The organism is Burkholderia sp. HI2761 (assembly GCF_002223355.1).
In the GTDB taxonomy this organism is placed as follows: Bacteria; Pseudomonadota; Gammaproteobacteria; order Burkholderiales; family Burkholderiaceae; genus Burkholderia.
In genome coordinates, this window is sequence record NZ_NKFN01000007.1 from 517,515 (window position 1) to 573,340 (window position 55,826).

The 55,826-nt window shown below is 66.4% G+C and carries 57 protein-coding genes; 22 read left to right on the forward strand and 35 right to left on the reverse strand.

The genetic code is table 11. The features are described from left to right. The first annotated feature begins 113 nt into the window (after positions 1-113). A complete protein-coding gene (locus tag CFB46_RS19880) occupies positions 114-788 on the forward strand; it encodes a TetR/AcrR family transcriptional regulator (RefSeq protein ID WP_152777591.1) in 675 nt (224 codons plus the stop codon). Positions 789-960: 172 nt separating this feature from the next. After that, complete coding sequence (locus tag CFB46_RS19885; protein WP_089500970.1) at positions 961-2,250, forward strand: acyl-CoA dehydrogenase family protein; 1,290 nt, start codon at positions 961-963, stop codon at positions 2,248-2,250. A gap of 144 nt (positions 2,251-2,394) precedes the next feature. Here CFB46_RS19885 and CFB46_RS19890 read toward each other — a convergent pair whose 3' ends face one another. Further along, a complete protein-coding gene (locus CFB46_RS19890) occupies positions 2,395-2,550 on the reverse strand; it encodes a DUF3309 family protein (protein ID WP_034185249.1) in 156 nt (51 codons plus the stop codon). A gap of 205 nt (positions 2,551-2,755) precedes the next feature. On the opposite strand from CFB46_RS19890, the gene CFB46_RS19895 reads away from it, so the two are divergent. The 6 genes from CFB46_RS19895 to CFB46_RS19920 all read left to right on the forward strand — a co-directional run bounded on the left by CFB46_RS19895 (position 2,756) and on the right by CFB46_RS19920 (position 8,317). Then, a complete protein-coding gene (locus tag CFB46_RS19895) occupies positions 2,756-3,430 on the forward strand; it encodes a histidine phosphatase family protein (RefSeq protein ID WP_089500971.1) in 675 nt (224 codons plus the stop codon). 19 nt (positions 3,431-3,449) lie between these two features. Then, positions 3,450-4,481: a phosphotransferase gene (locus CFB46_RS19900; RefSeq protein ID WP_089500972.1), complete on the forward strand. Its 1,032-nt coding sequence runs from the start codon at positions 3,450-3,452 to the stop codon at positions 4,479-4,481. A 59-nt stretch (positions 4,482-4,540) separates the two neighbouring features. Next, positions 4,541-5,305 (forward strand): SDR family oxidoreductase, encoded by a 765-nt coding sequence (locus CFB46_RS19905; protein ID WP_089500973.1) that lies wholly within the window; start codon positions 4,541-4,543, stop codon positions 5,303-5,305. Between the two features lie 7 nt (positions 5,306-5,312). Further along, a complete protein-coding gene (locus CFB46_RS19910; protein WP_089500974.1) occupies positions 5,313-6,071 on the forward strand; it encodes an SDR family NAD(P)-dependent oxidoreductase in 759 nt (252 codons plus the stop codon). A 34-nt stretch (positions 6,072-6,105) separates the two neighbouring features. Beyond that, a complete protein-coding gene (locus CFB46_RS19915; protein ID WP_089500975.1) occupies positions 6,106-7,350 on the forward strand; it encodes an acyl-CoA dehydrogenase family protein in 1,245 nt (414 codons plus the stop codon). 61 nt (positions 7,351-7,411) lie between these two features. Continuing rightward, entirely contained in the window at positions 7,412-8,317 is a 906-nt protein-coding gene (locus tag CFB46_RS19920; protein WP_089500976.1) for a LysR family transcriptional regulator, read from the forward strand. Positions 8,318-8,432: 115 nt separating this feature from the next. Here the strand turns inward: CFB46_RS19920 and CFB46_RS19925 are convergent, their stop codons facing one another. The 13 genes from CFB46_RS19925 to CFB46_RS19990 all read right to left on the reverse strand — a co-directional run bounded on the left by CFB46_RS19925 (position 8,433) and on the right by CFB46_RS19990 (position 23,195). Further along, positions 8,433-9,554, reverse strand: coding sequence for a J domain-containing protein (locus CFB46_RS19925; RefSeq protein ID WP_089500977.1), 1,122 nt, complete (start codon positions 9,552-9,554; stop codon positions 8,433-8,435). 98 nt (positions 9,555-9,652) lie between these two features. Continuing rightward, positions 9,653-10,360 carry a GntR family transcriptional regulator gene (locus tag CFB46_RS19930; RefSeq protein WP_152777589.1) on the reverse strand — a complete coding sequence of 236 codons (708 nt, stop codon included), beginning with the start codon at positions 10,358-10,360 and terminating at the stop codon, positions 9,653-9,655. A 64-nt stretch (positions 10,361-10,424) separates the two neighbouring features. Next, positions 10,425-11,462: a proline racemase family protein gene (locus CFB46_RS19935; RefSeq protein ID WP_089500979.1), complete on the reverse strand. Its 1,038-nt coding sequence runs from the start codon at positions 11,460-11,462 to the stop codon at positions 10,425-10,427. Beyond that, entirely contained in the window at positions 11,348-12,955 is a 1,608-nt protein-coding gene (locus CFB46_RS19940) for an aldehyde dehydrogenase family protein (protein ID WP_218827931.1), read from the reverse strand. The genes CFB46_RS19935 and CFB46_RS19940 overlap by 115 nt, the downstream gene beginning before the upstream one ends. Before the next feature lie 15 nt (positions 12,956-12,970). Next, a complete protein-coding gene (locus CFB46_RS19945; RefSeq protein WP_152777587.1) occupies positions 12,971-14,263 on the reverse strand; it encodes an NAD(P)/FAD-dependent oxidoreductase in 1,293 nt (430 codons plus the stop codon). After that, complete coding sequence (locus CFB46_RS19950) at positions 14,260-15,276, reverse strand: 4-hydroxyproline epimerase (RefSeq protein ID WP_089502266.1); 1,017 nt, start codon at positions 15,274-15,276, stop codon at positions 14,260-14,262. Before CFB46_RS19950 ends, CFB46_RS19945 begins: the two co-directional genes overlap by 4 nt. A 56-nt stretch (positions 15,277-15,332) precedes the next feature. Further along, positions 15,333-16,211: a dihydrodipicolinate synthase family protein gene (locus CFB46_RS19955; protein WP_089500980.1), complete on the reverse strand. Its 879-nt coding sequence runs from the start codon at positions 16,209-16,211 to the stop codon at positions 15,333-15,335. Positions 16,212-16,235: 24 nt separating this feature from the next. Next, positions 16,236-16,901 carry an amino acid ABC transporter permease gene (locus CFB46_RS19960; protein WP_089502267.1) on the reverse strand — a complete coding sequence of 222 codons (666 nt, stop codon included), beginning with the start codon at positions 16,899-16,901 and terminating at the stop codon, positions 16,236-16,238. A 10-nt stretch (positions 16,902-16,911) separates the two neighbouring features. Further along, the gene (locus CFB46_RS19965) at positions 16,912-17,583 is read right to left on the reverse strand and encodes an amino acid ABC transporter permease (protein ID WP_089500981.1); all 672 of its coding nucleotides are present in this window, start codon (positions 17,581-17,583) and stop codon (positions 16,912-16,914) included. A gap of 10 nt (positions 17,584-17,593) precedes the next feature. Continuing rightward, a complete protein-coding gene (locus CFB46_RS19970) occupies positions 17,594-18,433 on the reverse strand; it encodes an amino acid ABC transporter ATP-binding protein (RefSeq protein ID WP_089500982.1) in 840 nt (279 codons plus the stop codon). A 99-nt stretch (positions 18,434-18,532) separates the two neighbouring features. Beyond that, a complete protein-coding gene (locus tag CFB46_RS19975) occupies positions 18,533-19,366 on the reverse strand; it encodes a substrate-binding periplasmic protein (RefSeq protein WP_089500983.1) in 834 nt (277 codons plus the stop codon). 406 nt (positions 19,367-19,772) lie between these two features. Continuing rightward, positions 19,773-20,096 carry a DUF4148 domain-containing protein gene (locus CFB46_RS19980; RefSeq protein WP_089500984.1) on the reverse strand — a complete coding sequence of 108 codons (324 nt, stop codon included), beginning with the start codon at positions 20,094-20,096 and terminating at the stop codon, positions 19,773-19,775. Between the two features lie 720 nt (positions 20,097-20,816). Continuing rightward, positions 20,817-23,195: a DNA polymerase II gene (locus CFB46_RS19990; RefSeq protein ID WP_089500986.1), complete on the reverse strand. Its 2,379-nt coding sequence runs from the start codon at positions 23,193-23,195 to the stop codon at positions 20,817-20,819. Positions 23,196-23,335: 140 nt separating this feature from the next. On the opposite strand from CFB46_RS19990, the gene CFB46_RS19995 reads away from it, so the two are divergent. Beyond that, positions 23,336-23,920: a TetR/AcrR family transcriptional regulator gene (locus CFB46_RS19995; RefSeq protein WP_027781918.1), complete on the forward strand. Its 585-nt coding sequence runs from the start codon at positions 23,336-23,338 to the stop codon at positions 23,918-23,920. A gap of 89 nt (positions 23,921-24,009) precedes the next feature. Further along, entirely contained in the window at positions 24,010-24,750 is a 741-nt protein-coding gene (locus CFB46_RS20000) for an SDR family NAD(P)-dependent oxidoreductase (protein WP_027781919.1), read from the forward strand. Between the two features lie 71 nt (positions 24,751-24,821). Here the strand turns inward: CFB46_RS20000 and CFB46_RS36485 are convergent, their stop codons facing one another. From CFB46_RS36485 to kdgT, 3 genes are read right to left on the reverse strand one after another with little or no spacing between them, the layout of a single operon-like run. After that, entirely contained in the window at positions 24,822-24,992 is a 171-nt protein-coding gene (locus CFB46_RS36485) for a hypothetical protein (protein ID WP_227789585.1), read from the reverse strand. Next, positions 24,989-25,282: a nuclear transport factor 2 family protein gene (locus CFB46_RS36490; RefSeq protein ID WP_227789584.1), complete on the reverse strand. Its 294-nt coding sequence runs from the start codon at positions 25,280-25,282 to the stop codon at positions 24,989-24,991. Before CFB46_RS36490 ends, CFB46_RS36485 begins: the two co-directional genes overlap by 4 nt. A gap of 49 nt (positions 25,283-25,331) precedes the next feature. Then, on the reverse strand, positions 25,332-26,354 hold the full coding sequence (kdgT, locus tag CFB46_RS20010; RefSeq protein ID WP_089500987.1) for a 2-keto-3-deoxygluconate transporter: 1,023 nt from the start codon (positions 26,352-26,354) through the stop codon (positions 25,332-25,334). Positions 26,355-26,634: 280 nt separating this feature from the next. Between kdgT and kduI the strand changes: the two genes are divergently transcribed. The 4 genes from kduI (at position 26,635) to CFB46_RS20030 (ending at position 29,659) form a co-directional block, all read left to right on the forward strand. After that, positions 26,635-27,471: a 5-dehydro-4-deoxy-D-glucuronate isomerase gene (gene kduI / locus CFB46_RS20015; RefSeq protein ID WP_089500988.1), complete on the forward strand. Its 837-nt coding sequence runs from the start codon at positions 26,635-26,637 to the stop codon at positions 27,469-27,471. 4 nt (positions 27,472-27,475) lie between these two features. Continuing rightward, entirely contained in the window at positions 27,476-28,282 is an 807-nt protein-coding gene (gene kduD, locus CFB46_RS20020) for a 2-dehydro-3-deoxy-D-gluconate 5-dehydrogenase KduD (RefSeq protein ID WP_089500989.1), read from the forward strand. 59 nt (positions 28,283-28,341) lie between these two features. After that, the gene (gene kdgR, locus CFB46_RS20025) at positions 28,342-29,223 is read left to right on the forward strand and encodes a DNA-binding transcriptional regulator KdgR (RefSeq protein ID WP_089500990.1); all 882 of its coding nucleotides are present in this window, start codon (positions 28,342-28,344) and stop codon (positions 29,221-29,223) included. Positions 29,224-29,287: 64 nt separating this feature from the next. Beyond that, positions 29,288-29,659 (forward strand): SH3 domain-containing protein, encoded by a 372-nt coding sequence (locus tag CFB46_RS20030; RefSeq protein WP_027781925.1) that lies wholly within the window; start codon positions 29,288-29,290, stop codon positions 29,657-29,659. A gap of 18 nt (positions 29,660-29,677) precedes the next feature. Here CFB46_RS20030 and CFB46_RS20035 read toward each other — a convergent pair whose 3' ends face one another. After that, positions 29,678-31,285, reverse strand: a complete 1,608-nt coding sequence (locus CFB46_RS20035; RefSeq protein ID WP_089502268.1) for an EAL domain-containing protein — start codon at positions 31,283-31,285, stop codon at positions 29,678-29,680. Between the two features lie 428 nt (positions 31,286-31,713). On the opposite strand from CFB46_RS20035, the gene CFB46_RS20040 reads away from it, so the two are divergent. Then, the gene (locus tag CFB46_RS20040) at positions 31,714-32,010 is read left to right on the forward strand and encodes a hypothetical protein (RefSeq protein WP_089500991.1); all 297 of its coding nucleotides are present in this window, start codon (positions 31,714-31,716) and stop codon (positions 32,008-32,010) included. A 22-nt stretch (positions 32,011-32,032) separates the two neighbouring features. On the opposite strand, the gene CFB46_RS20045 is transcribed toward CFB46_RS20040, so the two are convergent. The 4 genes from CFB46_RS20045 to CFB46_RS20060 form a co-directional block, all read right to left on the reverse strand. Next, positions 32,033-32,338: a hypothetical protein gene (locus CFB46_RS20045; protein ID WP_089502269.1), complete on the reverse strand. Its 306-nt coding sequence runs from the start codon at positions 32,336-32,338 to the stop codon at positions 32,033-32,035. A gap of 106 nt (positions 32,339-32,444) precedes the next feature. Beyond that, complete coding sequence (locus tag CFB46_RS20050) at positions 32,445-34,064, reverse strand: histidine-type phosphatase (RefSeq protein WP_089502270.1); 1,620 nt, start codon at positions 34,062-34,064, stop codon at positions 32,445-32,447. A 179-nt stretch (positions 34,065-34,243) separates the two neighbouring features. Beyond that, positions 34,244-34,678, reverse strand: a complete 435-nt coding sequence (locus tag CFB46_RS20055; RefSeq protein ID WP_027781930.1) for a phosphatase — start codon at positions 34,676-34,678, stop codon at positions 34,244-34,246. A gap of 324 nt (positions 34,679-35,002) precedes the next feature. Next, a complete protein-coding gene (locus CFB46_RS20060; protein ID WP_089500992.1) occupies positions 35,003-36,361 on the reverse strand; it encodes an NAD(P)/FAD-dependent oxidoreductase in 1,359 nt (452 codons plus the stop codon). Positions 36,362-36,461: 100 nt separating this feature from the next. On the opposite strand from CFB46_RS20060, the gene CFB46_RS20065 reads away from it, so the two are divergent. Next, entirely contained in the window at positions 36,462-37,415 is a 954-nt protein-coding gene (locus tag CFB46_RS20065) for a LysR family transcriptional regulator (RefSeq protein ID WP_006480013.1), read from the forward strand. A gap of 20 nt (positions 37,416-37,435) precedes the next feature. Here CFB46_RS20065 and CFB46_RS20070 read toward each other — a convergent pair whose 3' ends face one another. Beyond that, the gene (locus CFB46_RS20070; protein ID WP_027781932.1) at positions 37,436-37,630 is read right to left on the reverse strand and encodes a hypothetical protein; all 195 of its coding nucleotides are present in this window, start codon (positions 37,628-37,630) and stop codon (positions 37,436-37,438) included. Positions 37,631-37,822: 192 nt separating this feature from the next. Between CFB46_RS20070 and CFB46_RS20075 the strand changes: the two genes are divergently transcribed. Further along, positions 37,823-38,740 (forward strand): AraC family transcriptional regulator, encoded by a 918-nt coding sequence (locus CFB46_RS20075; protein WP_089500993.1) that lies wholly within the window; start codon positions 37,823-37,825, stop codon positions 38,738-38,740. Positions 38,741-39,033: 293 nt separating this feature from the next. After that, positions 39,034-39,921 (forward strand): NmrA family NAD(P)-binding protein, encoded by an 888-nt coding sequence (locus CFB46_RS20080; protein ID WP_089502272.1) that lies wholly within the window; start codon positions 39,034-39,036, stop codon positions 39,919-39,921. 25 nt (positions 39,922-39,946) lie between these two features. Here the strand turns inward: CFB46_RS20080 and CFB46_RS20085 are convergent, their stop codons facing one another. Both CFB46_RS20085 and CFB46_RS20090 read right to left on the reverse strand, forming a co-directional pair. Further along, positions 39,947-41,149 carry a benzoate/H(+) symporter BenE family transporter gene (locus CFB46_RS20085; protein WP_089500994.1) on the reverse strand — a complete coding sequence of 401 codons (1,203 nt, stop codon included), beginning with the start codon at positions 41,147-41,149 and terminating at the stop codon, positions 39,947-39,949. A 187-nt stretch (positions 41,150-41,336) separates the two neighbouring features. Beyond that, positions 41,337-42,362, reverse strand: a complete 1,026-nt coding sequence (locus tag CFB46_RS20090) for a fatty acid desaturase (RefSeq protein WP_089500995.1) — start codon at positions 42,360-42,362, stop codon at positions 41,337-41,339. A 302-nt stretch (positions 42,363-42,664) separates the two neighbouring features. Here CFB46_RS20090 and CFB46_RS20100 point away from each other — a divergent pair, with 302 nt between their 5' ends. Further along, positions 42,665-43,489 carry a phosphate/phosphite/phosphonate ABC transporter substrate-binding protein gene (locus CFB46_RS20100; RefSeq protein WP_089500996.1) on the forward strand — a complete coding sequence of 275 codons (825 nt, stop codon included), beginning with the start codon at positions 42,665-42,667 and terminating at the stop codon, positions 43,487-43,489. Between the two features lie 45 nt (positions 43,490-43,534). Here CFB46_RS20100 and dbpA read toward each other — a convergent pair whose 3' ends face one another. The 7 genes from dbpA to CFB46_RS20135 all read right to left on the reverse strand — a co-directional run bounded on the left by dbpA (position 43,535) and on the right by CFB46_RS20135 (position 49,694). Then, a complete protein-coding gene (dbpA, locus tag CFB46_RS20105; protein WP_089500997.1) occupies positions 43,535-44,932 on the reverse strand; it encodes an ATP-dependent RNA helicase DbpA in 1,398 nt (465 codons plus the stop codon). Position 44,933: 1 nt separating this feature from the next. Then, a complete protein-coding gene (locus tag CFB46_RS20110; protein ID WP_027781939.1) occupies positions 44,934-45,131 on the reverse strand; it encodes a hypothetical protein in 198 nt (65 codons plus the stop codon). Positions 45,132-45,572: 441 nt separating this feature from the next. Next, complete coding sequence (gene mqo / locus CFB46_RS20115; protein ID WP_152777579.1) at positions 45,573-47,258, reverse strand: malate dehydrogenase (quinone); 1,686 nt, start codon at positions 47,256-47,258, stop codon at positions 45,573-45,575. 713 nt (positions 47,259-47,971) lie between these two features. Beyond that, positions 47,972-48,406, reverse strand: a complete 435-nt coding sequence (locus tag CFB46_RS20120; RefSeq protein WP_089500999.1) for a TA system VapC family ribonuclease toxin — start codon at positions 48,404-48,406, stop codon at positions 47,972-47,974. Then, positions 48,403-48,690, reverse strand: coding sequence for a CopG family transcriptional regulator (locus CFB46_RS20125; protein ID WP_227789583.1), 288 nt, complete (start codon positions 48,688-48,690; stop codon positions 48,403-48,405). Before CFB46_RS20125 ends, CFB46_RS20120 begins: the two co-directional genes overlap by 4 nt. Before the next feature lie 158 nt (positions 48,691-48,848). Next, positions 48,849-49,136, reverse strand: coding sequence for a hypothetical protein (locus tag CFB46_RS20130; protein ID WP_179235088.1), 288 nt, complete (start codon positions 49,134-49,136; stop codon positions 48,849-48,851). A gap of 69 nt (positions 49,137-49,205) precedes the next feature. Beyond that, complete coding sequence (locus CFB46_RS20135; protein ID WP_027781944.1) at positions 49,206-49,694, reverse strand: Lrp/AsnC family transcriptional regulator; 489 nt, start codon at positions 49,692-49,694, stop codon at positions 49,206-49,208. Between the two features lie 127 nt (positions 49,695-49,821). On the opposite strand from CFB46_RS20135, the gene CFB46_RS20140 reads away from it, so the two are divergent. Both CFB46_RS20140 and CFB46_RS20145 read left to right on the forward strand, forming a co-directional pair. Continuing rightward, positions 49,822-50,859 (forward strand): histone deacetylase family protein, encoded by a 1,038-nt coding sequence (locus tag CFB46_RS20140; protein ID WP_089501001.1) that lies wholly within the window; start codon positions 49,822-49,824, stop codon positions 50,857-50,859. A gap of 70 nt (positions 50,860-50,929) precedes the next feature. Beyond that, complete coding sequence (locus CFB46_RS20145; RefSeq protein ID WP_089501002.1) at positions 50,930-52,072, forward strand: branched-chain amino acid ABC transporter substrate-binding protein; 1,143 nt, start codon at positions 50,930-50,932, stop codon at positions 52,070-52,072. A 44-nt stretch (positions 52,073-52,116) separates the two neighbouring features. Here CFB46_RS20145 and CFB46_RS20150 read toward each other — a convergent pair whose 3' ends face one another. The 3 genes from CFB46_RS20150 to CFB46_RS36495 form a co-directional block, all read right to left on the reverse strand. Then, positions 52,117-52,539 carry an NUDIX hydrolase gene (locus tag CFB46_RS20150; RefSeq protein ID WP_089501003.1) on the reverse strand — a complete coding sequence of 141 codons (423 nt, stop codon included), beginning with the start codon at positions 52,537-52,539 and terminating at the stop codon, positions 52,117-52,119. A 294-nt stretch (positions 52,540-52,833) separates the two neighbouring features. Beyond that, positions 52,834-53,703, reverse strand: coding sequence for a mechanosensitive ion channel family protein (locus CFB46_RS20155; RefSeq protein WP_089501004.1), 870 nt, complete (start codon positions 53,701-53,703; stop codon positions 52,834-52,836). Positions 53,704-54,040: 337 nt separating this feature from the next. Beyond that, on the reverse strand, positions 54,041-54,286 hold the full coding sequence (locus CFB46_RS36495; RefSeq protein WP_227789582.1) for a hypothetical protein: 246 nt from the start codon (positions 54,284-54,286) through the stop codon (positions 54,041-54,043). Here CFB46_RS36495 and CFB46_RS20160 point away from each other — a divergent pair. Beyond that, on the forward strand, positions 54,281-55,375 hold the full coding sequence (locus CFB46_RS20160) for a M23 family metallopeptidase (protein ID WP_227789581.1): 1,095 nt from the start codon (positions 54,281-54,283) through the stop codon (positions 55,373-55,375). The genes CFB46_RS36495 and CFB46_RS20160 overlap by 6 nt on opposite strands. The last annotated feature ends 451 nt before the right edge of the window (positions 55,376-55,826 follow it).

Genomic DNA, 55,826 nt, shown 5'->3' on the forward strand with positions numbered 1-55,826 from the left:
GGCTCGATGGAAAACGGGGCCCGCATCGGGTATAGTCGTCTGCGCCCCGTGGAACGCGGGGCGTCATTTCGACGAAGCCGATACACCATCTTCACGACGAATAGACGAATACGATGACAGTGCCCAACGAACAGCGCAGCGGCAAAAAGCGGCGCACGTCGACTGCAACCGCCGCAGCCGGCAATCCCGACGGTTTGCGGGCGCAAGGCCTGCGCACGCGCAACACGATCATTCGCGTCGCGAAGAAACTGTTGCTGGAAGGCGGCCCGCTGGAATTTTCCCAGCGCGCGGTTGCCGCCGCCGCCGGAATCAGCGTCAGCAATCTGCAGTACTACTTCCCGACCCGGATCGCCGTGTTGCGGGCCGTCATCGAGCCGGTCATCGACACGTATCTGGACGACATGAAGCGCGCGATCAGCAGCGACGCGTCGCCGCGCGACGTGTTCGAGGAGATCATCGAGCGCTCGATCAGCGATGCGAAGGATGCCAAGTACAACGCACTGTTCCGGCACTTCATGTCGTTCGCGGCGACCGATCCCGAATGCTTCAAGCTTTACGACGAATGGTATGCGACGCTGACGCGCGACCTCGCGCAACTACTTCGCGCCGTCAATCCAGCGTTCAGCGCGGCCGAAAGCCGGCATGCGGCGACCATGCTCATCGCGCTGGCAGACGGCTTCGCGATGCAGTACGGCACCGGGCGACACACGCAGGCGCTCGATGCGTACTTCACCGCGACCTCCCGCGCGCTCGCGTACGGCACGCTGCACGAGCCCGCCGGCAAATAGAGGCTTGGGCCGTACCGCGGCAACGCAACGACAGACAGGGGAATACCCTGTCTTTTTTTTGCTTCCTGTGTTTGTCATGATGACCTATGTTTGGTATGTGTTACTAAATGTGGGATGGCCGGACGCGTCCGCGGCCGGGCCGACATGATTCGAGTCCAGGAGGAGAACGGAGATGATTCGTCTGAACAAGTCCGCGGCGCTGCCCGTGGTCGGTATGACCGGCTTCGAGACGCCGCTGAGCGAAGAGGAAAGCGCAATCCAGCACACGGTTCACCGCTTCGCGCGCGACGTGCTGCGGCCGATCGGCCGCGAGCTCGACCGGATGACGCCGGAGGACGTGATCGCCCCCGGCTCGCCGTACTGGGCCGCGATCGTCGAGAGTGCGAAGCTCGGGCTCGATCCGCAACTGATCGCGCAGTTTCCGCCGGACGTTGCGGTGCGCATTGAGTCGCTGATCGGCGAGGAACTCGGCTGGGGCGATTCGGGCCTCGCCGTGTCGATCGGCGCGGCCACGATGCCGCTGATGATGGCGCACACGGTCGGCAACGCCGAATTGGTGGAGATGTGCGCGGGCAAGGTCGGCTGCTGGATGAACACGCAGCCCGATCGCGGGTCGGACGCGGCGATCCTGTATCGACAGGAACTCGCCGCGAACGGCAAGCAGCCTGTGGGCAACGCGACTGCGAAGGTCGGCGCGGACGAGATCGTGATCAACGGGCAAAGCTCGGCGTGGATCTCGAACGGCTCGGTCGCGCAGGTCGCACTCGCGTACATGGCGGCCGACTACGGCGACGGCTTCTACGGCGAGGGCGAGCGCAGCGCGTTCACGAACGGCGTCGCGATGATCCTGCCGCTCGATCTGCCGGGCGTGTCGCGCGGCAAGCCGCTCGACAAGATCGGCCAGCGCTCGCTGCCGCAGGGCGAGATCTATTTCGACAACGTGAAGGTGCCGAAGCGCTTCGCGGTCGCGCTGAAGGACGATTATCTCGGCAATCTCGCGTCGACGTGGTCGTATGCAGGCACGCACATGTGCCAGGTGTTCGTCGGCGCGGCGCGGGCCGCGTTCGAACTGGCGCTCGCGTATTGCCACGAGCGCAAGCAAGGCGGCGCGCTGCTGATGGATCACCAGATGACGCACCTGCGTATCGGCGAGATGCTGCGCCGGCTCGAGATGGCGCGCGCGATCGCGCGCCGCAGCCTCGCATTCTCGCGGATGTCGCCGCAAAGCCATCCGTACGCCACCGCGCAGGCGAAGGTGAGCGTGACCGAGGAAGCGATGAAGATCACGCACGAGGCGTTCCAGCTGTTCGGCGGCAACGGCACCACGCGCGAATTCCCGATCGAGAAGCTGTTCCGCGACGTGCGCTCGGCGCTGATCGAGGACGGCGAGAATTACGTTCTCGCGTCGCGCCTTGGCGTGCTGGCGGGCCAGCTTTACGAGAACGGGTGGACGCGCGAATGAGCGCGGCCGACATGGGCCGTGCAGGTGGCCTTTCCATTACGGCTTACTTTCGTGTGTAAAGAAGACACGGCGAAAGCTACGGCGGCCAGTTCGGCACACCGGACCGAAACGCGCGTGCCCATGCCGCGGCACGCGCGTCCGTACTCAAATGCGACCGAGTAGCACCAGTATCACGACAATGACGACGATCAGCCCGACGGTCCCCGATGGCCAATAACCCCAGCTTCGGCTATGCGGCCATGAAGGAAATGCTCCGATGAGCAGCAGAATCAGAACGATGATGAGGATCGTACCGAGCATCGCATCCCTCCTGGATTTATTCGACACGGTGGGGGCTGGCGCAATTCGCGTGCCGCGACGCGGGGGTCGGTGAAAGCCGGCGCAAGCGCGTTGTTCGAATACCGGAAATTCATGTAATGAATACCTGTCGATTCAGAAAATAAATTTCAAAAATGTGTGCCCGCTCGCTATGCTGGGCCTTCGGTTTCAACCTGTCGGGCATGCAATGGCTGAACTCTTTCTGGTACGGCATGGGCAGGCGTCGTTCGGCACCGACGACTACGACCGGCTTTCCGCCGCGGGCGACCAGCAGGGCGTCTGGCTCGGCGAATACTTCGTGCGACAGGGCCTGACGTTCGACCGCGTGATCTGCGGCACGATGAACCGCCATGCGCAGACGGTCGCCGCGATCCTGCGCGGGATGGGCCGCGAAGGCGTCGTGGTCGACCGCCATCCGGGCCTGAACGAATACGATTTTCACGGGCTGTTCGCGGCAGCCGCCAGCGACTACCCGGAGATCGCGCGGCTCGCGGCCGGCTCGATGAAGGAACACTTCCGCGCGCTCCGGCAGGTGCTGCACCTGTGGACCGAGGACAAGCTCGGCGATGCGGCCCCCGAAACCTGGGCCCATTTCCAGCAGCGCGTGGCCGACGCGCGCGCCGCGATTCGCCACGGCGGCGGCCAGCGCGTGCTGGCGGTGAGTTCCGGCGGCCCGATCGCGGTCACCGTGCAGCAGGTGCTCGCGGCGCCGCCGTCGAGCGCGATCGCGCTGAACCTGCAGATCCGCAACAGCAGTCTTTCGCAGTTTTTCTTCAACGCCGACGCGTTCCACCTCGCGTCGTTCAACGGCATCCCGCATCTGGAGGATCCCGAACGACATGCGCTGCGAACCTACGGCTGACCCACGAACGATCGCGACGATGACGAACCCTTCCCAGCCACTCGACGTAGCCCGCCTCACGCGTTATCTGGAAACGCACGTGTCGGGCTTCGAAGGCCCGGTCGACATGGAGAAGTTTGCCGGCGGCCAGTCGAATCCGACTTTCCTGCTAACCGCGAAGAGCGGCCGCTACGTGCTGCGCCGCCAGCCGCCGGGCGAACTGCTGAAATCCGCGCACGCGGTCGACCGCGAATTCCGCGTGCTGCGCGCGCTGTCGGGCACCGCGGTGCCGGTCGCGCATCCGTATCACCTCTGCGAAGACCGCGACGTGATCGGCAGCCTGTTCTACGTGATGAGTTTCGAGGATGGCCGGATCTTCTGGGATCCCGCGCTGCCGGAACTACCGAAGGCCGAGCGCGCGACGTGTTACGACGCGCTGCTGCGGACGATGGCCGCGCTGCACGACGTCGATGTCGACGCGGTGGGCCTCGCCGACTACGGCCGTCCCGGCAACTACTTCGAACGCCAGATCGGCGTGTGGACGAAGCAGTATCGCGCGGCCGAAACCGGGCGCCTCGACGCGATGGAGACGCTGATCGACTGGTTGCCGAAAGCGTGCCCCGAGGACACGGGCCGGCCGGCGCTGGTGCACGGCGATTTCCGGATCGACAACCTGATGTTCGCGCATGACGGCTATCGCGTGCAGGCCGTGCTCGACTGGGAACTGTCGACGCTCGGCAACCCGCTCGCCGACCTCGCGTATTTCTGCATGTGCCTGCGGCTGCCGTCGGGCGGGCAGGTGCGCGGGCTTGCGGGCCAGGATCGCGCGGTGCTCGGCATTCCGGACGAAGCGGCGATCGTCGCGCGCTACTGCGAGCTGCGCGGCATCGCGCCGATCCGCGACTGGCACTTCTACCTCGCATTCAGTTTCTTCCGGCTCGCGGCGATCGTGCAGGGCGTGAAGGCGCGCGCGCTGCAGGGCAACGCTTCGAGCGAGCAGGCGCTGCGCGTGGGCGAAATGGCCGGCCGGCTGGCCGAGACGGCCGTCGGCGTGATCGACTCGCATCGCTGACATCGCCGCGATCGCCGCGCGGCGACATAACAAACCAATCAATGGAGGAGCACAGCAACATGGCAACGAATCTGTTCGACCTGACGGGCAAGATCGCACTGGTGACGGGCGCGAGCCGCGGCATCGGCGAGGAGATCGCGAAGCTGCTCGCGGAGCAGGGCGCGCACGTGATCGTGTCGAGCCGCAAGCTCGACGACTGCCAGGCCGTGGCCGATGCGATCGTCGCGGCCGGCGGCCGCGCTGAGGCGCTGGCGTGCCACGTCGGGCGCCTGGAGGACATCGCCGCGACGTTCGAGCATATCCGCGGCCGGCACGGCCGCCTCGACATCCTCGTGAACAACGCGGCCGCGAACCCGTATTTCGGGCACATCCTCGATACCGATCTCGCCGCGTACGAGAAGACCGTCGACGTGAACATCCGCGGCTACTTCTTCATGTCGGTCGAGGCCGGCAAGCTGATGAAGACGCACGGCGGCGGCGCGATCGTCAACACGGCGTCGGTGAATGCGTTGCAACCGGGCGACCGGCAAGGCATCTACTCGATCACGAAGGCGGCCGTCGTCAACATGACGAAGGCGTTCGCGAAGGAGTGCGGGCCGCTCGGCATTCGCGTGAATGCGCTGCTGCCGGGGCTCACGAAGACGAAGTTCGCGGGCGCGCTGTTCGCCGACAAGGACATCTACGAGACGTGGAAGGCGAAGATTCCGCTGCGCCGCCACGCGGAGCCGAACGAAATGGCCGGCACCGTGCTGTATCTCGTGTCGGACGCGGCGAGCTACACGAACGGCGAATGCATCGTCGTCGACGGCGGTCTGACGATCTGAGCGCGCGATGAAACTCGACAGCTATGCCGGGCAGGCCGTGATGATCACCGGCGCCGCGAGCGGCTTCGGCGCGCTGCTCGCGAGCGAACTCGCCGCGATGGGCGCGCGGCTCGCGCTCGGCGACCTGAACGGTGACGCGCTCGAACGCGTGGCCGCGCCGCTGCGCGCGGCCGGCGCCGACGTGATCGCGCAGCGCTGCGACGTACGCGTCGAAACGGATGTCGCCGCGCTGGTGCATGAAGCCGTCGCGCGTTTCGGGCGGCTCGACGTCGGCATCAACAACGCGGGCATCGCACCGCCGATGAAGGCGCTGATCGATACCGACGAAGCCGATCTCGACCTGAGCTTCGCGGTGAACGCGAAAGGCGTGTTCTTCGGGATGAAGCATCAGATCCGTCAGATGCTCGTGCAGCGCGAAGGCGTGATCCTGAACGTCGCGTCGATGGCCGGGCTCGGCGGCGCGCCGAAGCTGGCCGCCTATGCGGCGTCGAAACATGCGGTGGTCGGGCTCACGAAGACGGCGGCGCTCGAATACGCGCGCCACGGCATTCGCGTGAATGCGGTGTGCCCGTTCTACAGCACGACGCCGATGGTCACCGACAGCGATATCGGCGACCGCCAGGATTTTCTGGCGCAGGGCTCGCCGATGAAGCGGCTCGGCCGGCCCGACGAAATCGTCGCGACGATGCTGACGCTGTGCGCGAAGGAAAACACGTATCTGACCGGGCAGGCCGTCGCCGTCGACGGCGGTGTCTCGGCCTTCTGACCGAACGGAACACGACAATCTCGAGGAGTCGATCATGGACTTTGGCTACACCCCGAAAGTGGAAGCACTGCGCGAACGCGTGCGCGCATTCATGGACGCGCACATCGTGCCGCGCATTCGCCAGTGGAACGACGAAGTGCACGCGGGCCAGTATCCGGTGTCGTTCATGGAGGAACTGAAGGAGCGCGCGAAAGCGGAAGGGCTGTGGAACCTGTTCCTGCCGCACCTGAAGGCCGACGAGCCCGGCACGGGCCTGACGAACCTCGAATACGCGCCGCTCGCCGAGATCATGGGGCGCGTGAGCTGGGCGTCGGAAGTGTTCAACTGCAACGCGCCGGACACCGGCAACATGGAGCTGCTGCACATGTTCGCGACGCCCGAGCAGCGCGAACAGTGGCTGCTGCCGCTGCTGCGCGGTGAAATCCGCTCGGCGTTCGCGATGACGGAGCCCGACGTCGCGTCGTCGGATGCGACCAACATCACGACGCGCATCGAGCGCGCGGGCGACGACTACGTGATCAACGGCCGCAAATGGTTCATCACGAACGCCGCGCATCCGAACTGCAAGATCTTCATCGTGATGGGCAAGACCGATCCCGATGCCGAATCGCACCAGCAGCAGAGCATGATTCTCGTGCCGCGCGACACGCCGGGCGTGACGGTCGTGCGCAACATCACGGTGGTCAATCACTACGCACCGGAAGGGCACTGCGAGATCACGTTCGACGACGTGCGCGTGCCGGCGCGCAACCTGCTCGGCGAGGAAGGCAGCGGCTTCGCGCTCGCGCAGGCGCGCCTCGGGCCGGGCCGTATCCACCACTGCATGCGTTCGATCGGTGCGGCCGAGCTGGCGCTGGAACTGATGATCGACCGCGCGCAGTCGCGCGAGGCGTTCGGCAAGCCGTTGAACCGGCACGGTACCGTCGGCGAATGGATCGCGCGCTCGCGCATCGAGATCGACCAGGCGCGCCTCCTGGTGCTGAAGGCCGCATGGATGATCGACAAGGTCGGCGCGAAGGCCGCGCGCAAGGAAATCTCGATGATCAAGGCGCTCGTGCCGACCGTCTATACGGACGTGTGCGACCGCGCGATGCAGGTGTTCGGCGCGGCGGGCTTGAGCCCGGATACGCCGCTCGCCGACCTGTGGACCTGGGGCCGCGCGCTGCGCTTCGCCGACGGCCCGGACGAGGTGCATTTGCAGGCGATCGCGCGGATGGAAATCAAGGGCGGCGAACCGGGTTCGACGGCCGCCTACCTGACGCCGCCGCCGCGCGGCTGAGTGGGGCGACGTGGACGAACGAATGGCGCCCGCCGTAAGATCTCGGCAAGGAGATCCGGCGATGCGCCTTTCGAAGCTTGACCTGAACCTGTTCGTCGTATTCGACGCGATCTACACCAAGCGCAACCTGACGCGGGCGGCCGAGGTGCTGAACCTCACGCAGCCGGCCGTCAGCAACGCGCTCGCGCGGCTGCGCAAGTCGCTGAACGATCCGCTGTTCGTGAGCACGCCGGCCGGGATGATGCCGACGCCGATGGCGGAGAACATCGTCGGCCGCGTGCGCGAGGCGCTGCAATTGCTCGATTCGAGCGCGCATGAAGGCGACGTGTTCGATCCGGCGTCGTCGACGCGCGTGTTCCGGCTGAGCATGAGCGACCTGACCGAGGCGCTGCTGCTGCCGGCGCTCGGCGAACTGCTGCAAACGCATGCGCCCGGCATGCACGTGCGCAGCTACACGATGGACCGCGGCGAGGTGGCGACCGCGCTCGCGAACGGCTCGGTCGACATCGCGATCGACGCGCCGCTGATCGGCGATCCGCATCTGCACCAGGCGCTGCTCGTGCGCGACCGCTACGCGTGCATGATTCGCGACGATCACCCGTTCAAGGGTGATACGCTGACCATGGACGACTACCTGTCGATGGGCCACATCCACGTATCGAGCCGCCGCAAGGGCAGCGGACACGTCGACGCGGAACTGACGCGGCTCGGGCTGCGCCGCAACATCCAGATGCGCGTGCAGCATTACATGGTCGCGCCGCTGATCGCGATGCGCGGCGATCTCGCGCTGACGGCGCCGCTGCGGCTGCTGCAACGCTATCCGGCGCGCATCCTCGAACTGCCGTTCGAGATGCCGGGGCTCGATTACTTCTGCTACTGGCATCGCAGCGCCGATCAGGATCAGGGCAGCCGGTGGTTGCGCGAGCAGTTGATGGCGCTAATGGGCGGGATGGGCGAGGGGCGGTGAGGGAGTGCCGCGCAGGCGATCGTCGGCGTTGTATCGATCAGCCGCTTTCGGGGCGCGCGGTGTAACGCGGCTCGCGTGAACGGGCGGCAGCGCGCAGGTGCGTGCCGCCGTTTCATCAAAACGAATCGTCGGCGAAGCGTGACGATGTGGGCCGACGCTTCATGTCCTTCAGCCAGCTCCTGACGTTGTCCGGATCCTCGAATTCGCGCAGCGCGACGGTCAGGTCCTGGTTGCTGCGCTGCATGCCGGCGATGTCGCGCGTAAGCATGCGCAGCACGGTATCGGGCGCGACCTTGGTGGACGGCGCGATGCCGTACGTGCCCCTGAAATCGTTCTCGACGTGCACGATCTCCTGATCGAGCTCGCGCAGCTGTTCCTCGAGGATGCCGTTGTAGCGCGTGAGCCGCGCTTCGCTGAGGCCGTCGATCGCACGCCGGTCGATCTGTTCGATTTCCAGCTGCAGTTCCAGCAGTTGCAGCAGGTTGCCCTTCTCGTAGGCACGGTTGACCCGCTGCATCAGCACGGTTTTGCGTTGCTGCTCCTGCGGATCGGTTTCGCGGTCGGGATGCAGCGCGCTCGCGAGCTTGCGATAGATCTCGCGGATCGATTTGTTCGATTCGGCCTGCTCAGCTTCGATCCGGGCCTGCGCGGCCGATTGCTTGGATACTTTCTTGCGCTTCGCGCGCTGCGCCTCACGGGCCGCGTGAGCGGCCATGTCGCGCTCGAACTGGGCGTCGAGTTCGGCTTGCATCCGCTCGGCAAGTTCATCGGGGGACAGCGAGTCGAGATCCTCAGGCGGTTGCGATTCGGGTTCCCATTTCGGTTTCGTCGGCTCGGGAGCGGCCGTTGCGTTGCCGACTTGGTCAGATCCTGCATGCCGGTTGTAAATCACCTTCAACGCCGCGTCGTTGCTCACGTTCAGCAAATCGCCCGCCATATCGGCGATCAACTCGGACAGCGTGCGTTGCTCCGCCTTGCTCAGGCCCTTCTGCAGAAACGCATCGTCGAGCAGATGGATCAGCCGGATGCGCAGCGCCGTCGCTTCCTGTTCGAGCGGCAACAGAGCGTCGACGAACTTCTTCTGGAACGCCGGCATCACGGCTTCCCACGCGCCGAGCCGCTCGCGGCGCTTTTCGATGTGCTTGACGAGCGTATTGAACGTTTTCTGGGCTTTGGACAGGCTGGCTGTCTCGTGGCCGGGCGCGATGGCGACCGCGGCACCGCGACGTGCGGTCATGGTTGAAATCCTCCGGCCGCGGCGGGACGCGCGGCAGGCCGGTATTTTAGCTGGATGGGCGCGCGCCTTCCTGCCTGCGGCGCGCCGACGCCGATGCGTTACAGCACCGCCATCGATTCCGTCATGTTCTGCTTCATGTAGTCGAGGAAGCGCTTCTGGAACAGCATCGTGTGCTCGTGCGCGGCCCGTTCGGCGGCTTCGGCGTCGCGTCGTACGATCGCGTCGATCAGTTCGTCGTGGTCGCGCCCGAGCTTGGCGGCCGTCGGCGAACTCACGGTGAAGTCGAAGTGAAGATGGAGCAGGCGTTGCCCTTCGCCGAGCAGCCGTTCGTAGTAGCCGACGAAGTACGGGTTGTTCGCGGCGTGCGCGATCGCCATGTGGAGCGCCTTGTTGGTCTCCGACATCGCCTGGAAGTCGCCGCTCGCGACGGCTTCCATGTAGACGTCGTCGGCCTTGCGGATTTTCGCGAGATCGGCGTCGGTACGCTGCGTGGCCGCGAGCCGCGTGACGGCGCGCTGGATCAGGTCGAGCGCCGAGATGTACTTCGGGAATTCCTCGATCTCGAACGGCGTGACGAGCGTCGTGCGGTTCGGCAGGATCGTGACGAGCCCCTCGCTGCTCAGCCGCGCGAGCGCATCGCGCACCGGCGAGCGCGACAGCCCGAACTGCGCGGCCAGCGAAATTTCGTCGAGCTGTACACCGGGTTTCAGCTTGAGCGTCAGGATCTGCTTGCGCAATTCCTCATACACATACCGCCCGCCGTGCCGGCGGCCGCCACCTTCGGTTTCAACGGCCTCTTTGCTCATCTCGCTACCCTTCCTGTCATCAGCCCGGGTCGCCGGGCGCGCTCTGGAGTTTAGCATCGCGTCCTCACGTGCCCGAGGGCCCGAATCCGTCGCCCCAGGTATCGCTCAGCATGAACCCGGCGGCCAGCGGATCGTCGGGATCGACGCCGAGCTGCTGGAACCCGAACACCCACGCGCGCCCGGTGACGCGCGGCAGCACGGCCGGCCGGTCGCCCACCTCCGTCATGCCCAGCAGTTCGACGCCGAATTCCCCGCCGATCGTCGAGCGCGACGTGAGGCGGTCTCCGACCTTCACGCGCCCGCGCGCCGCGAGCGTCGCGAGATTGGCCGAGCTGCCGGTCCCGCACGGCGACCGATCGACCCGGCCGGGCGGCAGCGTCGTGCAGGTCTGGTAGACCGTGTCGCCGATGCGGTGCCTGAACATCACGTACGCGACTTCGTTGATCTCCGCGTAGAGCGGATGCTGGACGGCGACCTGCCGGTTGATGATCTCCTTCAGCCGCACACCGTGCGCCGCGAGCTGCCGCGCGTTGCCCGGCGCGATCTCGAGCCCGATCTGGTCGACGTCGACGAGCGCGTAGTAGACGCCGCCGAACGCGATGTCGGCCTTGATCGTGCCGAACGCGTCCGTTTCGACGGCGACGTCGAGATGCTCGACGAACGACGCGACCATGTCGAGCGATACGCCGGTGCAGCGGCCGTCGCGGCAGGTCGCCCGTGCCGTGACGAGCCCGGCCGGCGTGTCGAGCACGACCGTGGTCTCGGGTTCCTGCATCGGCACCATGCCGAGCTCGAGCAGCGCCGTCACCACGCAGATGCAGTTGCTGCCCGACATCGGATGTGCCTTGTCGGCCTGCAGCACGATGAACCCGGCATGCGCATCGGGTCGCGTCGGCGGCAGCAGCAGGTTGACCGACATCTGCAGGCAGCCGCGCGGTTCGAGCACGACGAGCCGCCGCAAGCTGTCGTCGGTCTCGTTGAGGTAGTTCATCTTGTCGAGCATGGTCGCGCCCGGCACGTCGAGGACGCCGCCGGTGATGACCTTGCCGATCTCGCCTTCGCAATGCACGTCGACGAGCTGCAGCGTTTTCTTCCAGCGCATGATCGCTTCACCTTACTTGATGTACCACGCCCACGGCTTGTCGCTGTCGTAGCGCGTGATCTGCTGATCTCGAGGTAGTTGTTCAGGCCCCATTCGCCGAGTTCGCGCCCGATCCCGCTCTGCTTGTAACCGCCCCACGGCGCTTCCGTGAACGTCGGCTGCGAGCAGTTGATCCATACGATGCCGGCGCGCATCGCGCGTGCGACGCGCTCGCAGCGCGGCAGGTCGGCCGACATCACCGCCGCCGCGAGGCCGAAGCGCGAATCGTTGGCCGACCGGATTGCTTCGTCTTCCGTATCGAACGGCCGGATGCACACGACGGGCCCGAAGATCTCTTCCTGCCAGATCCAGCTGTCCTCCGGCACATCGGCGAACACGGCCGGCTCGATGAAGTAGCCCCGGTCGAGATGCGCGGGCCGGCCACCGCCCGTCACGAGCCGCGCGCCTTCCTCGCGGCCGCGCGCGACGGCCGCCCGCACCTTGTCGTACTGCCCGCGGCTGACCAGCGGGCCGAGCAGCACGCCGTCGTCGCGACCGTTGCCGATCGTGATCTTGCGCGCTTCCTGCGCGAGCCGCTCGACGAGCGGCGCGTATAGCGAGCGCTCGACGAGCACGCGCGACGTCGCGGAACACACCTCGCCCTGGTTCCAGAATATGCCGAACAAGATCCATTCGATGGCCGCTTCGAGATCGCTGTCGCCGAATACGATGAACGGCGACTTGCCGCCGAGTTCGAGGCTCACGTTCTTGATGTCGCGCGCGGCGGCCTGCATGATCCGGCTGCCAGTCGGCACGCTGCCGGTGAACGCGAGCTTGTCGACGCCCGGATGCTCGGTGAGCGGCGCGCCGGCGTCCGCGCCGAGGCCCGTCACGACGTTGAGCACACCGGCCGGCAGCCCGGCCGACTCGGCGATGCCGGCCAGTTCCAGCGCCGTGAGCGGCGTCAGCTCGGACGGCTTGAGCACCATCGTGCAGCCGGCCGCGAGCGCGGGCGCGACCTTCCACGCGGCCATCAGCAGCGGGAAATTCCACGGGATGATCGCGCCGGCGACGCCGATCGGCTCTTTGCGGACCACCGTGCTGAAGCGCGCGTCGGCCAGCGGCACGGGGGCTTCGGCGTTGCCGTCGAGCTGCTCGGCGAGCCCCGCATAGAAATCGAAGCAGCCGGCGGCATCGCCGAGATCCCACATTGCTTCGGGCAGCGGCTTGCCGTTGTCGCGCACTTCGAGCTCGGCCAGTCCGGGCAGGCGATCACGGATACCTTGCGCGATCGCGCGCAACACCGCAGCGCGCGCCGCGCCGGTCATGCGCGGCCACGGGCCATCGTCGAACGCGCGGCGCGCCGCGTTGACGGCGAGGTCGATGTCTTCGGCGGTGGCGGCCGCCACTTTCGCGATCACGGTTTCGTCGCTGGGGTCGATCGTGTCGAAGGTGTGTCCGCGAACGGGCGCTACCCAGCGGCCGTCGATGAAAAGTCGTTCGTAGGATTGCATGAAGGGTCTCGAAGGTCAGGCGAAGCGATAGGCGCTGAACGGCGACAGGTCCTGCCGCGTCGGCCGCCCGGCGACGAGGTCGCCGATCAGGCGGCCGGTCGTCGCGCCGAGCGTGAGGCCGAGCTGGCCGTGGCCGAATGCCATGTACGTGTTGGGCAGCCGCCGCGAGCGGTCGATCACCGGTTTGGTGTCGGGCAGGAACGGCCGGTAGCCGACGCCGTATTCGACGCGCGCGGTCTGCAGCTCGGGCAGGATGCGCCGGGCTTTTTCCAGGATGATGTCCGCGCGCCGGAAATTCGGCTGCGCATGGCGGCCCGCGAACTCGATGGTGCCGCCGATCTGCAGGCCGCGCGTCATCGGGGTGAAGCAGAAGCCGCCGTCCGCATAGATCACGGAATGGCGGAATTCGACGCCCGGGTCGGCGAGCAACGCCTGGTAGCCGGCGATGCCTTCAAGCGGAACGTGCACGCCGAGCTGGCTGAAGAATGGCCGCGAACCGGTGCCGGCCGCGACCACCACGTGATCGGCCGCGATGCGCTCGCCGCCGGCGAGCGTCACGCCCGTCGCGCGCCCGGATGCCTCGTCGATGCGCGTGGCGTTCGCACGGATGCGGCGCCCGCCTTGCGCTTCGAAGCTGGTCGTCAGCGCCGCGATGAAGCCTTCGGTATCGTTCACCGCGCGCCAGTCCGGAAACAGCAACCCGTGCCGGAACCGGCCGGCCAGCGCGGGTTCGAGATCGCCGATGTCGGCGGCCGTCAGTCGCTGCGACTGGAATCCCAGCGACTGGCGCAAGTCGAGATGCGGCTGCTCGCTCGTGATGCCGGCCGAATCGTCGAACACCTCGAGCACCGGTCGCTGGCCCAGCAGCGCGCGGTCGCCGCACGCATCGAGCAGCGGCGCATAGTCGGGATAGACGTCGTGCGTCAGCGTGGCCATGGCCTGCGCGATCGACACGATCTTCGCGTGACGGGCCGACGCGACGAACCGGAAAAACCACGGCAGGATGCCGGGCAGCGCGCCGGGCCGCAGTGCAAGCGGCCCCTTCTGATCCATCAGCCAGCGCGGCACCTTCATCAGGATGCCCGGCTTCGACAGCGGGATGACCTCGCTGACCGCCATCTGCCCGCAGCTCCATTTCGCGGCGCTGTCGCCGGGGGCGGCCGGGTCGATCAGCGTGACGGCATGGCCGTCGCGCTGCAGATAGAGCGCGCAGCATACGCCGACGATCCCGCCGCCGATCACGACGGCCGTTTCATCGCGTGCCGCGCCGGGCGACACGGGCGCGTGTCGTTGCGCAATCGCGTTCAATTGACGAACTCCTGCAGGCTGAACCCATGCGCATAGGGCTGGGACGAATCGACGCGATACTGCGCGCGCCCGGTGACCCACGCGCGTCCTTCGATGCTCGGCCGCACGGCGTCGAGCCCACTGTCGAGGCGCGTGACCGATTCCACGCGGCCGACGAAGCGGCTGCCGATCAGGCTCTCGTGGCAATACGCGTCGCCGGCCTTCAGCCAGCCGCGCGCGAAGCGCTGCGCGACGCGTGCCGAGCTGCCGGTGCCGCACGGCGAGCGGTCGACCAGGCTGTCGCCGGCGATCACCACGGCGCGGCCGTGCGCGTCGTCGGCGAGCGGCTTGCCCGTCCACATGCAGTGCCGGACGCCGCGTATGGCCGGATGGTCGGGATGCACGACGTCGATCGCGTCGTTCACCGCGCGCTGCACGTCGCGACCCCACGCCAGCAGTTCGTCCGACGTGAAGTGCTCGCAACCGGGGAAGTTCGGCTGAACCTCGACGATCGGATAGAAGTTGCCGCCGTACGCGATATCGACGGCAAGCGTGCCGAGCGCCGGAATGGCGATCTCGACATCGCTTGCGAGCAGGAAGCTCGGCACGTTGGTGAAGCGCACCGACGTCACGCGCTCGCCGTCCATCTCGTAGCGTGCGACGATCTGCCCGGCCGGCACGTCGACGGTGACCGTTCCCCGCTGCTTCGGCACGACGAGACGCTCCTCGATCGCAAACGCGATCGAGCCGATCGTCGCATGGCCGCACATCGGCAGGCAGCCCGACGTCTCGATGAACAGCAGGTTGAAATCGGCGTTGTCGCGGACGGGCGGGTAGAAAATCGTGCCCGACATGTGGGCGTGGCCGCGCGGCTCCAGCATCAGCGTGCGGCGAACCCAGTCGTGATGCGCGACGAAATCCTCGCGGCGCGCATTCATCGTCGCGCCGTGCAGCGCCGGCGCGCCGTCGATCACCATGCGCACCGGCATCCCTTCGGTATGGCCTTCGATACAGGTGAAGCTGTGCATCGTCATGTTCAGGTTTCCTCGGTCGGCGTACCGGTGCCGCGGGGCGCCGGTACGTGTGCGCATCACGCCTGGGACGCTTCGAAGATCGCGCGGAACTCCGCCTTTTCCGGGTCGGTCAGCGGCTGCAGCGGCATGCGCGCGTTGCCGACCTTGAAGCCGGCCAGTTCGCAGCCGTACTTGACCTTCTGGATAAACTTGCCCGCTTCCATGCTCGCCATCACCGGGAACAGCGAACGCATCACATTCTGCGCGCCTGCGACGTCGCCGGACGAGAATTTGTCGTAGAAGCTCACGACCTGCTTCGCGAAGCAGTTCGCGGGCCCGCAGATCCAGCTCGTCGCGCCCCACAGGAAGAAGTCGAGTGCCTGGTCGTCCGAGCCGCACGACAGCTGATAGTGCTCGCGGTACTTGCCGCCGATCTCGATCGCGCGCAGCAGGTTGCCGCTGCTTTCCTTGATGCCGATCACGCGCGGGTGATCCTTGAACGCGTCGAGCACGCCGAAGCCGACCTCGACGTTCGTGCGTACCGGATAGTTGTACAGGATCACGTTTACGTCGGTCACCGCGACGAGGATGGCGTCGTAGTGCCCGATCAGTTCTTCCTGCGACGGCAGCGCGTAGTACGGCGGCGCGATCAGGATGTTCGTGTAGCCGGCATCGCGCGCCTGGCGGACCTGCTCGATCACTTCGCGCGTCGACGAGCCGTTCGCGCCCGCGACCAGCGCGCCGCGGTTGCCGACCACTTCGCGCACGGTCTTCATCACCGCGCGGCGTTCTTCGTTCGTGAGCGCGTAATACTCGCCCGTCGAACCGAGCGGCACGAAGCCGCTGACGCCCGCGGCGAGCTGAAACTCGAGGATCGACGCGAGCGTGTCGTGATCGACCGCACCCGATGCGTCGAACGGCGTGACGAGTGCGGGCAGAATGCCTTTCAGTTGCATGAGATTTCTCCGGCTTGATGAGAGTTAGTAGGCATAGCGCCTGAGCATCCTGGACTCCACTACGCCGACCAGGCGGGTCAGCGGAAAGGCGACGAGGAAATAGATGACGGCCACGGTGGTGAGAAACTCGACCGGCCGTGCCGTGCTGTTCGACACGTTCTGGCCGACGAACATCAGGTCGGCGATCCCCACCGACGAAATGAGCGCGCTCTCCTTGAACAGGCTCACGACGTTCGACAGCAGCGGCGGAATCGCGCGCAGCAGCGCCTGCGGAAAGATCACGTAGACGATCTTCACGTGCGGCGACAGGCTGAGCGCGATGCACGCATCGTGCTGTTCGCCCGCGATCGACTTCAGCGAGCCGCGAAACGTCTCGCTCGTGATCGCGGCCATGTAGAGCGTCAGCGAGATCAGCACCGACAGGTACGGCGGGATCGGCAGCCGCAGCACGACCGGGAAGCAGAAGAACACCCAGAACAGCTGAATCAGCAGCGGCGTGCCGCGGAAGAATTCGACGAAAGCCACAACCGGCCCGCGAAGCCAGCGCGACGGCGACATCCGCAGCAGGCTCAGCACGAAACCGAGCAGGCTGCCGACGATCGCGCATGTCGCGGTGAAGGCGAGCGTCAGCCCGAGGCCTTTCGCGAGCACGAACCAGTATGGCCAGACGACGGAAAAATCGAGATTCACGACGGGCTCCTCAGCGCTGGACGGCGGCGTCCTGCCGGCGCTCGACGACATGGACGAGTTTCGCGATCGGCAGCGACAGCGCGAAATACACGAGCGCGACCACCGAATACGTTTCGAGCGGCCGGTATGCCTCGGTCGCGAGGCTTTTTGCGACGTACATCAGGTCGGCCACCGCGACGATTGCCACCAGCGCGCTCTGCTGCAGGCTGCCGATGCCGTTCGTCAGCAGCACGGGCATCGCGCTGCGCAGCGCCTGCGGCAGCACGACGAAGATCGTGCGTTGCCACGGCCGCAAGCCGAGCGCCACTGCGGCATCGAGATGTTCCTTCGGCACGGCCTGCACGCCGGCCCGGTACGCCTCCGCGTTGAAGGCTGTCAAGTTCAGGCCGAGCGCGAGCACGCCCATCGCGATCGGGTCGATGAACACGTTGACCATCATCGGGATGCAGTAGAAAAACCAGATGATCTGCAGCAGCGCCGGCGTGCAGCGGAAGAATTCGATGAAGAGCCGGGCCGGCCAGCGCACGACCGCCCAGCGGCTCATCGCGAGCAGGCACAGCACGAAACCGAGCACGAGACCCATCGCGTTCGCGGCGACGGCCAGCACGACGGTGATTTTCAGTCCGTCGAGCAGCGCCCCGATGCTGCCCGCGAGGAAACTGAAATCGAAGTGGTAGTTCATGGCTTCGGCCTCAGTCGAGATGCAGGATTTCCTCGAGGAATTCCCGCGTGCGCGCTTCCTTCGGACACTTGAAGATGTCCGCCGGCGCGCCTTCCTCGACGATCTTGCCGTTCGCGCAGAACACCACGCGTGTCGCGATGTCGCGCGCGAAGTGCATGTCGTGCGTGACGATGATCATTGCCATCTTCTGCTCGGCGAGTTGCAGCATCACGTTCTGCACTTCGACGACCATTTCCGGATCGAGCGCGGACGTCACTTCGTCGAACAGCATCAGCTTCGGTTCGAGCAACAGCGCGCGCGCGATCGCCACGCGCTGCTTCTGGCCGCCCGACAGCTGGCTCGGATACGCGTGCAGCTTGCTTTCGAGGCCCAGGCGCGCGAGATACGTGCGCGCGCGCTCGGTGGCCTCGGCTTTCGACAGCCCGCCGACCCTGACGGGCGCGAGGATCAGGTTGCCCAGCACCGACAGGTGCGGAAACAGCGTGTAGTGCTGGAACACCATGCCGACCTGCTTCTGCAGCTTCGCGTCGATGCGCCACCCGCCGCGTGCGTCGCCGCCACGGATATACGGCGCGCCCTGGAACGCGATTTCGCCGCGCTGGATGCCTTCCAGCCCCATCATCACGCGCAGCAGCGAGCTCTTGCCGCTGCCGCTCGGGCCGATGATGACGAGCCGGTCGTCGGCGCGCATGTCGAGGCTCATGCCGTCCATGACGACGAGGTTCGGACCGTACGACTTGTGCACGTCGTGCAGCCGGACGAAATCGCCGGCCGCGGCGGACGCGGCGAAGCGCGTCGTCGAAAGGGGATGCATGGCCGACCTGACGGCCGTCGTTTGAGGCGACAACATGACTGTCTCTCCAGTGGCGCCCGACGTCGGCGCGCTAGGTGCGGATCGGAAAACCGAAGCCCGCCGACGGTCCGCCGGGCTCGTCGGCGCGGCCGGTGCTTACTTGCCGGGCGTCAGCATCGCTTGTACGGAAGTCTTGATGAGCCGATTCACGGCGCCGGACTTGACCTGCTGTGCGAGGTAGCCGTTGAGGACGTCGAGGTCGGCCTTGGGCGTGTCCTTGCGCAGGCCGAATGCCACTTCCTGCTGCGCGAGCGGCGGCGTCGGGTTGAAGCTGGCCGCCCAGTCCGGGTGCGCTTCCGTCAGCAGCATGTTGGTGATGTTCGCGTCGGCGAGCAGGTCGGCACGCTTCGAGATCAGCGACAGGCGCGTTTCGTCGTTGCCGGGCAGCCGCATGATCCGCGCCTGCTTCAGCTCGGCGGAAATCGCCTTGTCCTGCGACGTGCCCGACATCACCGCGACCGTGACGTTCGGTTTGTCGATGTCCGCGATTGAGCGAAGGCCCTTCGGGACTTTCGGATTGTTCTTGTTGTAGACGAACGAGACGTTGTAGTCAGTCGCCGGCGCGGAGAAGGCGACGGCCTTTTCGCGTTCGGGCGTGTCGTTCAGGGCCATCGACAGATCCCACTTGTCCGACTGCAGGCCGGCCACGATGTTGTCCCAGCTCGTATCGACGAACTCGACCTTGACCTTCAGCACGTTCTGCCCGAAATCGCGGCACAGATCCGAGAAGAAGCCGCTGTACGCGCCCGTCTTCGGGTCGCGCATCACGTACGGGGGCGCGACCGCGGCACCGCAGCGCAGTACGCCGGCCTTCTTCACGCCTGCCCATGCGTCGGGCCCGGCGGCATGCGAAGCGGTGGCGGCGAACAGCGATGCTGCTGCCACGGTGCACGCGGCGATTTGACGGGAGAAACGAGACAGTCGATTCATGGTGTCCTCACTGGATATGGGTAAACCCGCATGTCGGAGCTATCTGATACACATCTATGTGTGTTTTATTGTGTGCAGCATTGTGTTCATATTAGAAGGGTAAAAATCGCCGTGTCAACGAGAAGTTGTCCTGTGAGGTGGTCGGGTTTTCCCCGGGGCAGCTGCGGGGCGGCGCGGGAAGATGTGCGGGGAAAGGCGGTGCGGCGCGGGCCGGGGAACGGCGACGCGAGGTCGGGACAGGGAAGAGCGGGGGAAATGCCGCGCCCGGTCGGAGGGTGGGCGTGCGGCGAAACCGGGGCCGCCGACAGCGGGGTCGACGGATGCCGTCGTGCCGACGGCATCCGCTGCGTCAGGCGGCGAGAGGGAGACTCGGGAAGCCGCCCTCGGCGCGGCGATCGACGTCGCGTTACCGCTTCACTGCCGCAACAGCCGGCGCGCCGGAGGACGTACCCGGCGTGCCGGCCGAACCGTAAGCGGCTTCACTCCCCTTGTGTTCCGCGAGGCGCTTCGCGGCCAGCCGCTCTTGCGCGGCGACGATGTCGTCAGGATAGTTGTCGCCGTCGCCCGCTGCCGGATCGTAGCCGACGGATTCCAGGTCGAGCAGTTCCTGGCGCACCTGCGCGCGCGTGAGCGTCGAGTGCGACGACTGCGCGTACGACGCGGTCGGTGCGGCGAGAAGTGCGGTGGCGGTAGCGGCGACGGTGGCGATGGTAACGATGATGGATTTCACGATTTCCTCAGAAGGTTTCGTCGTGGTTCGGCGCGAATGCGATGAGCTGAACCGACGTGACAAGTTTAGGAACCCGGATCGAGCGGATATACGGCAAATCCTGGCGAGCTGTGTTCCAGAATGAGCGAGAGTGGCGACGCACGACGGCGCGGTTCACGCATCGGCAGCGGCCGCGACGGCGACCCTCGCGTTGGCTGCGGCGCTGGCATTGCTGCGACTGCGTTACGGCGTGGGAGGCGGCGTGCCGCACGTCATGTCGTGGAGCGACGGTTTGCGGCATGCGCCGCGGCGGAGGAGGAGGAGGAGGAGGAGGAGGAGGAGGAGGAGGAGGAGGAGGAGGAGGAGGGTGAAGCGTGCGGGAACGGGAGACCGCACGGAAAGGATGTTTGTTGCAGGCATTTCAAGCACGGAGTCCGCGCCTTTTCCTTTTTATTCAAGTGCATGGCGACACACATCCGCGAGCGTGGGTGCCACGAAAACTCGGGTACGAAGGATCAGGGTTTCATTCAATTGTGATGTGCGAAATTGTGCGCTGCGGTGCGCCGGGCATCCAAGTCGGATTTCCGACCGGGTCGATCGGTTTTACTTATCGCTCGACAGGTGGGCCCGCGTAAATGCCGATCGTGAGGATGATCGGTTCGAAGAGAGCGACGTGCAAAGCGGTTGCGAGCGCAACCGTATGACGGAACGGACGAGCATGATGTCGCCGTGCCGTCGGCCTCAGAACAACTGCCCTTGCCCGGAGATCACGCGTTCGAAATCGTCGCGCAGGAACGGCAGGATCGCATCGGCGACAGGCTGAAGCTGGCGGCTCAGATAGAACGCATAGTCGATCGGCGAGCGCATCGTTTCGAGCGGCTCGGGGCCGGCCGTCGTCATCACGTAGCTGATCCAGCCGCCGCGCTGGTACTGCAGCGGCCGGCCCTGCGCGAGGTTGAACTCGTCGGCGATGCGCGCCGCGCGCACGTGCGGCGGTACGTTGCGCTCGTATTCACGCAGCGGCCGGCGCACGCGCTTGCGATAGACGAGCTGCTCGTCGAATTCGCCGGACAGCGTGCGCCGCACGTAATCGCGAATGAAATCCTGGTACGGTTCGCGCCCGAACACGCGCCGGTACAACTCGCGCTGGAACTGCTGCGCGAGCGGCGTCCAGTCGGTGCGTACCGTCTCGAGCCCCTTGAACACGAGATCCTCGCCACCGTCGGCCGTCGCCGCGAGGCCCGCATAGCGCTTCTTGCTGCCTTCTTCCGCGCCGCGCACCGTCGGCATCAGGAAGCGGCGGTAGTGACGCTCGTATTGCAGCTCCAGCGCGCTGTCGAGCCCGAACTGGTCGCGCAGATGCGCGTGCCACCAGCGGTTCACGTGCTCGACGAGGGCGCGGCCCTTGGCGCCGGCTTCGTCGTCGTCATGCGCGCGGCCGAGCCACACGAACGTCGAATCGGTATCGCCGTAGATCACTTCGTATCCCTGAGCTTCGATCAATTCGCGCGTGCGGTGCATGATCTCGTGGCCGCGCATCGTGATCGACGATGCGAGGCGCGGGTCGAAGAACCGGCAACCCGTCGAACCGAGCACGCCGTAGAACGAGTTCATGATGATCTTCAGCGCCTGCGACAGCGGCGCGTTGCGCTGGCGCTTCGCATCGTCGCGGCCTTCCGACACGCGTCGCACGATATCGGGCAGGCAGTGCGCGGTGCGCGAGAAGCGCGCACCGAGGAAACCGGGCACCGATGCATCGTCGCCGGGGTGCGCGAGCCCCTCGATGAGGCCGACCGGATCGATCAGGAACGTGCGGATGATCGACGGATAGAGGCTCTTGTAGTCGAACACGAGCACTGAGTCGTACAGCCCGGGGCGCGAATCCATCACGAAGCCGCCGGGGCTGTTCTGTCCCGTCACGTCGCCGAGGTTCGGCGCGACATAGCCGAGCCGATGCATGCGCGGCAGGTACAGGTGCGTGAACGCCGCGACCGAGCCGCCGGTGCGATCGGCGGCGAGCCCCGTGACGCTTGCGCGTTCCAGCGCGAAGGACAGCAGGTCGGCCTTGTCGAAGATGCGCGTGACGAGCTCGCAATCCTTCAGGTTGTAGCGCGCGAGCGCGGGCTTGTCGTGATCGAAGCGGCGCTGGATTTCATCCATCCGCTGGTACGGGTTGTCGATCGACTTGCCTTCGCCGAGCAGCGACTGCGACACGTATTCGAGGCTGAACGACGGGAACGTCCACGTCGCGGATTTCAGCGTGTCGATGCCGTCGAGGATCAGCCGGCCGGCCGCGCCCGCGAAAAAGTGGTCGGGCTGCTGGCCGTGCGCGCGCCAGTCGAGCACGCTGCCGCCGCGCCCGAGCTTCAGCGGCACGCCGTATTGCTCCGCGTGCGCATGCAGGATGCGCAGGTCGAACTGCACGAGGTTCCAGCCGATCACGGCGTCGGGATCGTGTTCGTCGAACCAGTCGTTCAGCCGCGCGAGCATCGCGGGCCGGCTGTCGCAGTAGTCGAGGTTGAAGTTCAGGGTGCCGGCGCTGCTGCTTTCGGCGCCGTTCGGCGGGCCGAGCATGTAAACCTGGCGCTGCCCGCAGCCTTCGAGCGCGATCGAGTACAACTCGCCGTGGACGCTGGTTTCGATGTCGAGCGACACGCAGCGCAGCGCGGGGCGGTAACCGGTTGCGGGCTTCAGCTCGCCGCCGGTCAGCGTGCCGTCGCGGCCGGGCTGGCCGCGAAACTCGACGCAGGCGGTGATGAAGCGCTCCATCGCGTAGCGGTCGGGCGGTTGCACGTCGGCTTCGTAGACGTCGACGCCCGCAGCGGCGAGCCGCTTCTGGAGCCCGGACAGATGGCGGTAGCGCTTGCAATAGAGGCCGACGATCGGGCGCTGGCTGAAGTCGCGCAGCGCGAGCGGGCGTAACTCGGCGTCGCGCTCGCCGGCCAGTGTGCGTTCGGCAAGCGCCTGCTGCTCGGCCGGGATGAATGCGACGGCTTCCTGCGGGCGCAACCGCACGCGGCGCGGACCGTGTTCGGTTGCCAGCCAGAACTCGATCTCGATGCCGGATGCGGTGTCCCGCCAGTGGCGGGTAAGGATGAAGCCCTGCTCGAACGCCGTCAAAACGCTTGCTCGTCGTGGATGCCCAGGCGGCGGATTTTAGCGCTTGGGCGGGCTCCGTGCCTGACACGGGCACGGACGAAATGGGGATGGAGCGATATCGATTTATTGACTGATCTGTCCATAACGCCTATTCTGTGGCGATGGTGAGACCACGTGAATTCGATCGGGACGAGGCACTGGAGCGCGCGTTGCGCGTGTTCTGGGAGAAGGGCTATGCCACGACGTCCACTGACGACCTGCTGAGTGCGATGCAGATCGGCAGGCAGAGCCTCTACAACGCGTTCGGCGACAAGCGCAGTCTGTACGTCGAAGCGCTCGAACGTTACCAGGCGGAAAGCGTGTCGGGCCACGTCGCACGTCTGACGGCGCCGGCGTCCGCGATCGCGGGTATCGAGGCGCTGCTGCTGGGCGTGATCGCCGGCAACGCGGCCGAGCGCGTGCTGGGTTGCATGGGCGTCAATGCGATCTGCGAGTTCGGCACGGCCGATCCCGAGCTGGCCGAGCTGCGCGAGAAAGCGGGTGCGATGCTGCACAAGCAGGTCGTCGCGCGCATCCGCGAAGGGCAGGACGCGGGCGAGATCGACCGCGCGATCGATGCGCGCGAGGCCGCGAGTTTCATCCTGACGACGATGCAGGGTATCCAGCTCGGCGCGCGTGCCGGGTCGAAGCTGCAGGCGTTGCGCACGACCGCGGAATTCGCGGCCAACCGCCTCCGGGCGCGCTGATACCGATAGTCGCAAGACAACGCGCCGGCACGGCTGCCGGCGTTTTTTTGGGTAAGTTATTGACTGATTAGTCCATAAAGGAGCGAATCATGACGGACATTTCCGGCGGCGCACGCAAGGCCGCGATCGTATTCGGCGGGTCGCGCGGAATCGGCGCCGCCATCGCCCGGCGGCTCGCGGCCGACGGCGCGGATGTCGCGTTCACCTACGTCTCGGCGCCCGAGCGCGCGCAGGAAACCGCAGCCGCGATCGAAGCGAGCGGGCGGGTTGCGCTGCCCATCCGGGCCGACAGCGCGAACGTGGACGAGATCCGCCAGGCCGTCGCGCAGGCAGTCGGGCGCTTCGGGCGGCTCGACGTCGTCGTGGTCAATGCGGGCATCCTGAAGCTGGGCGACGTGGCCGAGGTCGGCGTCGACGATCTCGACCGGATGTTGGCGATCAACGTGCGGGGCGTGTTCCTGGCCATCCAGGCCGGCGCCGCGCAGCTGACGCACGGCGGCCGGATCGTCACGATCGGCAGCAATACGGCCGCGCGCAGCGGGCATCCGGGGTCGAGCGTCTATTCGATGACGAAGGCCGCGGTGGCCGTGATGGTCAAGGGTATCGCCGTCGATCTCGCCCCGCGCGGGATCACGATCAACAACGTGCAGCCGGGGCCGGTCGAGACCGACATGACGGCCGATCACCTCGACCAGATTCGCCCGCTGATTCCGCTGCGGCGGGCCGGCAGCCCGGACGAGATTGCCTCGCTGGTGGCGTGGCTCGCGAGCGCCGAATCGGGATACATGACGGGCTCGAGCCTGACGATCGACGGCGGGATGGCGTTGTAGCGTGACGCGCGACGGAGCGCACGGGATCGGGGCAGTGCGACCGCGCTGCACGATGCCCCAGGATCGCGCCGTCACTCCTTCGGCAGTAAATATGCTTGCCGCGCGAACAGCCGCCATCCGTCCGGATGCCGCTTCCACACCTGCAGCACGCCGATATGCGCGGTGCTCGTCTTGCCTTCCGGCAGGTTGTTGACGGAATCGAACGTATGGCGCACCCATGCGCTGTCGCCGTTCACCGTCACGTCTGGCCCGACAGTGCGATCGACTGGAACGCGTGCGTGCCGTCGAGCGTCTTCAGGAATGCGGCGCGGTCCTGCAACTGGCCGGACGAGTGGCCGTAGGTGAGATCGTCCTCGATGAGCGTGCGCAGCGCGGCGCCGTTGCTGTCGAGCATCGCGACGCGCAGGCGCTCGACCGCATGCGCGACGCGCTCGGCATCGGCATCGGCGGCATGAGCGGTGGCGCTTCCGGCAAGCAGCACGGCAACGGCGAGGAAACGGGCGGCGGCGCCGAAGCGCTTGAGCAATGACATGGCGAACGGATTTCCTGTGACGGGAGTAGGGAACGACGTCAAAAGCGCATCACACATGCCCTTCGTGCTCGATCGGGCTTCCATGCGCGGGCCGCGCGGCCATCGACGGCAGCGACGTACCGCTTGCCCTCGCCGCCCGTTTCGCCCACATCGCCGTCAGAATCGGCACGAGAATCGCCGTCACGAGGCAAGCAGTCGCGACGATCGCGGTCGCCGCCGGCACCATCGGTTTGAACTTCGGAATCATCTCGCCGATGATGGCCGGGTTCGCGACCGCGGCGCCGGCCGTCGACGACGCGGCAAGCCCGGCCGTCCCGTTGCCGCCGCCCAGAAACTTGTCGGCCAGAATCAACGGCACGCCGGTCACGACGATCACCGCGAGCCCGAGCGCGATGCCCGGCAGCCCGCTCTTCGCGATCACGTTCAGATCGATGCCGTTACCAAGCGCGAACCCGAAGAACGGAATCAGCGGATGCACGCAGCGCCCGAACAGTTCGCGCAGCTCAACATCGAGGTTGCCGAGCGTGAAGCCGATCAGGAACGGCAGCACCGCGCCGACGAAGAGCCGCGTCTCGAACACCGCGACGCCGGCCGCGCCGAGAATCAGCATGCTGACGAGCGGCCCCGATTCGATCGACATCAGCACGAACGCGCCGGCCTCTTCCTTGCTGCCGTACTGCTGCATCACGGCCGCATACAGGCCGCCGTTGGTCATGTCCATCGACGTCGTGATCGCGAGCAACGACAGGCCCGCGAAGAGGCCCGTGCGGATGCCGTCGTCGGGGATGAACTGCGCGGCGATCACCGTCGCGAGCCACGCGACCACGATCTTCGTCGCGAGCAGCGTGCCCGATTTGCGCAGCACGACGCCCGTCGCGCGCAGGTTGATCGTCGCGCCCATGCAAAAGAACCAGACGGCGAGGATCGGCACCGTGCCGGCGATCAGGCCGTTGGTGAACGAGCCGAAGTACTTGCCGGCGTTCGGTGCGAACGTATGCACGCACGCGCCCAGCAGCATCGGGACCAGCATGAGCCCGCCCGGAATGCGGTCGATGGCCTGTTTCAGCTTCACGTCTCCTCCGTGGACGTCGATGCGTCCCGTTGTCGAATGATGTCTGCCGACTGACTATAGAACATGATTCGGAACGGTGGTCCGTTTTTATGAACTTCGACGGTAGTCGTATACCCGTAATACGCAACTGCATTGATACGAAAGGAATTTATTGATCGACACGCCTGGATCGAAAATACGGATCACCGTTCCGAATTCAAGAAATATGTGCTTCAATCTTCATCAGGGCGATCGGCGGCGACGGTGCCGGCGGCGTGCCCATTCCCGATGGAGAACCGGCATGGAAGTACGGCAGGGCATTCACAGCGAACACGCGAAGGCGCTCGACACGGCCGGCCTGCGTCGGCATTTCCTGGTGGAGAACGTGTTCGCGCCGGACGCGCTGTCGCTCACCTACAGCCATATCGACCGCATCATCGTCGGCGGCGCGTGGCCCGCCACGCGGCCGGTCGAGGTGCCGGCGTCGCTCGGCGCCGCGATGGGCGTGAGCCATCTGCTGGAGCGGCGCGAGCTCGGGGCGATCAACATCGGCGGGCCGGGGTGGGTCGAGGTCGACGGGCAGCGGCATGCGGTGGGCACGGAGGAGGCGATCTACGTCGGACGAGGCGGGCAGGGCGTCGTGTTCGGCAGCGACGATCGCGCACAGCCCGCGAAGTTCTACCTGAACTGCGCGCCCGCGCACGCGGCCTATCCGACCCGCACGATCACGCTCGCGCAGGCAGCGCCCGAAACGCTCGGCGATGCGGCCACGAGCAATCGCCGCACCATCTACAAGTTCATCGTGCCCGACGTATTGCCGACCTGTCAGCTGTCGATGGGGATGACGAAACTCGAGCCCGGCAACCTGTGGAACACGATGCCGTGCCATACGCACGAGCGGCGGATGGAAGTGTATTTCTACTTCAATCTCGCCGCCGACGCGGCCGTGTTCCACATGCTCGGCGAGCCGCGTGAGACGCGTCACATGGTGGTGCACAACGAGCAGGCCGTGATCTCGCCGAGCTGGTCGATTCATTCCGGCGTCGGCACGAAGGCGTATACGTTCATCTGGGGGATGGTCGGCGAGAACCAGGTGTTCAAGGACATGGACCACATCGCCGTCGCCGATCTGCGCTGACATCATGAAACGCGATACGCCTGATCTTCCCGCCGCCGACACGCATGCCGCGCTCGCCGCCCTGTTCGACCTGACCGGCAAGGTCGCGATCGTCACCGGCTGCAACACGGGGCTGGGCGCGGCGATGGCCGTCGCGCTCGCGTCGGCCGGGTGCGACATCGTCGGCGCGAACCGTTCGTCATCCGATGCAACGTCGGCGCGCGTCGCGGCCGCGGGGCGGCGTTTCGTCGAGGTGCGCGCGGATCTGTCGACGCTCGAGCCGGTCGAGCGGATCGTCGGCGGCGCGCTCGACGCGTTCGGCCACGTCGACATCCTCGTCAACAACGCGGGCATGATCCGCCGCTGCGATGCGCTCGAGTTCACCGAAGCCGACTGGGACGCCGTGATCGACGTGAACCTGAAGAGCGTATTTTTCCTGTCGCAGGCGGTCGCGCGGCAGATGGTGCGGCAGGGGCGCGGCGGCAAGATCGTGAACGTCGCGTCGATGCTGTCGTTCCAGGGCGGCATTCGCGTGCCGTCGTACACGGCGTCGAAGAGCGGCGTGCTGGGCCTCACGCGGCTGCTCGCGAACGAATGGGCCGCGCGCGGGATCAACGTGAATGCGATCGCGCCCGGCTACATGGCGACCGACAACACCGCGCAGTTGCGCGAGGACAGCCGGCGCAGCGACGAAATCCTCGCCCGCATCCCGGCCGGCCGCTGGGGCGTGCCGGACGATCTCGCGGGCGCGGCGGTGTTCCTCGCGTCGCGCGCGTCGGACTACGTGCACGGTCACACGCTCGCCGTCGATGGCGGGTGGCTCGCGCGCTGACCGTCTCGCGCGATGAACGCGTTATGCTCTCCCGATTCGCATCTCACGGATTCACGGACATGACAGCAACGCCCAGGCAGCGCAAGCGCGATCAGGCGAACCAGGAAACCGGGGTGGATCTTTCGGCGGCAGGCGCCGTCGAGAAGCCCGATTCGGTTGCCGCCGTCGGCAAGGTCTTCACGATCCTCGCCGCGCTCGGCGAGCGCCGCGAAATCGGCATCAGCGAACTGTCGCACCAGCTCGGCATGTCGAAGACGACGGTGCATCGCTTCCTGCAGACGCTCAAGACGCTCGGCTATGTCGCGCAGGAAGGCGAGACCGATCGCTACCGGCTGACGATCCGGCTGTTCGAACTCGGCAGCAAGGCACTGGAGAGCGTGGATCTCGTGCGCGAGGCCGATCTCGAGATGCGCCGCATCGGGCAACTGACGCGCGAAGCCGTGCATCTCGGCGCGTTCGACGAGGACGCGATCATCTACATCCACAAGATCGACGCCGATTACGGGCTGCGCATGCAGTCGCGGATCGGGCGGCGCAATCCGCTGTACAGCACGGCGATCGGCAAGGTGCTGCTCGCATGGATGTCGCCCGCCGACGCGCGGGCGGTGCTGGCCGGCATCGAGTTCAGGAAGTCGACCGCGAAAACGCTCGCGTCGGCCGACGCGGTGATGAGCATCCTGCCGCACGTGCGGCGGCAGGGCTACGGCGAGGACAACGAGGAGCAGGAAGATGGCCTGCTGTGTCTCGCGGTGCCCGTGTTCGACCGTTTCGATCGCGTGATCGCGGGGCTGTCGCTGTCGTTTCCGACGATGCGGTGCGGCGCGGACACGAAGGCGCATTATGTCGCGTTGCTGAAGGAGGCCGGTCAGGCGATTTCCGTGCGGCTCGGGCATCATCCGGAAACGGCCGGCGTCGAAGCGACGACGCTCGCGCAGGATTGAGAGCGTGGGGCCGCCCGCGAACCGGCAAACCGAAAAAATACGGCGTAAAGAACGGATCATGCAGATGAAAACGACGATGCGCATGGGCATCGCGATGCTGGTGCTCGGCGCGAGCCTGGGCGCGCACGTCGCGCACGCGAAAAGCACGGTGGATTGCAGCCGGCTCGACGCAGCCACGAGCGGCCCGGACGACAACTTCCGGCCGCCGGCGTTCGGCACGGTCATCGGCACGGGGCGCGCGTATTTCTACTCGGCGCCCGACGCGCAGTGCATGACGAAGCGGACCTTCATCGTCCCCGGCGATTCGGTGACGGTCTACAAGTCGCACGGGCGCTGGTACAACGTCATGTACGTGAACGGCAAGACCGGCGACGACTTCGAAGGATGGGTCGAGCAGGGCCGCGTGCACCTGGGCGGTCAATACGGCGCGCAGTAGCCGCCGTCGGCGGCGCCGCTACACCGTCGTCGCCCGTGCGAAATCCAGCTTCAGGTTCTCCGCGCGCAGCGGCCGCTGGTACAGGTAGCCCTGCGCGTACTGGATTCCGACCGCATGCAGCGCGCGATGCTGCGCGTCCGTCTCCACGCCTTCCGCGATGATCTTCAGGCCGTAGTGATGCGCGACGGCCGCGATCCCCTCGATCAGCCTCGCGCTGCCATGATCCAGTTGCGAGACGAACTGTCGATCGATCTTCACGTAGTCGAACGGAAAGCGCGACAGCATGTCGAGATTGCTGTGATGCGTGCCGAAATCGTCGATCGCGAACTTCGCGCCTTTCGACCGCAACGCCTGGAAGATCTCGGTGGTTCGCGCGTTCTTCTCGAGCAGGATGCGCTCGGTGACTTCGAGCACCAGCGTGAAGCCGGGCGGCAGCGCGCGGATCGCCTCCTCGACGACGGTCACGAACCGCCCGCGCTCGAGGTCCTGCGGCGCAACGTTCACGGCGATGCGCAGCGGCGCGGACGGCGTCAGCGCAGTCAGCTCGGACACGGCGGTGCGCAGCACGAATTCGGTGACCTTTGGCAGCACGGTGCTCGATTCCACCTGCGGGATGAACACGGCCGGGCTGATGGCCCCCCACTTCGGATGGTGCCAGCGCAGCAGCGCTTCGACGCCGACCGTCCTGCGCGTCTGCACGTCGACGATCGGCTGGTACACGACATGGAACTCGTTGCGCCTGAGCGCGTGGCGCACGGCCTTCAGCAACAGCCGCCGCGGTGCCATCGCGAGCAGGTAGGCGGCCATCACGAGACTATCGGCCAGCAGCACGATCGTCGCGCAGATCAGCCGGTAGTGGCGCTGGACCTGTGACGCATAGTGCGCGGATGCGATGACCGACACCGTGAACGGCCAGCGCCGCGAAGCAATCGTGCTGCCGCCCGCGGGGGCTGCGTCCGTTTCCGGCGCGAATTTCCCGTGCTGATCGAGACGGCCCGAACCCGCGATCGACAGCATGGCCGTTTCCGCGTCATTGCCGGTGCCGCGGGCGAGCGCGTCGGCCACGTAATCGCCTTCGATCAGGTACAGGACGCCCGCGCCGCGGGCGGTGGCGCGGAACGCGGACAGCACCGGAATGTTGGGCTGGAACGGCGTCTGGCGCAGCAGCGTGACGATCATCGATCCCGGGTCGGGTTCGCGTGCATAGGTGGCGAGCGGCAGGTCGATCGAACCGAGCGCCGACGAGCACGTGACGCGCCCGTCGTTCACCAGCGCGACCGCGCGCAGGTAGCGCAGGCGAGTGCCCACTTCGGCCAGCGTCCGGAACACCGTCGCGCAGGGTCGCCCGACGAGGGCGGTCAGCTCGTCCGCGTGTCGAAGGCGAACGCCGTCCAGGATGCGGTCCACGGATGCCACGATGTCGTTTGCCACGACGCGCTCATGCGCGGTGACGGCCTCGCGCGCGTAGCGGTCGGCCAGCACGATCGCGAAGGCGGGCACGAGCACGCAAATGATCGCGGCGGCGAAAAAGACGACGCGCGGCCACGCACCGCGGCGATTGAAAAGGGGTTTCGAGCCGGGCGCGAGCGCCCGCAGTCCTGCGGTTGCCTTTGGTGTTGTACGCATGGCGTGGCAAGTCGAACCGGTCGATGCGCAAACGGCGCGCACGCCGCATGCCTGATTCGGGCCGTGCGGCTCGCGCGCCGGTTTCGGGACGCCGGTCGATTTGGCCGTCGCGACGGGCATCGGCACGAGCCTGTCGCGATCGGCCATCTATTCCGGCAGCATTTCGCAATAACATGCCCGCATTCGGCATGTATGTCGACGCAGCGTACCGAAAAAAGCCCCGGCCGCACAGTGCGTGCCGCCGGGACGAAAGACACCGTCTCTTGGCACGAGGATGGTGCGCGGCAAGTATAAGATGCGGCGCGGTATTACGAAATATTGTCGTTTAAATATTGATGAGATTTGCTGATTGTGTCTCAAAAAGAAACATTTTCATGCGGCGCCATTGCCGGGAGTGTGCGGCCAAGGCGTCACACCGGAGCGTTGCGATGGAAGAAAATGCATCGACCGAGGTCATCGTGACCGATGGCGCCGCCGCGGCGGACGGCGGTTCGCTGTGGATCCGGATTTCGGTGGACGGAGCGGCCCGCGACTATTCGCTCGATCGCGCGCTCGCGTCGCGCGGTACGCCGCGTTACGACAGCATCCGCGGCGCGCACGGCGTGCTGTCGAACGCAGAACGACGGGAATTGCGGCTGCTGTTGGAGCGCATCGCCGACCCCGCGATGTGGGCCGGCATCGTCGGCACGTTCCTACAGGTGCTGAAGCGCCCCGACGCGTCGTGAATGACGCCGTGCCGGCGGCGAGTCAGAAATCGTTGCGCATCTTGTGGAGCAGGCCGCTGGGCGACTGGTGCGTGTCCACTGCGGTGAGGACATCGGTCAGGAACCACGGCAGATTCAGCTGTGTGTCGGAGTCGCCGACGCAGACGCGGATCGGCGGCGCGCTGGAAGGGGAACGGGCGCCTTGCGAGGCATCTCGCGACGGCACGCAATTCTTTCCGTACATATGAGTCGGAGCCGCCGGGACGGCACCGGAAGGCGCACCGGCGACAGCCGGCACGCTGACGGCAGCAAACAGGGTCAGGACAGCGGCAAGCGCGACGCGTTTCATGAAGGTTCTCCGGCGATGCTCGTTCGACCGGGCGAGCCGCCGCGAGTTCGTCGGCGCGAGATGCCGGCCGCCCGCACCGCTGCCGGCTGCGCCGCCGCGCATCACGTTACTGATATCCGTAACACTGCTTCAGCCCGGCGTAGTCGTAGAAGTGGCTGCCCGGCGCGATCTTCGCGCCGTCGCACGCGGCCTGGAAATCCGTCTCGCGCTCGTTGTACAGCATCTTCACGATGAGCCGCGACCCGTTGCGATAGACGTCCCACTGCATGTTCGCGGCCATCGGCGACACCTGGTCGCCACGCCACGGGTTGTTCGCATACGTGTACGTCTGTGCCTGCGGCGTCGGCACGAACACGTTCTTCAGATTCATGATCGACGCGAACGGAATCACGATCTCCGCATGCGTGAAGCGCAGCTTCGCGGCATGCGTCAGGTCCCCGTGCGCGATCGCGTCGACTTCGCCGAAGAAGTCGTCCTGCAGCACCTTCGCCATCCGGTACGTCACCGGGTTCGCTTCCTGGATGCCGGGCCCCTTCTGGTAGTAGTCCTCGGCATCCTGCAGATACGCGAGATACTGCGCCTGCTCCGCGCCGATGTACTTCTCCATCGTGACGCCGCCGGTTTCCGCGGTCATTGCGGGCGCAACCTGCAGCAGGTTGTACAGCACGTTCACCGCGTCGATGGCGGTTGCGATCTTCGTCTTGCCGTCGCCCTTCAGCGTATTGGTGAACTTGCCGTCCGTCGACGTGAACGCATAGGTACCGGTGTTCGCGAACGTGTAGCCGTCGGTGCCGAGCTTCGCGATGAAGGCCGGCGACACGAGCGCGGACAGCACCGTTTGCGCGACGTCGGCCGCCTGCGGCGCGGCCTTGATCTCCTTCAGCTTCGCGGCCACCGTCGCGTCGTTCGCATAGGTCTGGTACGCCTGACTCGCCTGATAGGTCGCGTAGTACGGATCGCTCGTGTCGGTCACGAGATCGGTGGCCGGCTTCAGCGAGTGGAAATACAGCAGGAAGCGATTGGTGCCGGCCGGCTGCGCGACCGGTGCGCTCGCCGGATAGCCGGCCGGCGCGGCCGGCAGCGTGATGGCCGGTGCCACTGCGGGCTGCGCGGCGACGAGCGCCGCCGAGAAATACGTCGAACTGTCGACCGCGCGATCCTGGCCCGAGTTGACGACGACCACCTGCCGGTTGCCCGCGGCGAACAGCGCGGGCAGCCGCTGCGCGAGACGCGCGGCGAGTTGCTGGTGTTCGCGGATGCCGGTTTGCGTCAGGTTGCCGTACCCGGGTGTCGAGATGCCCTGTACGCCGTAGCCGAGCAGCGCATTGGCCTTCATCATCGCGTACGTGTCGGCCTTGAGCTGCGCGCCTAGCGCGGTCAGCGCGCCGTCGGCCTCGGCCTTGACCAGCATCGCGTAGATCGCGCCGTCGTACTTGAAGCCCGACAGCCCGCGCGAGCCGTGACGTGCGACGAGTTCGGCATAGACCGGCGCGTAGCCGGCCGGCGGCGCTTCGTACGTCGCGGCGTCCTGCTGCGGGCGGTACGGCGTCTTCGTCTGGTAGTAGGTCGCGGGTGCCGGGGGCGGCGCGGGCTGAGGCTGCGGTGTGGGCGCCGTGCCGTTGTTGTCGGCGGACGTGGCGGCCGGCGTCGAGTCGTCCCCGCCGCAAGCGGCGAGCAACAGGCAGGCAATCGTGAGGGCGGCGGCGGTGCGGGTCGGGCGTGTCATCGTGGCGGGCAACGGACGGGCGATGCGCATGCGCGTCGTCCCGTCTCCGGGGAATGGATCGAGCCCCGAAGTGTTGCAAGCGACTTTGACAGCAGAATGTCAGGATGCGGTCGGGCAATCGTCGGATTGCCGCCGGATCGACGACGATGGCCGGCTCAGGCCGGCCCGTGTGCAGGCATTCAGTGCAGCTCGGTCGATGCGATCGAGCGCACCGTATCGGTGATGTTCACACAGCGCGACAGCCCGAAATGCTCGGCTTCGCGGCGTTCCGGTTCGCTGCTCGCGATCCCGACCGCGCGCTCCCGCGGCACGCCGAGCGCCTGCAGCGCGACATCGAACGGATGCTGATTCGATCGGGAGTCCTGTTGATCGGTGTCCGTGACGACGACCGAGAAGCGGTCGAGGTTCGCGCGGCCGAACTGGCCTTCGAACATGTCGTTGAGCCGCGCGGCCGGCAGCGTCGTGACGAGACCGAGTCGATATCCTTCTTCCGATGCCCGGTCCAGCCACTGGATGATCGCGTCGCGCTGATGGCGCGATTCGCGCGAATCCGGCGTTGCTTCGATCTGCGCGAATGCTGCGTCGAGACGGGTGACGATGGCTTCGATGACCACGGTGATTCCTTTTCAGAAACGTGATGATCCGTTCGCCGACGGGAATGCCACACACCTTAGCGTCGATCCGGAAAACGCGAATAATTAATATTTATAGTCGACTCATACGTTAATACTAATGAATTGGCGGCGAGCCAGAGCGGGCGCGGGATGGGTGTCGTACGGCATTTCCCGCATGAATTGATCGTATCGACGGCTTTCTATGCGATGCACCGACGTGGCGCACGTTCCGGATGCATCGCGCATATGCATATAAAGAAACGGCATATCGGGCGAGGCTCGCCCGATATGCCGTGCTGCGATGTTGCGTGCGACCAGGTGCGATCAATGCAGCTTGATCGACGGCTGGTTGCGGCTTTGCAGCCAGTGGCTCAGCGACTGGAACAGCGCGCGCTTCGTGCCGACCACGCTGAACAGGTGCTTGCGATACAGGAACTTGTACAGCCCGATCGCCGCCAGCCCGTCGACGATCAGCGAGCGTGAGCGCACGCCGATATCCGCCTGATACACGGCGCCCGCATGCCCGAGCGACACGACGGTGCCCGCATCGCGGAACGTGAAGCCGGGCACCGACTTGCCGGCGACGCGGCGTGCGAATGCGTCGACCAGATACACGGCCTGCTGGTACGCGACCTGCGCACGCGGCGGCAGGCACCCGCTTGCACCGGTCGACGGGCACGCGGCGCAGTCGCCGAACGCATACACGTGCGGATCGTCGGGCGTCTGCAGCGTGTCGGTCACGATCACCTGGTTCGACCGGTTGAGCGCGATGTCGCCGATGTCCCGCAGCATCGCGGGGGCCGCGACGCCGGCCGCCCAGATCGTGATGTCGCTCGCGAGCCGTTCGCCGGTCGCGGTCGTCACGGCATCCGTGCCGACTTCCGCCACGCGCGTATCGGTCAGCACGTCGACGTTCAGCGCGCGAAGCTGCGCGTGCATCTTGCCGGACAGCCGTTCGTCGAGCGCCGGCAGGATGCGCGGGCCGCCTTCGATCAGCCGGATGTGCACGTCGCGCGCGGACACCAGCGCCTTGAAGCGGTACGTCGTCAGTTGCTGAACCGCATGCCGCAGCGCGGCGGCCAGCTCGACGCCCGTCGCGCCCGCACCGATCACGTTGATGCAGATCGGCGCGCCGGGCCGCGCGGGCTGCTGCTCGGCCAGGTGATTCGCCTTCGTGCAGGCAGCAAGGAACTTGCGGCGGAAATCCTCGGCCTGGTCGAGGTTTTCGAGCGGCAGCGCATGACGCTCGGCGCCCGGCACGTTGAAGAAGTTCGTCACGCTGCCGACCGCCAGCACGAGATCGTCATAGTCGAGCGTGCGCTGCGGCAGGATTTCCGTGCCGTCCGCATCCTGCACGGCCGCGATCGTCGCCGTGCGTGCCGCGCGATCGACCCGCTGCAGCGCGCCCTGCACGAAGCGGAAGCCGTGGCGCTTCGCCTGCGCCGCGTATTCGATCGTGTGGGAAGCCGGATCGCGATGGCCCGATGCGGCTTCGTGCAGCAGCGGCTTCCAGAAGTGCGTCGGATAGCGGTCGACGAGCACGACGTCGGCCTGCCCGCGGCGTCCGACCGTATCGCCGAGACGCGTCGCGAGCTGCAGGCCGCCGGCGCCGCCGCCGACGATCACGATGTGCGGCAGGCGCGGTGCGCGGTCCGTTGCAAGGTAGGGCGTGGTGTTGTCCATGTTGGGCTCCCGCTGAATGACGATTCGGATGACATTGCTCATGAACCGACGATATAGTTTCGAATCCACTCGAACAATTTAATGTTTATAAGCGACTCATATGTATTCACTTATAGGAAAGACCGCGACGTTCCGGCAGTTGAAGGCGCTGGACATGATTGCGCGGCTCGGCAGCGTGTCGCGCGCGGCCGAGGAACTGAACCTGACGCAGCCGGCCGTGTCGCTGCAGGTTCGGTTGCTCGAGGAGGCCGTGGGCGCCGCGTTGTTGCAGCGAGTGGGGCGTGGCGTGCAGCTGACCGCGGCCGGCGAGATCGTGGCGCGCTACGCGCGAGAAATCCTGCATCTGTGGAGCGAGGCCGGCGACGAAGTGGCCGCGCTGACGGGCGATCTCGGCGGCACGCTGCGGATCGGCGCGATCACGACGGCCGAATATTTGATCCCGCCGCTGCTCGTCAAATTCACCGCGACGCGTCCGCACGTGAAGACGTATTTCAAGGTCGGTAATCGCGACGACATCATCCGCATGCTCGCGACCCATGAAATCGATCTCGCGGTGATGGGCAGCGCGCCGAAGGAGCTGCGTACGCACGCGGTCGAGTTCGCGAAGCACCCGATGGTGTTCGTCGCGGCGCCCGGCCATCCGCTGATGCAGCGCAAGCGCGTCGCGCTGAAGGATCTCGAATCCGCGCACCTGCTCGTGCGCGAACGCGGCGCGGGCACGCGCTCGACCGTCGAGAGCCTGTTCAAGAACGCGGGCCATCGCTTTCATGTGGGCTCCGAACTGTCGAGCAACGAGGCGATCAAGCAGATGGCCGAAGCGGGGCTCGGCGTCGCGTTCCTGTCGTTGCACGCGTGTGCGCTCGAACTGCGCACGGGGCTGCTCGGGCAACTACCGTTCCCCGGCAACCCGATCGAGCGCGAATGGTATGTGGTGACGCTCGCCGACCGGCGCATCTCGCAGGTGACGGGGCTGTTTCGCGACTTCCTGATCAAGCAGGGCGCGCCGGTGATCGACGGCGCGACGGTCGCGCCGCACGAGCGGCGGCGCAAGTAGGCGGGGTGTCGACCGGCCGGTCAGCCGAGCCCGAAATCGTCGTTGCTGTCGGGAATCGACGCGAGCAGCCGTTCGAGCCGGTACCAGCCGACGATGCGCAGGCACCACGCAGCGATGGCGGTGCGGCCGCGGCGGCCGTGGGGGCCGGATGAAGGGCGGGCGGCGCAAGGCGAGCGCGCGATGAACGCCGCGCGTTGAGGGCAGTAAGGGGGCATGACGGTTTCCGTAGGTGTCGGACGAGCCGATCGTAAGCGGCGCGGCGCCTGCCGGCGCGCACGCAAGGATCGTCCGGAGCAGAAACGGATGATCTTTTTCTGCTTGATCCGGAGACGGCCGATCGGGGCCGGCACGCCGGCGCGAAACGCGTCACAATGCGCATTCGGCACCTGATCTGGCGGAGACCATCAATGAGCGATCCGATTCTTGCCGCGCCGACGGACAACGGCGTCCCGGTCAGCCTGCGCTCCAGCCGCGGGTTCGGCTGGCACGGCTTCAGCGCGTCGCTGCTGGAGATCCACGCGGGCACGTACCGGATTCCGGCAGCCGAGCATCACCGGATCGGCGTGCATGTCGGCGCGCCGGTGCGGGCGGATTGCGTCTGCGACGGCGAGCGCGTGTCGCGTATCCAGGCGCACGGCGACGTCGACGTGATTCCGGCCGGCCTGCCCGGCCAGTGGACCGACAGCGCCGACTGCCGGATCCTGCACATCGCGCTCAGCGATACCTTCGTGCGGCGCACGGTCGAGCAGCTCGAACTGAAGCCGTCGCACGCGCAGATCCGCCGGCGGCTGCAGGTGCGCGACCCGCGGCTGCAGCACATCGCCTGGGCGATGGCCGCCGAACTCGAAGCGGAAGACGCATCGGATCCGCTCTATGCGGAAAGCCTGTGCACGGCGCTCGTCGCGCGGCTGGTCGACGGCCAGCCGGCGTTTCGCGAACGCCGGCGCACGCTGGCACCGAAGGCGGCGGCGCGCGTGATCGACTATGTCGAAGCGAATCTCGAGCGGCGCATGACACTGGCCGAGCTCGCGGCGCTCGTGTCGATCAGCGTGCCGCATTTCAAGGTACTGTTTCGCGAAACGCTCGGGATGCCCGTGCACCAGTACGTCGTGCGGCGCCGGGTGGAGCGCGCGAAGGCGCTGCTGCTCGAAGGTCGGCTCAGCATCAGCCAGATCGCGCTGGAAGCCGGGTTCGCGCATCAGAGCCACATGGCGAACTGGATGAACCGCGTGCTCGGCGCGACGCCGACGGAGATTGCGCGGTCGGGCGTGCGGGGCGGGTTGCGGCTGGCTTATGACGGTGAGGATGGCGGCAGCGACGCATAACGAAACAGCGGTGCACGGGCGTTGCATTTGATCCGGCGGCAATTGTCCAACAGATTGTTGGACAATTGCCGCGTTCACTTTTCCGGCCCCGACGAGCGCGGTTCGTTTTAGGTGTGTTGTTCCTCGTGATCGGCAGATCGTCCGACCTGACGCGATCGGTGTCGCATCGGACAGCGCGCATGGCTACCGCCATTCATCCCGTCATCCTTTCCTGCTCGATTCATCCCTCCGTGCGCGCCACTTGGCCCGCGCATGCCGACAATCACAGCACTTTCATCCCTCAGGAGCAGATCGTGTTCGTGATCTTCGGAGCATCCGGCAACGTCGGCCTGTCGACCGTGACGGCCTTGCGCAACGCAGGCCATTCCGTGCGCGCGGTATTGCACGACGCACGCCATCGTGAACGATTCGCGCAGCTCGGCTGCGATGTCGCGATCGCGGACCTGACGGACGCGAACGCGATCGCCGCGGCAATCGACGGCGCGCAGGCCGTGCAGATACTATGCCCGGTGCCGACCGCCGACCCCGATCCGGCCGCGACGATGGCACGGACCATCGATGTCGCGACCGCCGCGCTCGCGGCGAATCCGCCGCCCGCGCTGCTGGCTTTGTCGGACTACGGTGCGGAGCTGGAAGGCAATACGGGTATCACGCGTCTGTTCCATGACTTCGAGGAACGACTGAAGACGGTTCCGACGCAGCTGACGCTGCTGCGCTCGGCCGAGCATCTGCAGAACTGGGCGCGCGTGCTGCCGGTCGCGCTGGGCGCCGGCGTGCTGCCGAGCTTCCACCATCCGGTCGGCAAGGTGTTTCCGACGGTCTGGGCGCCCGATGTGGGCGTCGTCGCGGCGCGGCTGCTGCTCGATGCGCCGGAAGGCGGTAGCGGGCCGCGCATCGTCAGCGTCGAAGGGCCGCGGCGGGTGAGCGTGACGGCGATCGCGGAGATGCTGGGCGCGGCGGCGGGTCGTGCGATCGTCGCGCACGAGCTGCCGCGCGACACGTGGAGCGCGACGCTGCTGCGGGCAGGGCTCAGCGAACGCCATGCACAGCTGATCGTCGACCTGTACGACGTGCACAACGCGGGGCGGATCGACGTCGAGGCCGACGTGTCGGAGCGGGCCTACGGTACGACGCCGCCCGAGGAGGCGCTCGCGCAACTGGTGCGCCGGCATGCGCGCTGAGTGAAGGGGCGGTGCGCGGCGCGTATCACGCAGGCCGCCGCACCCTGTTGAGCACCGCATACGACAGCGACCCGATCACGATCCCCCAGAACGCGGACCCGAGCCCGAGCCACGTCATCCCCAACGCGGTCGCGAGGAACGTGATCACCGACGCTTCGCGGTGGTTCTCGTCCTCGAAGATGCCGTGCACGTTCGCGCCGATCGCACCGATCAGCGCGAGCCCCGCGAGGATCGCGACGAATGCCTTCGGCAGCGCGAAGAACAATGTGACGATCGTCCCCGCGAAGAGCCCGCCGATCAGATAGATCGCGCCGTTCGCGAGCCCGGCGACATAGCGCCGGTCCGGATCCTCGTGTGCGTCCTTGCCGGTGCAGAGCGCCGCGGTAATCGCCGCGACGACGATCGTGATCCCGCCGAAGCACGCGACGGCCAGCGACATCACGCTGGTCGCGGTAATGATCGGGCGCGCCGGCGTGGGATAGCCGGACACGCGCAAGATCGTCATCCCCGGCAGGAACTGGCCGGTGAGGCTGACGACGACGAGCGGCAGCGCCAGGCTGAGCGTCGTGCCGAGCGTCCACTCGGGGGCGATGAAGATCGGCCGCGCGAGGCTTGGCGACACGTTGCCGAGATGCGTCATCCCGAGCAGCGTCGCGAGCGCGGCGCCCGTCAGCAGCACGAGCACGATGCTGTAGCGCGGCAGCAGGCGCTTGAAGATCACGTAGGCCGCGATCATCCCGAACGCGAGCGCGGGTTGCTCCGACGCGGCGGAGAACGCATGCATGCCGAACGGCAGCAGGATGCCGGCCATCATTCCGCATGCGATGCCGCGCGGAATGTGGCGCACCAGCCGGTCGAAATAGCCGGTCACGCCGATCGCCAGGATGATCAGCGCGGCCGTGATGTACGCGCCGACGGCCTGATTGAGCGTCAGTTGCGGAAACAGGCCGACGAGCAGCGCGGTGCCGGGCGCCGACCATGCGGTGACGATCGGCACCTTCAGCTTCCAGCTGGCGAACAGGCCCGACACGCCTGCGCCGATCGAGATCGCCCAGACCCACGACGACACCATTTCGTTGGACGCATGCGCGGCCTGCGAAGCCTGGAAGAAGATCGCGAGCGGCCCTGCATAGGAAATCAGCACCGCGAGAAAGCCTGCGGTGATCGCGGAAACGGACCAGTCGTTGCCGATCGTGCGGATCGCGCCGGATGGGGTGTTCGGTTGCATCGTCGTCGGGGAGTGCGGCGCGCGGCCGGGCGGCGGAGCCGGGGCGAATGATGGTTGGAAGCCCGGATGAGCCGCCATTCTGGGCATTGCCGACGCAATTGGCAATTCGCGGGCGGCGATCGGCCGTCGGTATTTTGTAAGGATTTGCGCGGAAGCCCGGAGGATGGGCGGCGCGGGCCGGGCGACGTCAGGTGCTGATCTGCAGCACCTTGTCGACCACCGCCACTTTCACGCCGCTACCCGTCGACAGCGATGCCGTGCCCTCGTCGAACGGATGCACGGGCGGATCGGTCGGCGTCCACGCATGTCGTGCGAGCAACGCGCGATACCCGCCGCGGATCACGAAGCCGCCGCATTTGTGCGCATACGCATCGCGCCGCATCCGGTACGCGCGCGGCAGGTCGTACCACGGCAGCTTCGGCAGGTCGTGATGGACGAGGTGATAGTTGTTGTTCAGGTACAGCAGCCGCATCGCGAAGCCGGCTTCGTTGATCGTGATGCGCGCCTTCGGATGCGGCGCGGCGCGATGCTCGTACAGCGACCGGATCATCGCGAGCGACAGCGCGGGCCATGTGACCGCCAGCAGGTAATACCACCACGGCACGCCGATCGCCCATTGCAGCCACGCGAGCAGCGCCGCCACGCACGCGGCATGCGTCGCCCACATCGGCAGATAACGAAAGTCGCTGCGTCGGAACGCGGCGAACGCAGCGCCGAACGTCGCGGCGATGGCCAGCGGCGGCCCGACGACGATGCGTCCGAGGAACGTCTTGCGCGCGATCGTCAGCACTCGGCGCCAGCGTGGCAGCCGCGCCCAGCGTTCGCGCGTCACGTAGTTCGTTTCGGGATCGATGCCCGGCACGGTCAGGTCTTCGTCGCGGTGATGGTCGAGGTGCGTGTCGCGATACAGCGTATACGGATACCAGACCGTCAGCGGCGGATAGCCGAGCAGCTTGTTCACGAACGCGGAACGCGTCGGATGGCCGTGCAGCAGTTCGTGCTGCAACGACAGGTGCCACGCGCCGAGCAAGATCAGCGGCGGCGTCGCGGCGGCGAGCGACAGGTGCCCGTCGCGCACAAGCAGCAGCACGGCGAGCCAGCCGCCGTAGATGACGACGACCAGCAGCCAGGTCGGCCACTCGGTGCGGGCGGTGAAGCGGGCGTCGAGCGCGGCGATCGCGCGCGCGTGGTCGACGTCGAAGTATTCGGCCATGGCGTTGAGGCGGGATGGATCGAGTAGTGCGGGGAACGAGCGATGGAACCGGTGCGCTCGGCCCGGGGGCGCTGGTGTCTCGCGGATCACGGTCGACCTGCCCGGCATCGCGCGCGGTGGCGATGCGGCGGCAGACATCGCGACGTTACCGGGATCGCGCGGCACGGCCAACCAAGCGATTCGCATTTGCTTATTGCCGCGCGGCCGATAAGCATTCGGCCCGTCGTCGCCTCCCTCGGCCCCCGTTTTGGCGCGCTCGCACCGGGTTCCGCCGCGCCAACGCCGATGGGTAGAATGCGGGCATGAACCCATGGATCGCAGCACTGCCGATGTACAACGTGACGCCGCGCCACGCCGAACTGTGGCGCGCGCTGCTGCGTGACGCGCTCGACATGTTCGCGAACGCGGGCGGGCCTGCCGGCGTCGCGCTGCCCGATGCGCCGTTCGACGACCTGCATGCGCTGTGGCGGCGCGACGATCTGCTGCTGTCGCAGACCTGCGGCTACCCGTACCGGATGCTGGGCTTGCGGGATGCCGTGCGATTGATCGCGACCCCGGGTTTCGACGCGGACGGTTGCGACGGTGCGCGCTACAGCAGCGTGCTGGTCGTGTCGGCGCGCGTGCATGCGGGCGGCGCGACGACGCTCGCCGCATGCCGCGGGTTGCGGGCCGCCTTCAACGGCGACGATTCACACAGCGGGATGAATGCATTCCGACACGCGGCCGCGCCGCATGCGTGCGACGGCCGGTTTTTCGGCTCGGTCACGCCGTTCGGTTCGCACCTGAACGTGCTGCGTGCGCTGGCGTCGGGAGAGGCTGATTGCGCGGCGATCGACTGCGTGACGTTCGCGTATGTGCGCGACGCGCTGCCCGGTCTGCTGAAGGATATCCGGATCATCGGCACGACGGCATCCGCGCCGGGATTGCCGTTCATCGCATCGCGGGCGCTGGCGGACACGCAGGTCGGCGCGTTGCAGGATGCGCTCGATCGCGCGGTCGCCGCCGATGCGCAGCGGGCGCGCGTGCTGAGGCTGAAGGGATTCGACCGGCTGTCGCCGGCCGACTACGACACGATTGCGCGGTTCGAGCGGGAAGCCGTTGCACACGGCTATCCCGAACTCGCTTGACGTGCGGCGCGTGGCGGTACTGCCACCGCCCGCCCCGCGGCCCGCTTACTCCTCGTCCATCAACCGGACCTTGACCCGCTTGCCCTTGATCTTCCCCGCATTGAGCTTGCGCAGCGCGTCGCGCGCGACGCCGCGTTCGATCGCGACATAGGTCGAGAACTCGGTCACGTTGATCTTGCCGATCTGCTTGCCGTCGAACCCGGCGTCGCCGGTCAGCGCGCCGAGCACGTCGCCCGGACGAATCTTGTCCTTGCGTCCGCCGAGGATCTGCAGCGTTTCCATCGGCGGCAGCAGCACGCTGTCGTCCGCCGGCTTCAGTTCGGCGAGCGAATGCCATTCGACTTCGCGCTTCTGCGCCTGCTCGATCCCGCCGACGCGGCCCATCTCGTCCATGCTCGCAAGGCTCAGCGCCCAGCCGTCCTGATCCGCGCGGCCGGTGCGGCCGATGCGGTGCACGTGCACTTCGGGGTCGGGCGTCACGTCGACGTTGATCACCGCTTCGAGCTGCGCGATGTCGAGCCCGCGCGCGGCGACGTCGGTCGCCACCAGCACCGAGCAGCTGCGGTTCGCGAACTGGATCAGCACCTGGTCGCGCTCGCGCTGGTCGAGCTCGCCGTGCAGCGCGAGCGCGTGGAAGCCCTGCGCGTGCAGCACGTCGAGCAGGTCGCGGCACTGCTGCTTGGTGTTGCAGAACGCGATCGTGCTCACCGGCCGGTAGTGGTTCAGCAACTGGCCGACCGCATGCAGCCGCTCGTCCTCGGTCACTTCATAGAAGCGCTGTCGGATCTTGCTGTCGTCGTGGCGTTCCGCGAGCTTGATTTCCTTCGGATTGCGCAGGAACTGCTGGCTCAGCTTCACGATGCCGTCCGGATAGGTCGCGGAGAACAGCAGCGTCTGGCGCGTCGTCGGGCACATCCGTGCGACCTTCGCGATGTCGTCGAAGAAGCCCATGTCGAGCATCCGGTCGGCTTCGTCGAGCACCAGCGTATTCAGCGCGTCGAGCTTCAGGTTGCCGCGCTCGAGGTGATCCATGATGCGGCCCGGCGTGCCGACGACGATGTGCGCGCCGTGCTCGAGGCTTTGCGCCTGCGGGCGCATCGGCGTGCCGCCGCACAGCGTCAGCACCTTCACGTTTTCCTCGCCGCGCGCGAGGCGGCGCACTTCCTGCGCGACCTGGTCGGCGAGTTCGCGGGTCGGGCACAGGATCATCGCCTGCACGTCGAAGCTGCGCGTGTCGAGGCGCGACAGCAGCGCGAGCGAGAACGCGGCGGTCTTGCCGCTGCCCGTCTTCGCCTGCGCGATCAGGTCCTGGCCGGCGAGCGCGATCGGCAGGCTGGCGGCCTGGATCGGCGTCATGTCGACATAGCCGAGCTGCGCGAGGTTGGCGAGCGTGGCGGGCGTCAGCGGCAGCGCGCTGAACGGCGTGGCGGTCGGTTGGGTCATGTCAGGACACGTCTCCGAGGTAGGGTCGGCCTTCCATCTGCTCGTAGACGACGTTGCCTTCGTCGTCCTCGAAGCGTTCGAGATAGTTGCGGGCGCCGCACAGCGGGCAGCGGAACAGCAGCCCCTGGCCCTCGTCCTTGATGACGACGTCGGACGTCTCCCACGGCGAGCCGCAGCTCTGGTTTCGGCAGGTAAACACGGTCTTTCTCCAGCTGAATTCGGTTGTGCGCCCTTTGCGGGCGGGCGCGGGCGCCGCACGGCCACGGCGCTCGCGTGCACCCGCGGGAGCGGGGCGGTGCGGACGGTGGCGTGAGGGTGCGACGCTGCGGATGATGGATCGGGAGGGCGATTCGGGATCGCGCGTGCCGCAATTCTAGCGGATACCGCGCGCCGCGCCGGGCCGGATGCGGCGGAACCGGCGCAATCGGTCGATTTCGCCCGGGTGTCGCGGCCGTGCGGCCGGGGGCACGCACCGGCCGCCGGGCGCCGACGCAAAAACGGCCATCCTCGCGGATGGCCGCAGATCGCCGACTGCCTCCCCGTTCTCCGGAGCGAGGGGGCTGTCCGCTTTCACGCGAAACGGGCCGGAACGGGCAAAGGCCGCCCGCCAGGTTCGCGTTGTGTGTCGCCGTTCGGCAGCTTACAGCGCCATGTCGGCCGACGCCTTTGCCGGGCGGGCCGGCGCGGCATGGGCGGCGGACGGGGCCGGCGTGCTCAGGTCGATCTTCGGCGGCGGCGCGAGTTGCAGCACGTCGCTCGTGTAGGTCCATTCCTCGACGACCTTCGCCGGGCTGTCGTTCAGCTTCGTGCCGTAGCTCGGCACGATCTGGCGGATCTTCTGCTGCCACTCGGGCGTCGCGACCTTGTCCTTGAACACCTTCTTCATCAGGTTCAGCATGATCGGTGCGGCGGTCGATGCGCCCGGCGACGCGCCGAGCAGGGCCGCGATGCTGCCGTCCTGCGACGCGACGATCTCGGTGCCGAGCTTCAGCACGCCGCCCTTGACCGGGTCGCGCTTGATGATCTGCACGCGCTGGCCGGCCTGCCACAGGCGCCAGTCTTCCTTCTTCGCGTTCGGGAAGTATTCCTTCAGCGCGTTGAAGCGGTCGTTGTCGGACAGCATCAGCTGGCCGGCGAGGTACTGGACCAGCGGGAATTCGTCGACGCCCACGCGCATCATCGGTGCGACGTTGTGCAGGTTGGTGCTCTTCGCGAGGTCGAAGTACGAGCCGTTCTTCAGGAACTTGGTCGAGAACGTCGCGAACGGCCCGAACAGGATGATCTTCTTGCCGTCGATGATCCGCGTGTCGAGGTGCGGCACCGACATCGGCGGCGAGCCGACCGACGCCTTGCCGTACGCCTTCGCGAGATGCTGCTTCACGACCTCGGGGTTGTCGGTCACGAGGAACGAGCCGCCGACCGGGAACGCGCCGTAGTCCTTCGCTTCGGGGATGCCCGACGCCTGCAGCAGGTGCAGCGCGCCGCCGCCCGCGCCGATGAACACGAACTTCGCGTCGACGGCCTGCGGCGGTTCATCCGAATGCAGCTTGACCCACGACACGTGCCACGTGCCGTCGGCGTTGCGCGTGATCTCGCGTACTTCGCTCGACAGCGACAGCGTGAAGTTCGGCTGCGTCTTCAGGTAGCCGACGAACTGGCGCGTGATCTCGCCGAAGTTCACGTCGGTGCCGATCGGTGTCCACGTCGCGGCCACCTTCTGGTTGCGATCGCGGCCTTCCATCATCAGCGGCACCCACTGCTTGATCTGGTCGTAGTCTTCCGAATACTGCATCCCGCGGAACAGCGGGCTGGCCTGCAGCGCTTCGTAGCGTTTCTTCAGGAAGCGGACGTTGTCGTCGCCCCAGACGAAGCTCATGTGCGGCGTCGAGTTGATGAACGCGTGCGGGTTCTTCAGCACGCCCTGTTTCACCTGCCACGCCCAGAACTGGCGCGAGATCTGGAACGACTCGTTGATCTCGATCGCCTTCGAGATGTCGATCTTGCCGTCCGCCTTCTCCGGCGTGTAGTTCAGCTCCGCGAGCGCGGAGTGGCCGGTGCCGGCGTTGTTCCAGCCGTTCGAGCTTTCCAGCGCGACGCCGTCGAGGCGCTCGACCATCGTCATCGACCAGTCGGGCTGGAGTTCGTGCAGCCAGACGCCGAGCGTCGAGCTCATGATGCCGCCGCCCACCAGCAGGACGTCGACCTTCTTCGTGTCGGCGGCGTGCGCGGACGATGTCGCGACGCACAGCGCGAGCGCCGACAGTATTACCCGTAACGTTTTGATCACAGCAGATCCCTCTTCAACTTGGATGCATCGGTTTGCCATGCCGCCCGGCGCGCGGTTCCGTTGCGCCGAAACACGGATCCGGAGATCCGGACCGCGAATCCGGAATTCCGGATCGACGCTGCGCGCCGTTGCATTTGCGCACGCGAAGCCATTCGGAAGGACACCTTCGGATCGGCTTCCCGCGAGCAGGCAAGCGCCTGCGTCGCGACGGTGCGTCACGCGTGCGGGCCCTGGCGGCAAGCCTGAGCGGACGGCGCTTCAGGCTGCGTTGAAAGAGGCCGCGTGCGACGCGTTTTGCGGGGGCGGGATGGCAAGGGGCGCGTAATATAACCGAACTCGGACAACATGTCGCAGACGCTGAATATCCCTGTTTTCGTGGGGTTTTTTGTGCGTCCGGGTTTTCGGAATGACGGTGTGGGAAGCGAGATTCTGGGGAAGGGCAGGGGTGTCGTGCGGCCAACGTCAACGCTTCGCCGGCGAGGCTGACCGGGCTGCGCCACGCGATGGCTGAAGGGAAGCGCAAGAGGCGGATTCGAGCCGTATCGTGACCTACTCGCGCACGGCTACGATGGAGAGTTGGCCGAATCCATCTTTGCGCAAATTACTGGCTGCGGCGAGTGCCGGTTCCACGAGGGGGCAGTTGGCGTGCCGTCGCCTCCCATCCCGCCCGCGCGGCTTCGCTCGGAAACGAGTCAGAACGGCCGAACGAAACGTGACAAGCGTTGCGGCCTCGGTTCTCCGTCGATTGACGCTCAAGAAATCAATTCGAGGTGCTTTTTGCCGTTCGGCACAGCGTCGACTACGAGTCGCCGATCGAAGCTCGCGAGCTTGCCGTTGTGCGCGCGAGCGAGCGCGAGCAGATACGTGTCGGTCAGGTGCGCAGAGGACAACAAGCGAGTGGCATCGACATGTTCTGCGTCGAGCAAGCTCACATCGTCCGGCCAGAAAGTGTGCCCTGCGTGGCCCCGCAGTTGCGCGACGAGCGGCGCAACAGATACCGGGGAACCCATCGTATTCGGGTATTTCGGATTACCGATTATTTGAAGGACGCCGTTCTCGGTCAGAGGGCATGTGGCCCAGCTAGCGTATCCGACGCGACCGAACCATGCGTGCGCGGATTCGTGCTGAACGTGCGCAGGGTCCAGCAATGCAATAAGAACATTGACGTCGAGAAGGTAGGTGATCAAAGCGAATCGTCACGAAGTTGATTAACAGTATCGAGCGTGACCGGTTGGGCCGAAGACGAGACCGGCATCAGCGGCAACCCGTTGCGGCTCGTCTGGTTGGTCGTCGGTCGCTGCAATGCCGCGCGAGCGAGTTCGGAAATGACCTTACCGATACTCGTACCCGGCCTTGCACGTTCCCGGGCGAATGCGAGGACGTCGTCATCGATGTCGATTGTGGTACGCATGAGGTGGTTCTCCCATTCAGCATCAAACATCACCCATTTTACTACGATCGCATCAAGCATCAAGCATCAAGCATCAGTCATCAAAGAGGCAAAAGGTCTGGCAGGGCCTTCGATTTACCGGGGATTTGCCTCGGATTTTCATTCAAGTTGTTGATTTTTATGGAAATAACTGTGCGTTCCGTTGGCGCGCTGATCTAGGGGCCGCCCCGATCGCAGCATCACTTCGACGAACCGTTCCGGCAGAACTGCTCATAAGCCTGCGCGGAATTCGCTAAGCCGTACGCCTTCGCGAGCTCCCACGGACGCTCGCATTGTTGCGTCTGTTCGCACCATGCGTACCCGGCCGAGCCGATGCAGCCGTGCGCATCGCGATCGCCGCCGACGAGCGTCGGTGCGGCCGATGCCGGCGCATTGGCCGGTGCAGACGGTTGCGCCGCACAGGCACTCAATGCGAACGCGCATGCAAGCGCGGCGGCAAACGACGCGGAAGGAAGGCAACGTTTCATCGGGTAGCGCTCCATGGGATGACGATCGACGGCGGATGCCCGTGTGCGGGCGCTTGAAAGCATGAGCGGTCATGCGTTGGGCACCGGCACGCGCGACGAGAACTTCACTTCGCGCAACGCGAGGCTCGACTGGATCGACGACACGCCCGCCTGTTTCCTCAGCACGCGCTCGACGAATTCCGCATACGCATCGAGATCGGCCGCGACGACCTGCAGGATGTAATCGGCCGCGCCGGTGATTTTGTGGCACGACGTCACTTCGTCGTGACGCCGCATCACGTCCTCGAAGTGATCCGAATCCTGGTCCGAATGCATGTTGAACGTCACCTGCACGAACGCGAACACATTCATCCCGAGCGCGCGCCGGTCGAGGTTCGCCTGGTAGCCGGTGATCACGCGTTCGTCCTCGAGCCGCTTGCGGCGGCGCCAGCACGGCGTGACGCTCAGCGACAGCTTTTCGCCGAGCGTGGCATTCGACAGCGCGCCGTCTTCCTGCAACAGGCGGAGCATCGCGCGGTCGACGCCGTCCAGTTCAACTGAAGCGCGATTTTTGCTCATATTCAGTATTCCGTAGGCGGTTTTCTCAAAATTGTACGAAACGCGGAAGTGAAAAGCAAAATTATTGCCGACCGGCCTCAATAGACTGTTGCCATCCCCTTTCCAGTCATCCCTGCAACGGTCAATCATGCTCACGGTCTACAGCAGCGATCACCACCTGCATCGCGGCGTCGAACTGAAGGACGGCGCGATCACCGAGTCGTTCGAAAACCCCCTTCGCGCCGAAACGGTGCTCGCGCAGGTCCGCGCGGCCGGCCTCGGCGACGTGATCGCGCCGCACGCATTCGACCGCGCCAGCTATGCCGGCGCGCACAGCGCGCGCTATGTCGATTTCCTCGCCGGCGCATGGGACGAATGGCTCGCGACCGGCCGCACCTGCCAGGCGCTGCCGCTCGTGTGGCCGGTGCACGCGATGCCGGCGGCCGCGACGCTGCCGGGCTTCATCGACGGCAAGCTCGGCTTCTTCGCGATGGACGCCGGTGCGCCGATCAACGCCGGCACTTGGGATGCGGTGAGCGCGGGCGCGAATTCGGCGCTGACCGGCGCCGACCTGCTGTCGCGCGGCGGCGCGGGCGCCGCGTTCGCGCTCTGCCGCCCGCCCGGCCACCACGCGGGCCGCGAGTACATGGGCGGCTACTGCTACCTGAACAACGCGGCGATCGCCGCGCAGCACGGTATCGCGAGCGGCGCGTCGCGCGTCGCGGTGCTCGACGTCGATTTCCACCACGGCAACGGCACGCAGGACATCTTCTACGAGCGATCGGACGTGCTGTTCACGTCGCTGCATGGCGAACCGTCGGTGTCGTATCCGTACTTCTCGGGCTACGCGGACGAGCGCGGCGCGGGCGCTGGCGCAGGCTTCAACCTGAACCTGCCGCTGCCGAAGGGCACGCAGTGGGACACCTACTCGGCGGCGCTCGATCAGGCCGCGGCGGCAATTGCGAAGCACGCACCGGACCTGCTGGTCGTGTCGCTCGGCGTCGACACGTTCGAGCACGACCCGATCAGCCATTTCAAGCTGCGCTCGCCCGACTACCTGCGGATCGGCGAGGCGCTCGCGCGCCTGAACCTGCCGACGCTGTTCGTGATGGAAGGCGGCTACATGGTCGACGAGATCGGTATCAACGCAGTGAACGTATTGCTGGGATTCGAAGGGCGTGCGTAAGCGCGCGGCATGACCTTCGACGAACGACGGATCCGAACACGAACGAAGCGCGACAAGGAAGGAGACAGGCATGAATCGGCATCACAAGACGGTATTCGCCACCGCGGTTGCGCTGACGTGCGCGCTGCCTGCATGGTCCGCGCATGCGGACGACGTCGTGCGCATCGGGCACGTCGCGCCGCTGACCGGCGCGATCGCGCATCTCGGCAAGGACAGCGAGAACGGCGCGCGGCTCGCCATCGAGGAAATCAATGCGAAGGGGCTCGTGATCGGCGGCAAGAAGGTCAGGCTGCAGCTCGACGCGCAGGACGATGCGGGCGACCCGCGCACCGCGACGCAGGTCGCGCAGCGGCTGGTCGACGACAAGGTGGTCGGCGTCGTCGGCCATCACAACTCGGGTACGTCGATTCCGGCGTCGCGCGTCTATCGCGACGGCGGCATCGTGCAGATTTCGCAGGCCGCGACTAACCCGACGTACACGCAGCAGGGCTTCAAGACGACCTATCGCGTCGTCGCGACCGACGCGCAGCAGGGGCCGGCACTCGCGATGTACGCGGCAAGGAACATGGGGATCAGGACGGTCGCCGTGGTCGACGATTCGACCGCGTACGGGCAGGGCCTCGCGACCGAATTCGAGAAGGCGGCGAAGGCGGCCGGGATGAAGGTCGTGTCGCGCGACGCGACGAACGACAAGGCGATCGACTTCCGCGCGATCCTCACGAAGATCAAGGGCGCGAACCCCGACGCGATCATGTACGGCGGGATGGACGCGACGGGCGGCCCGCTCGCGAAGCAGGCGCGCCAGCTCGGCATGCGCGCGAAGATCCTCGCCGGCGACGGCGTGTGCTCGACCGACCTGCCGAAGCTTGCCGGGCCGGCGTCGGACAACGTCGTGTGTTCCGAGGCCGGCATCGCGCTCGAGAAAATGCCGGGCGGCGCGGCGTTCGTGAAGCGCTACGAGGCGCGTTACCACCAGCCGATGCAGGTGTATGCGCCGTTCTCGTACGATGCGGTGTACATCATCGTCGACGCGATGAAGCGTGCGAATTCGACGGATCCGGCGAAGGTGTTGGCCGCGATTCCGACAACCGACTATCGCGGCGTGATCGGCGAAACCAGCTTCACGCCGCAGGGCGACCTGAAGCACGGCGCGATCTCGGTGTTCACGTACAAGAGCGGCAAGAAGGCACTGCTCGATATCGTCAGGATGTAACGCGTGGGCGGTCCGGGATCGCGCGCCAGGCGCAGGCGAAGATCTCAGGCCGCGATATCGGCGAACATGTCGTGGCCGATCACGCCTGGCACAAGGCGGGGCTGCCGCAGCCAGTCGAACGCGAGTTCGACGATGAGCGGCGTCGGCTGGCTGCAATGCAGCGACCCGAGCGATTCACGGTCGATCCGCGCGCAATGCGCGATCTCGTTCGCCGGGCGTGCGGTTGCATCCGCATCGATCTCGGCGAGAAACACGTGATGCAGCTTGTGCGTGCCTGCGATCCGGAACAGATAGCGGGCGTGGCCGCAGGCGAGCCCGGTTTCTTCCAGCAGCTCGCGGCGCGCGGCGTCGCGCAGCGATTCGCCGCACTGCGGCTTGCCGCCGGGCAGCGCCCAGCGGGCATTCAACCGGGCGACCAGAAGGATCCGGTCGCCGCGTCGGCAAAGGACGGTGGCGCGTTCTTTCATTGAGGTTTCCTGATTGCATGCCCGCGCATCGAATCGACAGGAAAAAAAAGCCGCCCGCGAAGGGCGGCAAGGAACGGAGAGATTCGCTACTGCGTGCCGGACGAGATGACCGTTTCGTCCAGCACGGCCATTGTCGCGAGGGGATGTCGCGCAGTGAATCAGACGGGTCTGATTCGAACGCGGGCCGGGCGGAAAATCGAATCGAAGCGGAGCGATTGCATGCCGCGACGCGGTAATCGGCGCCGTGATCGTGATGGCGGCAGCGCGATCCGGGCGCGCTCGCCGCCGCGTCGGTTACATCTGTCGTGCGCGCATGCTGTCCGCGCGGCGCTCCGCATCGTGCACGATGTGCAGCTCCCGCGTGCGGATCGGCAGCGCGCAATCCGCATCGGCGAGCGCCTTGCGCACCTGGCGCGCGAGGCGCCAGCGCATCGCCCAGAACTTGTCGGTATGCGTCCACACGCGCAGGTTCGCGACGGCCGTGCTGTCGTCGAAGCGCATCACCATCACGTCCGGCTCTGGATCCTGAAGCACGTCGGGATCGGCCACGGCCAGCGCGTGCAGCGCGGCGAGCGCGCGATCGATGTCGTCATGCACGGACACCTCGACCTCGAGATCGAGGCGGCGTGTCGGGTTGCGCGTGTAGTTGCGGATCGAGCTGCCCCACAGCGCGCTGTTCGGCACGTACTCGCAGATGCCGTCCGGCTTCGTGAGGCGCGTCATGAAGAGGCCGACCTCGTCGACGGTGCCCGCGACGCCCGTGCCGCCGTCGATGTAGTCGCCGACCTTGAACGGCCGCAGCAGCAGAAGCATGATGCCGGCCGCGATGTTCTGCATCGTGCCTTGCAGCGCGAGCCCGATCGCGAGGCCGGCTGCGCCGAGCACCGCGACGATGCTCGCGGTTTCGATGCCGAGCTGCGACAGCGCGCCGACGATCGCGACGATGCGGATACCCCACACCGCGACGTCGCAGAGGATCGGCCGCAGCGTGTCGTCGACGCGCTCCTTGTTCGAGAGCAGCCGGTTCAGCCAGTTGCCGATGCGTTTCGACAGCCACCAACCGGCGACGAGCAGCGCCAGGCCGGCGCACAGCTTGATGGAGAGGGTGGACAACGCGTTCCACAGGAACGTCCAGCGTTCCGGATGAAGATGATCGAGAAACATGACGGGATTCCGGTTTGAAGACACAGTGCGCGACGCGTCGGGCGGCGGCCGCATTCGGGCAGGCTGCGCGCGAGCGCGGGCAGCCCTCGACTGTACACGGCGCACGATGTTTCGCGCGAGCGTTTGGGGCGGAGCGACATGCTGTCGGACGGCGAAATTGCGATTTCGTTCTCGTACGAATGGGCTTTTCCAACAAATAGGATTGGTCCTATTTAGCCGTTTCAAGCGTGCCGATACACTCGCCTTCACGTTGCCGGATCGCGACGATAGTCCCTCCGCGATACCTGGCTCTTTCCCGATTTTTCATTGATAGACAGCGAGTGACGACGTCATGCGGTTAGACCTGCGTTTCCGTCTCGCACGCGAACAAGGTCGACCCGCGCAACGCGGCGTTCACTGTTTTGCGATTCGCCGCGCGCTGCTGCGCGGCGTCGTCGCGGCGGCCTGTGTGGCCGGCGCACCGGGTGCGACGGCGCAGGCGTTTGACGACGCCGCGCCGTTCGCGCCGGTGACGGCGGAAACGACCGACCTTGTCGACGTGCCTTTTTTCAGTTCCGCCCGGACGACGTGGGGCGGCTTGCATGCAGCGTCCGCGTCGCACGTACCGGCGGGCGTCGATCATGGCAGCGCTGCCGCGCGCTTCGGCGCGTGCGTGGCTTACAGCGTGCTGTGCGACGCGGCGCGCGGTGCGATCGAACGTGGCTACGCCACGCGGTTCGCCTACGGCATCGCATCGCCGTTGCCCGCGATGGGCGCGCAGCCGCCGTTCGAACGGGGCGTCGTCGGTCTGGCATCCGCCGAGCCGTTCGTGTTCGCGCAGCCGGATCGCGGCACGCGCACCGGTGCGATTACCGGCAGCCTGCGAGCGTCGCTGGCGCGCGCCGACTTGCCGGCCGGCGTCGCGGCGCAGATCACCCGCATGCTGGCCGGGCGCATCGATCCGACGCAGCGCGGCGCGATCGGCGATACCTTCCGCGTGGCATACGAACTCGACCATACCGAGACGCTGCCGAGCGGCGTGCGCGTGACGGCGCTCGAGATCCGCTTTCGAGGCCAACATGTCGCGGGTGTGTGGTTCGCGCCCGATGCAGGCACGCCGGGCGCCTACTACGACCTCGACGGCGTGCCGCTTGCCGGTTCCCGGTTCGCGATGCCGGTCAACGCGACGCGGATCAGCTCGCATTTCGGCGCGCGCGTGCATCCGGTAAGCGGCGCGCGTCACGTGCATTCCGGCGTCGATCTTGCCGCGCCGGCCGGGCGCGCCGTTCACGCATCGGAGAACGGCGTCGTGTCGTTCATCGGCACCGAGCCACGCGGCTACGGCAAGTATGTGGTGATTCGTTACGACGGCGGTTACGCGTCGTACTACGCGCACCTGTCGGCGTTCGAGCCGACGCTGCGAACCGGTGCGCGCGTCGTTCGCGGCCAGCGCGTGGGCGCCGTCGGCAGTACAGGGACGGCGACCGGCCCGCATCTTCATTTCGAAGTCCGGCGGCATGCCCGTCTCGTCGATCCGATCGCACTGGTGCAGGCGACGAAAGCGGCGACGCTGAAGGGTGAACGGCGTGTCGCGTTCAACCGCGTGGCCCTCGATGCGCGTACGCGCCTGGCCTCGGCGGCGTGGTCGCTGCCGGTCGCGATGTCGACGCCCGTCGCATCGGATGCCGGTTGACAGCTGACCGGATGCCGGCCACGGCGGCCGGCATCATGGCCTGTGCGCATCGACGCGTACACCGGCTTGCGAATTGCTGCTCATCGTGCGGAGCAACATGATCGAATGACGTGAAGCCATTGCACGGTTAATCGATCGTCGAATAACGTCAATTTTTTCCGGCTCATTCGCTTCGCATTCTTCTCCGGTTTCGAGGCTCCCGGGAAAATCGGAAAATTCAACCCGGTTTTCCTTCCCGCTTTCCCGCCACGCCTATCGCGCAGGGTTTTCCGCAACGCAACAGCGCAGCCATTCCCGTTATTTCCCAATGCGAAATTAACCCAGCACTGATTGCCGATATCACGCGATCGGATCTTGCGATTATTTCATGTCAGGTGATATAACCCGTTTCACACACCGGTTTGCTGCAATAACGTCACCAATCAAGGCGGGCGGAAAATGAAAAGAAAGG

What these genes read in the sequence shown, in the direction of transcription:
- CFB46_RS19880 (WP_152777591.1), top strand. Translation starts at nt 114, where the DNA reads ATGACAGTGCCCAACGAACAGCGCAGCGGCAAAAAGCGGCGCACGTCG.
- CFB46_RS19885 (WP_089500970.1), top strand. Translation starts at nt 961, where the DNA reads ATGATTCGTCTGAACAAGTCCGCGGCGCTGCCCGTGGTCGGTATGACC.
- CFB46_RS19890 (WP_034185249.1), bottom strand. Translation starts at nt 2,550, where the DNA reads ATGCTCGGTACGATCCTCATCATCGTTCTGATTCTGCTGCTCATCGGA.
- CFB46_RS19895 (WP_089500971.1), top strand. Translation starts at nt 2,756, where the DNA reads ATGGCTGAACTCTTTCTGGTACGGCATGGGCAGGCGTCGTTCGGCACC.
- CFB46_RS19900 (WP_089500972.1), top strand. Translation starts at nt 3,450, where the DNA reads ATGACGAACCCTTCCCAGCCACTCGACGTAGCCCGCCTCACGCGTTAT.
- CFB46_RS19905 (WP_089500973.1), top strand. Translation starts at nt 4,541, where the DNA reads ATGGCAACGAATCTGTTCGACCTGACGGGCAAGATCGCACTGGTGACG.
- CFB46_RS19910 (WP_089500974.1), top strand. Translation starts at nt 5,313, where the DNA reads ATGAAACTCGACAGCTATGCCGGGCAGGCCGTGATGATCACCGGCGCC.
- CFB46_RS19915 (WP_089500975.1), top strand. Translation starts at nt 6,106, where the DNA reads ATGGACTTTGGCTACACCCCGAAAGTGGAAGCACTGCGCGAACGCGTG.
- CFB46_RS19920 (WP_089500976.1), top strand. Translation starts at nt 7,412, where the DNA reads ATGCGCCTTTCGAAGCTTGACCTGAACCTGTTCGTCGTATTCGACGCG.
- CFB46_RS19925 (WP_089500977.1), bottom strand. Translation starts at nt 9,554, where the DNA reads ATGACCGCACGTCGCGGTGCCGCGGTCGCCATCGCGCCCGGCCACGAG.
- CFB46_RS19930 (WP_152777589.1), bottom strand. Translation starts at nt 10,360, where the DNA reads ATGAGCAAAGAGGCCGTTGAAACCGAAGGTGGCGGCCGCCGGCACGGC.
- CFB46_RS19935 (WP_089500979.1), bottom strand. Translation starts at nt 11,462, where the DNA reads ATGCGCTGGAAGAAAACGCTGCAGCTCGTCGACGTGCATTGCGAAGGC.
- CFB46_RS19940 (WP_218827931.1), bottom strand. Translation starts at nt 12,955, where the DNA reads ATGCAATCCTACGAACGACTTTTCATCGACGGCCGCTGGGTAGCGCCC.
- CFB46_RS19950 (WP_089502266.1), bottom strand. Translation starts at nt 15,276, where the DNA reads ATGACGATGCACAGCTTCACCTGTATCGAAGGCCATACCGAAGGGATG.
- CFB46_RS19955 (WP_089500980.1), bottom strand. Translation starts at nt 16,211, where the DNA reads ATGCAACTGAAAGGCATTCTGCCCGCACTCGTCACGCCGTTCGACGCA.
- CFB46_RS19965 (WP_089500981.1), bottom strand. Translation starts at nt 17,583, where the DNA reads ATGAACTACCACTTCGATTTCAGTTTCCTCGCGGGCAGCATCGGGGCG.
- CFB46_RS19970 (WP_089500982.1), bottom strand. Translation starts at nt 18,433, where the DNA reads ATGTTGTCGCCTCAAACGACGGCCGTCAGGTCGGCCATGCATCCCCTT.
- CFB46_RS19975 (WP_089500983.1), bottom strand. Translation starts at nt 19,366, where the DNA reads ATGAATCGACTGTCTCGTTTCTCCCGTCAAATCGCCGCGTGCACCGTG.
- CFB46_RS19995 (WP_027781918.1), top strand. Translation starts at nt 23,336, where the DNA reads ATGGTGAGACCACGTGAATTCGATCGGGACGAGGCACTGGAGCGCGCG.
- CFB46_RS20000 (WP_027781919.1), top strand. Translation starts at nt 24,010, where the DNA reads ATGACGGACATTTCCGGCGGCGCACGCAAGGCCGCGATCGTATTCGGC.
- CFB46_RS36490 (WP_227789584.1), bottom strand. Translation starts at nt 25,282, where the DNA reads ATGTCATTGCTCAAGCGCTTCGGCGCCGCCGCCCGTTTCCTCGCCGTT.
- kduI (WP_089500988.1), top strand. Translation starts at nt 26,635, where the DNA reads ATGGAAGTACGGCAGGGCATTCACAGCGAACACGCGAAGGCGCTCGAC.
- kduD (WP_089500989.1), top strand. Translation starts at nt 27,476, where the DNA reads ATGAAACGCGATACGCCTGATCTTCCCGCCGCCGACACGCATGCCGCG.
- kdgR (WP_089500990.1), top strand. Translation starts at nt 28,342, where the DNA reads ATGACAGCAACGCCCAGGCAGCGCAAGCGCGATCAGGCGAACCAGGAA.
- CFB46_RS20030 (WP_027781925.1), top strand. Translation starts at nt 29,288, where the DNA reads ATGAAAACGACGATGCGCATGGGCATCGCGATGCTGGTGCTCGGCGCG.
- CFB46_RS20035 (WP_089502268.1), bottom strand. Translation starts at nt 31,285, where the DNA reads ATGCGTACAACACCAAAGGCAACCGCAGGACTGCGGGCGCTCGCGCCC.
- CFB46_RS20040 (WP_089500991.1), top strand. Translation starts at nt 31,714, where the DNA reads ATGGAAGAAAATGCATCGACCGAGGTCATCGTGACCGATGGCGCCGCC.
- CFB46_RS20045 (WP_089502269.1), bottom strand. Translation starts at nt 32,338, where the DNA reads ATGAAACGCGTCGCGCTTGCCGCTGTCCTGACCCTGTTTGCTGCCGTC.
- CFB46_RS20050 (WP_089502270.1), bottom strand. Translation starts at nt 34,064, where the DNA reads ATGACACGCCCGACCCGCACCGCCGCCGCCCTCACGATTGCCTGCCTG.
- CFB46_RS20060 (WP_089500992.1), bottom strand. Translation starts at nt 36,361, where the DNA reads ATGGACAACACCACGCCCTACCTTGCAACGGACCGCGCACCGCGCCTG.
- CFB46_RS20065 (WP_006480013.1), top strand. Translation starts at nt 36,462, where the DNA reads ATGTATTCACTTATAGGAAAGACCGCGACGTTCCGGCAGTTGAAGGCG.
- CFB46_RS20070 (WP_027781932.1), bottom strand. Translation starts at nt 37,630, where the DNA reads ATGCCCCCTTACTGCCCTCAACGCGCGGCGTTCATCGCGCGCTCGCCT.
- CFB46_RS20075 (WP_089500993.1), top strand. Translation starts at nt 37,823, where the DNA reads ATGAGCGATCCGATTCTTGCCGCGCCGACGGACAACGGCGTCCCGGTC.
- CFB46_RS20085 (WP_089500994.1), bottom strand. Translation starts at nt 41,149, where the DNA reads ATGCAACCGAACACCCCATCCGGCGCGATCCGCACGATCGGCAACGAC.
- CFB46_RS20090 (WP_089500995.1), bottom strand. Translation starts at nt 42,362, where the DNA reads ATGGCCGAATACTTCGACGTCGACCACGCGCGCGCGATCGCCGCGCTC.
- CFB46_RS20100 (WP_089500996.1), top strand. Translation starts at nt 42,665, where the DNA reads ATGAACCCATGGATCGCAGCACTGCCGATGTACAACGTGACGCCGCGC.
- dbpA (WP_089500997.1), bottom strand. Translation starts at nt 44,932, where the DNA reads ATGACCCAACCGACCGCCACGCCGTTCAGCGCGCTGCCGCTGACGCCC.
- mqo (WP_152777579.1), bottom strand. Translation starts at nt 47,258, where the DNA reads ATGGCAAACCGATGCATCCAAGTTGAAGAGGGATCTGCTGTGATCAAA.
- CFB46_RS20125 (WP_227789583.1), bottom strand. Translation starts at nt 48,690, where the DNA reads ATGCTTGATGCGATCGTAGTAAAATGGGTGATGTTTGATGCTGAATGG.
- CFB46_RS20130 (WP_179235088.1), bottom strand. Translation starts at nt 49,136, where the DNA reads ATGAAACGTTGCCTTCCTTCCGCGTCGTTTGCCGCCGCGCTTGCATGC.
- CFB46_RS20135 (WP_027781944.1), bottom strand. Translation starts at nt 49,694, where the DNA reads ATGAGCAAAAATCGCGCTTCAGTTGAACTGGACGGCGTCGACCGCGCG.
- CFB46_RS20140 (WP_089501001.1), top strand. Translation starts at nt 49,822, where the DNA reads ATGCTCACGGTCTACAGCAGCGATCACCACCTGCATCGCGGCGTCGAA.
- CFB46_RS20145 (WP_089501002.1), top strand. Translation starts at nt 50,930, where the DNA reads ATGAATCGGCATCACAAGACGGTATTCGCCACCGCGGTTGCGCTGACG.
- CFB46_RS20150 (WP_089501003.1), bottom strand. Translation starts at nt 52,539, where the DNA reads ATGAAAGAACGCGCCACCGTCCTTTGCCGACGCGGCGACCGGATCCTT.
- CFB46_RS20155 (WP_089501004.1), bottom strand. Translation starts at nt 53,703, where the DNA reads ATGTTTCTCGATCATCTTCATCCGGAACGCTGGACGTTCCTGTGGAAC.
- CFB46_RS36495 (WP_227789582.1), bottom strand. Translation starts at nt 54,286, where the DNA reads ATGCAAGCCGCCCCACGTCGTCCGGGCGGAACTGAAAAAAGGCACGTC.